Here is a 54,807-nt window from a genome sequence, read left to right on the forward strand (position 1 = left end):
ATGAGCTCGGAGAGTTCGCGCACCGTCTGCGCCTCGCGCTCCTCGGTGGCCGACCGGTACTCGGCCGGGGTCATCTGACGCAGGGTCACTGTCCGCTCGTCCATCCCGCCATCCTCGACCAGAGGGCGGCCGCAGCGAAAGCGCTTTTGCCGCGGGTAGGGCGAGGGCGTGGTACCGCGGTACTACGGACGGCCCGATGATCAGCCCGCGGTGCCACGGATCGGTCGCCGCCCGCCCTTAGCGTGGAGCCGTGGGCGGCCGGGACGGACCGGCCCCTGGACGTAAGGGCGAGCGATGATCGAGGCGCACCAGCTGACGAAGCGGTACGGCGAGAAGACCGCCGTGGACGGGCTGGACTTCACGGTCCGGCCGGGAGCGGTGACCGGGTTCCTCGGGCCCAATGGGGCCGGCAAGTCGACCACCATGCGGATGATCGTCGGACTGGACGCGCCCACCAGCGGCTCGGTGCGGGTCAACGGCCGCCGGTACGCCGAGCACGCCGCCCCGCTGCAGGAGGTCGGCGCCCTGCTGGAGGCCAAGTCGATCCACCCCGGCCGCTCGGCGTTCAACCACCTGATGGCCCAGGCCCACACCCATGGCATCCCGCGCCGCCGGGTCGAGGAGGTCATCGAGCTGACCGGCCTCCAGTCGGTGGCCCGCAAGCGCGCCGGGGCGTTCTCGCTCGGCATGGGGCAGCGGCTCGGCATCGCGGCCGCCCTGCTGGGCGACCCGGCCACGGTCATGCTGGACGAGCCGGTCAACGGGCTCGACCCCGAGGGCGTGCTGTGGATCCGCAACCTGCTCACCTCGCTCGCCGCCGAGGGCCGGACGGTCTTCGTCTCCTCGCACCTGATGAGCGAGGTGTCGCTGGTCGCCGACCACCTGATCATCGTCGGACGCGGCAAGCTGCTGGCCGACACCACCGTGCAGGAGCTGGTCCAGCAGGCCGGCGGAGACGTCGTCAAGGTGGCCAGCGCCGACCCGGCCCGGCTGCGCTCCCTGCTCGCCGGACCGGGCGTGGAGATCACCGGCCGCACCGGCTCGGAGGAGCTGCTGGTCGCCGGGCGGACGGCCCGCGAGATCGGCCTCACCGCCGCCGAGCACGGCATCGCCGTGTTCGAGCTGACCCCCCGCACGGTCTCCCTGGAGGAGGCGTTCATGGACCTCACCCGGGACGCCGTCGAGTACCACGGCACCACGACCACCACCGAGACCACGAGGAACGCGGCATGAGTGAGCGAAGGATCATCGAGAGGTGCGCACTGTGCGAAGCGCCTGCCGAGCGCAGCGAGGTGGGCGCATGAGCACTGTCGCCCCGAGCCAGACGTCGTCCACGCCCACCGAGCTGCGCACCGCCCGTCCCGCCTACAAGGTGACGGCCGCCCGCGTGCTGCGCTCGGAGTGGGCCAAGCTGTGGTCGCTGCGCTCCACCTGGATCACCCTCGGCCTGGCGCTGGTGTTCCTGGTCGCCTTCGGTCTGATCGCCGCCTTCCACTTCAAGTCGCGGATCACCTCGGGCGGTCCGATGGACCGCGACCTCGCCGACGCGAGCACGCTCAGCCTCTCCCTGTTCGGCACCAACTTCGCCCAGCTGGCGCTCGGCGTCCTCGGGGTGCTGGTCGCGGCCGGCGAGTACTCGACCGGCATGATCCGCTCCACGCTGGCCGCCGTCCCGCGTCGCCTGCCGGTGCTGTGGTCCAAGGCCGCCGTGTACGGCCTGATCGCCCTGGTCCTGGCCACCGTCGGGGTGTTCGTCGCCTTCTCGGCCGACAGCGGGATCCTGTCCGGCACCAAGGCGGCGCTGACCCTCTCCGACACCGGCGTGGTGCGCGGACTGCTCGGTGCCGGGCTGTACCTCGGCCTGGTCGGCGTGATCGGCGTCGCACTCGGCGCGCTGCTGCGCTCGGTGGCCGGTGGCATCGCCGTCCTGGTCGCCTCGCTGATGCTGATCCCCGGACTGACGTCGCTGCTGCCCACCTCCTGGCAGAGCCACATCACCCCCTACCTGCCCAGCCACGCCGGCGAGGCGATGTTCACCCTGCACCACGACGCGACGACGCTCTCGCCGACGGCCGGTCTGCTGGTCTTCCTCGGTTGGACGGTCCTCGCCCTGGCCGGTGCCGCCGTACGGCTGCTGCGCACCGACGCCTGAGCCCCGGCGAAGGGCCTGGCACACTCGCGGTGCGGCGCCGGAACCGACCGGGGCCGCACCGCAGTGCTCTGCGGAGCCCGTGTTCGCCGAGCCCCGCACCGCTTCACGACCAGCAGGGAGACCCACCGGTGACCCAGGACCACGCCACCCCCGCCGGCCCGTTCGCGGCGGCCGACGCGCTGTCCGGCCACCCGCTGTTCGCCCGGCTGGCCCGGCTCGGCCAGCGGCTGCGCGAGGCGGACCGCGCCCACCCCTGGGTGCTGGACGCCGCCGTGGTGGCCGTGGTGTTCCTGATGTTCTGCCTGCCCGACCTCTTCCCGCCCCACGGCGAGGACGGCCCGCACGAGCACCGGCTCGCCCTGGTGCGCCCGCCGCTGCCGGCCACCCTGGCCCTGCAGGCGGGTCTGGTGCTGCCGCTGCTGTGGCGCCGCAGGCGGCCCACCGAGGCCTTCGCGGCGATCATGGCGGTGTTCGTCCTGCAGTGGTCGCTGGGCATCGGGCTGCGCGCCGACGCCGCCCTGCTGGTGGCGCTCTACAGCCTGGCCCTGCACGGCCGGCTGCGGCACCTGGCCTGGTCCTGCGCGGTGATGGTCGGCGCGATGGGCCTGGTCGCGGTGGAGGTCTCCGGCGGCGGGCTGCCGGTCGGGGACGCCCTGTTCTTCCTGGTCAGCGCCGCCACCGCGGGCGTCGCCCTGGGCATCGCAGTGCGCATCCGACGGGCCCAGCTCGCCGGGCTGCGCGAGCGTGCCGCCCGGCTGGAGATCGAACGCGACCAGCGCAGCCGGCTGGCCACCGCCACCGAACGCACCCGGGTGGCCCGGGAGATGCACGACATCATCGGCCACAACCTGTCCGTCATCGTCACCCTGGCCGACGGCGGTGCCTACGCCGCCCTGGCCTCCCCCGAACGCGGCCGGGAGGCGCTGCAGCTGATCGGCGAGACCAGCCGCCAGGCGCTCGGCGAGCTGCGCCGGATGCTCGGCGTGCTGCGCGACCAGGCCGACCGGGGCGCCGAGTTCAACCCGCAGCCCGGCATCGCCGACCTCGACGGGCTGTGCGCCCGGATCCGTGCGGCCGGCCCCCAGGTGGTGTACACGGTCGGCGGCGACCTTGACCAGCTGGACCGCGGGGTCCAGCTGATGGCCTACCGGATCGTCCAGGAGGCCCTCACCAACACCCTCAAGCACGCCGGCCCCGAGACCCGGGCGCACGTGACCCTGACGGCCGACGCCACCCGGGTGCGGGTGCGGGTCCGGGACAGCGGGCCGCCCGGCGGCGCCCGCCCGCCGGTGCGCCCGGACGGCGAGGGGCACGGCCTGGCCGGGATGCGCGAACGCGCGGCCGTGTACGGCGGCACCGTCACGGCGGGCCCCGGCCCTGGGGCAGGATGGACCGTGGAGGCCGTACTGGACCTCACCCCCGACCCGACAGGCGGCCGCCCGTGACCACCGTCCTCATCGTGGACGACCAGCCACTGCAGCGCTACGGCTTCCGGATGCTGCTGGAGAGCCAGCCCGACACCGAGGTGATCGGCGAGGCCGCCCACGGCGCCGAGGCCGTCCGGCTGGCCGCCGACCTGCGGCCCGACGTCGTCCTGATGGACATCCGGATGCCCGGTATGGACGGCATCGAGGCCACCCGCCGGATCGTCGCCGGCGGCGGCCGCTCGCGGATCCTGGTGCTCACCACCTTCGACCTGGACGAGTACGCCCACGCCGCGCTGCGCGCCGGGGCAAGCGGCTTCCTGCTCAAGGACGCGCGGCCGGAGGAACTGCTCGCCGGCATCCGGGCGGTGGCCGAGGGCGACGCCGTGGTGGCCCCGGCGATCACCCGGCGGCTGCTCGACGCCTACGCCCACCACCTGCCGGTCCGTCCGCCCGGCGCGGCGCCCGTGGAGGACCCCCGGCTGGAGGCGCTGACCGAGCGCGAGCGGGAGATCCTGCTGGCCATCGCGCAGGGCTGGACCAACAGCGAGATCGCCCAGCGGCTGGTGCTGGCCGAGTCGACCGTCAAGACGCACGTGAGCCGGGTGCTGGGGAAGATCGGCGCCCGGGACCGGGTGCAGGCGGTGATCTTCGCCTACGACCGCGGCCTGACCCGGCCGAACCCGCCGGTCGCGGGCTGATCCGGCGGGCCCGGGCCCCGTTCTGCCGCGTCTCGCCGCTTGCCGGTCGGTGCCGACCGGGGCCTCCTGCGGCGGCCGGTGGGGGCGCGGCACGGAGGCGGACGGGGGGTGGCCGGTGCGGTCGTCGGTGTGCCAGGACCGCGACGGGAAGGCGGGGAGGACCGCCGTCCAGCGGTTTCTCGTCCGGCACGTGGATCAGCACGGCGCGGTCCGGCGGGCGGTCAGCCGCTCAGAGGTTCTTCTCCAGCGCTGCCAGGTAGCTGTGCATGAAGTGGTCGCGCACGCCCTCGCCGGTGGGCTCGAAGGCGGCGGAGGTCAGGCTCCTGGCGCGGGTGGCAAGACCGGAGATCAGGCTGCTGGCGCCGTCGTGGACGGTCCCCGCGGAGTCGATGAACCGCAGCGCCTCGATGTGGGTGAAGGCCGGCTCGGGCGGCAGCTGGGGGACGACGTCGTGGTTGTTGACGAAGCGGTAACTCCGGCCCTTCAGCGCCTTGTTGTAGGCGGCGGTGAGGAGCCGGTCACAGGTGCGGGGCTGGCCGAAGGTGTACACGCCGTCGGCCGTCAGTCGCGGGTCCTCCAGGCTGAGGCGGGCGGCGGCGAGCATCGCGAGGGCGCCGCCGAGGCTGTGACCGGTGATCCACACGGTCTGGTCGTTGTCGCGCAGCTCGGCGAGGGTCTTCAGGACGTCGGGGAACACCGACTCGAGGGCCTCGGCGAAGCCGTAGTGGACGTAGCCGGTGCCCGCCGGACCGGGCCAGGGCGGGGTGGTGGAGTCGGTGAGCCAGTCGCGGATCTCCCTGGGTTCGGTGCCGCGGAAGGCGACCACGATCATCCGGTCGCTCGCCATGGTGTAGGCCTGGGTGTCCTCCAGGGGGAACGGCGGGGTGAACCGGGTGTCGTGGTGGCGTACCGTGTCGAAGCCCCAGTCGTGGGCCTGCCGGTCGATCGTTGCGTCGTCCTCGTAGGCGAGGTCGGCGGCCCTGGCCAGGTTGTAGGCGTGGGCGAGGCTGTAGCCGGTCGCGTTCCGGTCGAAGGTGGTGGGTACGGCCACGGCGGGGACCGCCTTTCGTCGGGGAAGGTGTCCCTCGTTGGTAGCGGACCCGTCGGCCGTCGCCCGGTCGGCGCCGCCCGGTAGTCACCCGAACGGGTCCGGGGCACCGCACGGATCGATCGCGCAACGGGATCGGCGGCGGCCCGGGCCTTGGGAGAGAACGGATTCGTTCACTAACATTGGCGGTGGGCCTGGGGAACGCGGTGGGCCCGGTGAACAGCGAACCCCGGAAGGTGTGCAGCCATGTCCGCTGAAGCCCGAACTGCAGGGCACGGAACCGAGCGGGCGGCGGCGACGGCCGCCCCGGTCCGTCGGCGCGGCGAGGCGCTGGAGAGCGCCATCTACGGGGCGGTCCTCCAACAGCTCACCACCGACGGCTACGCGCGGCTCACCATGGAGGGCGTGGCCGCCGCCGCGCAGACCGGCAAGGCCGCGCTCTACCGGCGCTGGTCCTCCAAGGAGGAGCTGGTGATGGACGCGCTGCGGGCCAGCCTGCCCCCGGCCGGAGCGGCCCCCGACACCGGCAGCCTGCGCGGGGACCTCCTCGCGGTGGTGACCGGGCTGCGCACCGCGATGTTCAGCGAACTGGGCGCCGCCGTCCGCGCGATCATGAGCGAGATGGACCACCAGCGCGCCCGCGCCTTCCTGGAGCTGGTCCTGGAGCGGGTGGTCGAGCCGACCACCGCGCTGATCGCCGAGGTGCTCGACCGGGGCACCGCCCGGGGCGAGGTCCGTCCCGGGGCGGTCACCCCCCTGGTCACCGACGTGGTGCCGGCGCTGATGCTGTACCGGATCAAGATGTGCGGCGGGGGCGCCGTCGAACTCGATCCGGCGGCGATCGTCGACGAGGTGCTGCTGCCGATCGTCCGCCCCTGAGGATCAGGCGCCGCTGTTGCGCAGCATGTCCTCGCGCTCGACGACCTTGACCCGCTCGCGCTCCTGGGCCCGGCCGAGGGCGCGCTCGTGGGCGTCGAGCTGCTTCCAGCCGTCCCAGGTGGTGTAGCGGACGCCGCGGGCGCGCAGATACTCCTCGACCGCCGCCGGGTCGGGTTCGGCGGCGCCGGGCAGGCGGCCGCCGGCGTGGTCGTCCAGCAGGCAGGCGACGGTCTCGTTGGCGTCGCCCTTGGTGTGGCCGATCAGGCCGACCGGGCCGCGCTTGATCCAGCCGGTGACGTAGACGGCGGGGAGGTGGGAGCCGTCGCCGTCCAGCACGCGGCCGGTCCGGTGCGGGACGGTGCCGGAGGCCGGGTCGAACGGCAGCTTGGGCAGCTCGTCGGAGTAGTAGCCGACGGCCCGGTAGACCGCCTGGACGTCCCAGTCGGTGTGGCGGCCGGTGCCACGCACGTTGCCGGTGCCGTCCAGCTCGGTGCGCTCGGTGCGCAGGCCGACCACTCGGCCGTCCTCGCCGAGGACCTCGACCGGGGACTCGAAGAAGTGCAGGTAGACCCGGTGGGGGCGGTCGCCGACGTCGCGGATCGCCCAGTTCTCGACGGTGGCGGCGACCAGGTCGACGTGCTTGACGGCGCGGCGCTCGGCGATCGAGCCCTCGTCGTACTCGATGTCCTCCGGGTTGACGATCACCTCGATGGTGGGCGAGTGGTCGAGCTCGCGCAGTTCCATCGGGCTGAACTTGGCCTGGGCCGGGCCGCGGCGGCCGAAGACGTGCACCTCGACGGCGCGGTTGCGGCGCAGGCCCTCGTACACGTTCGGCGGGATCTCGGTGGGCAGCAGCTCGTCGGCGGTCTTGGCGAGGATCCGGGCGACGTCCAGGGCGACGTTGCCGACGCCGAGGACGGCGACCTTCTCGGCCTCCAGCGGCCAGGTGCGGGGCACGTCCGGATGGCCGTCGTACCAGGAGACGAAGTCGGCGGCGCCGTAGGAGCCGTCCAGCTCGATGCCGGGCAGGTCGAGCGCGCGGTCGGCCATCGCGCCGGTGGCGAAGACCACGGCGTCGTAGTAGCGGTGCAGGTCGTCCAGGGCGAGGTCGGACGGGTAGTCGACGTTGCCGAAGAGGCGGACCTGGGGCTTGTCGAGTACCTGGTGGAGGGCGGTGACGATGCCCTTGATCCGAGGGTGGTCGGGGGCCACGCCGTAGCGGATCAGGCCGAACGGGGCGGGCATCCGCTCGAACAGGTCGATCGAGACACCGGGCGCCTGCGCGGCGTCGGACTTCAGCAGGGCGTCGGCGGCGTAGATGCCGGCGGGGCCGGCTCCGACGATGGCGACTCGGATCGGGCGGGTCATGCGGGCGGATCCTCCGGTCGGGCGCAGGGGAGGTGAATTGGTCCGGACCCTCGCAGCCAACCCGCTGTTCGAGCGGAGGTGTAGTCGGTGCTGATCTATGAGGTCATAGAGCTGACCTATGACCGGCCCGGGAACTTTTCCCGGGCCGGTCCAGCGGCCGTCAGCTGTGCTCGGCGTCGGCGCTGGCGTCGGCGTCGGTGGCCTGCGGCGGGACGCTCGGGGCCGCGGCAGCCGGGGCCCCGGTGAGCCGGGCCGTGGAGGCCTCGAAGAAGCGCAGCAGCTCCACCGGGAACGGCAGCACCAGCGTCGAGTTCTTCTCCGCCGCGACCTCGACCACCGTCTGCAGCATGCGCAGCTGCATCGCCGCCGGGGTCTCGGCCATCTTGCCCGCCGCCTCGGCGAGCTTGGCGGCCGCCTGGAACTCGCCGTCCGCGGTGATGATACGGGCCCGGCGCTCGCGGTCGGCCTCGGCCTGGCGGGCCATCGAGCGCTTCATCGAGTCGGGCAGGCTGACGTCCTTGATCTCCACCCGGTCGATGTGCACGCCCCAGCCGGCCGCCGGGCTCTCCAGCATGACCTCCAGACCCTGGTGCAGGTTCTCCCGCCCGGACAGCAGGTCGTCCAGCTCGCTCTTGCCGATGATCGAGCGCAGCGAGGTCTGGGCGACCTGCAGCATGGCGAAGCCGTAGTTCTGCACGTCCACGGTGGCCTTGATCGGCTCGACCACGCGGAAGTACAGCACCGCGTCGACGCTCACCGAGACGTTGTCCTTGGTGATGCCCTCCTGGGCGGGCACCGGCATGGTGACCACCTGGACGTTCACCTTGCGCATCCGGTCGAGCACCGGCACCAGCATCGTCAGGCCCGGCTCGCGGACCTGCCCGCGCACCCTGCCGAGCCGGAACACCACACCGCGCTCGTACTGCTGCACCACCCGCACGCCGGTCACCAGCCACAGCAGGACGACCACCACGACGACCACGAGTACCGCCACGCCTGTTCTACCTTCTCCCCGTCGCGGCGCAGCCGGGCCGGGTCCGGGGTGGCCCTGTCGCCGGATGCTCGCCGCGCGCAGCACAGTATGCGCCCGGCCGGGCGGGACGGTAAGGCGTGTGCGGCGGGATCTTGACGCATCGTTGACGGGCGGCGGCGGGGGCGGGGCTCGGGGCGCGCCGGTGGGATCCGACCGGCGCGCCCCGGGAACGGCTCAGGCGCGGAAGGCCTCGGCGTGCTCCGCCGCGAACTCGGCGAAGGTGCGCGGCGGACGGCCGGTCAGCTTCTCCACGTCCGAGCTGACCGCCGAGGCCCGCCCGGCCGCGTACAGCCCGTACAGCTCGACCATGCCCTCGGCCCGCCACCGCTCCCAGCCCATGCCGAGCAGGCCCTCCAGAGCCACCTCGGGGGTGAGCGCGGTGTAGGCGACCGGGTGGCCGGCGACGGTGGCCAGCTGCGCGGCCAGCTCGCCGTGGGTCAGCGCCGCCGGGCCGGTCAGGGTGTAGACCGCGCCCTCGTGCCCCTCGGTGGCCAGCACCTCGACGGCGGCCGCCGCGACGTCCCGGGCGTCCACGTACGACACCGCGCCATCGCCGCCCGGCACGGCCAGGTGGCCGGCCCTGACGGTCGGCGCCGTGCCGAGGAAGTTCTGGTAGAAGCCGTTCGGGCCGAGCACCGTCCACGGCAGGCCGGAGGCCTTCAGGTGGTCCAGGCCCGCGATGTGCGCGCCGATGAAGCGCACGCCCTCCGGGCGGTACTCGATGCCGGCAGCCGCGTGCAGCACGATCCGCGGGCGGCGGCCGGTGCGGACGGCCGCGTCGACCACGTTCTTCTCGTGCTGGGCCATCTCCGGGTGGACGGCCACCAGCAGGTAGACCGTGTCGGCTCCGGCGAGGGCGGCGTCCAGCGACGCCGGGTCGGCGAAGTCGGCGGCGACCCGCTCGACGGCCTCGTCCCACTCGGCCGGGCCCTCGGACCCCGCGCGCACCAGCGCCCGGACCGACCGGCCGCGCTCACGCAGCCCCACGACCACCTTGGAACCGACCGTACCGGTGGCACCCGTCACGACGATCACGGATGTGTCTCCTCGTCCCCGTTGGCGACCCGGACCTGATTCCGCGTCAGGTGAATGATCGCAGGCGCCGGGTGGGGGGATCAAGGTCGGGTCCCGCGCACACCGTGCGGGCGTGCCGACACGCACGGGGCCCTGCCGTTCCTCGACTTGGCGATGGCCGGACGCTTGGATGGATCGGGCCTGGTCACCGCCCGGACGCCGGTCCGGTGGCCCCCTGGGCGAGCCGAGGAGCCACCACCGTGAACCAACCGTCCGATCCCGACCCCACCGCCGTGGCCCGCCGGGTCGCCGAACGGCGCGAGCGGCTCGGCCTCAGCGAGGAGGACCTGGCCCACCGGGCGGCGATGGCGCCCCGCTACCTGGCCCACCTGCTCGAGGCCGGGCCCGTGTTCGACCCCGGCGGCTTCGTGCGGATCGCCGCCGCGCTCGGCGCGACCCGGGACGAACTCCTGGCGGACGGCCCCGACACCCCGCCCGGTCTCGGCGGGCCCGGTCCGCGGCCGAGGCTGCTCCACCTGACAGACGCCGAGTGCTGGGAACTGGTCGGCTCGCACGGGATCGGCCGGATCGCCCTGCCGGTGCGGCCCGGCCCGGCGGTCCACCCGGTCAACTACGTGGTCGACCGGGCCTCGTTCGCCTACCGAACGGGCAACCGGACCGGGACCGCGCCTGAGGAGGGGGCGGAGGTGTCGCTGGAGGTCGACCGCATCGACGAGTTCCAGGGTCGCGGCTGGACCGTCCTCGTCATCGGGCCGGCGCGGTACGTGGACGACCCGGAGGAGCGGCGCCACCTGGACGGCCTGCCCGGCGCGGCCCCGTGGGCGGGCGGCGACCGGCCGCGCTGGGTGCGGATCCGGCCCGCGGAGATCAGCGGCCGGCGGCTGGTGACCGGCTGAGCGCGGTGGCCGGTGCGGTCGTGCGGATGACCGGCGGGCGGCGGGCGTCGGGCGTCGGCCCAGGACGAGGGCGGGGCGGTCAGGGCGGCGCGAAGCGCGCACGCCACATCAACTTGTTTTTCTAAAAGGCGAGTTGGTGGACCAGCTGGTGGCGGGCGGCAGCTGACCGCTCGGGCATACTCGTCGGATGGACGGACGCACCAGGGCTGCCTGGACCAACACCACCCATGACTGGGCCGCCGCCGTGGACACCGGGCACCTCGCCGGGATCCGCGCGGAGGCCGCCGAGTTCGCGCCGGGCGGGGTCGAGCACCTCGTCCTGGAGGTGCTCGCCTACCCCGGCGACGAGGCGGCCGCGCGCGGCGCGGGCCGGTGCGTCGTCATCCTGCATGCCGACGGCTCGGTGTCCGTCCGCGACGACGGGCGGGGCACCGACACCCGGGTCGACGAGCACGGCGAGGTGGTGAAGAAGCCGGTCATGGCCACCAAGGACCTGCGCTTCTTCGACCGGCCCGAGGCGGAGCGTCTCCCGGACGGGCACCCGCGCCGGGGCATGTCCGTGGTCGCGGCACTCAGCTCCTGGCTGGTGCACACCAACCGCCGGCACAACGGGGCCTGGACCCAGCGCTACGAGCATGGCCTCCCGGTCACCGGCCTCGACCCGGTCGAACCCGACGGCACCACCGGCACCTCCGTGACCTTCCGGCCCGATCCGTCGTTGCTCCCGCAGAGCCCGTTGGACGCGGACCGGCTGACCCGCTGGGCGGCGCACTGGCCGGCCCTGGAGGTCCGCGTCGAGTCCGCGGTGCGGGAGGACCAGACCGGCGTCGGTGGTGGGCCCTCGCGTGGCCGGGCCGCCTTGTAGCGGCCGCTACCGACCGCTACGCTCACCGCCATGAAGCAGTTGAACGTCCGCCTGGACGACGCCGTGCACGAGGCGCTGGAGCAGCGCGCCGAGGCCGCCGGGATGAGCCTGCCGGACTACGCGCGCAAGGTGCTGGCCGAGGAGGCGGACGAGCGCCGAGAGCGCTTCCTGACCGCCGCCGCCCACTTCGCCCAGGCCTGGGGCCCGGCGTTCGAGGCGGAGTTCGGCCCGTACCCGGCTCCGGCCCCCGCCCGCGGCGCCGCGGCGGACGCCGCGTGATCCTGCGGACCGACCGGACCTGGCTGCTCGACCTCGCCCACCAGTTCCTGCCCGGCGACCCGGACGTCACCGACTACGGCACCCTCGCCGCCGCCGTCGCCCGGCACGCCGACGAGGTCATGGACGTCCCCGTCTACGGCGCGGTGCACCAGCGCGCGGCCGCGCTGATGCACCAGCTGATCCGCGTCCCCGCCCTGGAATCGGCCAACGAGCACTTCGCCGCCGTGGTCGCCGCCGCCTACCTCAGCGCCTCCGGCGTCATCGTCACCGCCGAACCCAAGCACGCCGTCGACCTCGCGGCCCGCATCCGCGCGGGCCACGCCGACGTCCGGGAGACCTCGACCACGATCCGCACCTGGTACCGCTGAGCCGACGTCCAGGATGGCCGTCGCGCGCGAGAAGTCGGACCGGCCGACTTCTCGCGCAACGGCCGGGCCCGCTCAGCCGGTTCGGCGCCGGGTCTCCACGAGGTGGCGGTTGACGAAATTGCCGAGGAACACCGGCCCCGACGGATCGGCGGCACGGTAGCTCACCCGGCGCAGCAGGCCGACGTTGTCCAGGGCGGCGCCCTCGCGGGCCAGGACGAAGACCAGGGTGAGGAAGGCGCAGCGGGCGTTGCCGCCGTCGAACGGATGGAAGAAGCACACGTCCAGGTAGGCGCGCGCGGCACGGGCCGTCAGCGGTAGGGGGCGTTCGCCGTCCGGCGCGCTCTCGGCCAGGCAGGCATCGAGACGGGCGCGGGTGTCCGGGCCAATGCCGTAGCGCTCCCGGCCTTCCTTGGCGAAAGCGGGCAGGGCGCGGAACTCCGGCGGTCGCGGGGTGCCGAGGACGAACTGCTGCCAGTGTCGGAGCAGCTCGAAGTCGAGGTCGGCGCCACGTGCGGCATCGGCCCGTACCCGGTCGAGGGCGGTCAGCAGGCCTTCCGCGCGTGCCGGATCGATGGCGGCGTCGAAGGCACGGATGTCCGCCGCGGCGCCGTCGCGGTGGATGCGGCGGATCCAGTCGAGCAGCGGTTGGTCGCTGACGCCCCGCCGGGCGCCCGGCGGCCGGGGACCAGCACGAGGTCGGCGGCGGTGACGTCCCGGAGGGCGGCCGTGGCGAGGAGGCTGAGCGAGCCCGCGCGGTCCGTGTGGGCGCCGGGGGTGGCGGCAGCGAAGACGATGTCCGCCACCGATTTCCGCCACGCCCGCGATGATCGCAACGGTACCGGGGCGGCACGTCGGGGGACGGCGGTTCAGCGGACCAGTTCCAGGGCCCGTTTCAGGTTGTACTCGGCGATGCCCGCCATCGCCGCCCGGTCGGGGAAGTCCCCGTCCAGCAGCCGCAGCGGTCCCGCCGTCAGGGAGAGCCGCTGCGCCAGCAGGTAGAGGGCGAGCCGGTCCTCGTCCAACCCTGGTGCCTCCAACGGCGGGTAGGCCTCGTGCAGGCGGATCCGCAGGAACACGTGCTCCCACTCGACGTCGAAGTACATCGAGCCTTCCAGGTCGATCACCACGGGCTGCCCGCCCGCGTCCACCAGTACGTGGTCCGGGCCCAGTTCGCCGTGCACGACGGCGTACTCCGCCCGCGGCCGCACCGCCCCCGCCAGGGCCCGCAGCCGCTCCTCCAGCCGCTCCCGGGCGCCCGCCATCCGGGAATCGCGCGCCGCCGCCTCGGCCAGGTCCCGCAGGGCACGCTCCAGCACGACCCCCTCGCACGAGCTCCCGCGCGAGGCTCCGCCCGCGTCGACCACGGCCACCTTGCCGTACGCCGGTGCCCGGTGGCCGCGCATCGCCTCCAGGGCCTCGCCGAGCCGGGCCAGCACCGGGGTGGCGGCCAGCGGATCGCGCGCGAGCAGGGACGCCAGGCTCTCGCCCGGCACGTCCTCGACGACCGCGAGATCCGCCGGGCCGTACGCACCCTCGCGGTCGACCAGCCGGATCGCCGGAACACGGACTCCGAGGCCGGCGAGGCGTGCGTGCGCCGCCTCGAACAGGTCGAGCCCGAGACCGGGGGAGAACGGGTCGGCGAGGTCGTCGTCGCCCTCGGCGGCCGGCCAGTAGTTCTCGGAGTCGTCCCAGCGGTAGGCGACCGCCGTCGCCCCGTCGTCCGTCACCAGGCGGTACACGCCCTTCTTGCTGCCGCCCGCCAGCCGCTGCACGGCCGCCAGCCGTCCACCGAGGGCGGCCCGCGCCGCGCCCGACAACTGCGCCCGCACCGCTGCCGTCTCCACGAGCCACCCCTTCGTCTCCACGATGCGCGCACCCTACCCGGTGCCGGGTGCACGGCCGCATGAGAGCCTTGCGGCGATGAGTCCCGAGGACAACGAGGCGGCGGTCGGTGAGCGGCTGCACCGGCGCGGCTGGCGCAAGGCGACGCCCGCCCGGCCGTTCGAGCAGTGGGTCGCGGAGAACGCCGCCGCCTTCCGCTGAGGCGACGGGCCTCCGGTCGGGCCGCTCCGCCGGCTACCGCCGGGTCCGGCGCTCGGTGCGCCGGACCCAGTACCGCCATCCGGCAGCGATCTGGCCGGAGGCCCAGACGAGCGCGTCCTTCTCCAGGCTCTCCTGGTGTCCGGTCCAGTGCCGAGGTCCGCCCGCCGCCCGGGCGGCCAACTGGAGGCCGCAGGCCCGTTCCAGCAGGACGGCGTACATCACGGCGTGGGCGATGTCCGGGCCGACCGTGAGCAGGCCGTGCTGCGGCATCAGGCAGGCCCGGGCCGGCCCGAGGTCGGCGGCCAGGGCCCGGCCGAGCTCCTGGGTGCGGATCAGGTTGGCGGTGGCGCCGAAGTTCGGCAGGCCGTGCTCGGCGAAGGCCACCGCGTCGTGGCTCAGCGGCCGCAACGGCTCGCCGAGGGAGGCGAACGCGTTGACGGTGCCGGAGTGGGTGTGAACCGAGACCTGGACGTCCGGGCGGGCGCGCATCACTTCGGTGTGGATGTGGAACTCCAGGTGCAGCGGCCCGTCACCGGAGAGTCGCTCGCCGTCCCACGAGACCAGCACCACCCGCTCCGGCTCGATCTCCTCCAGCCCCCAGCCCGCCGCCTTCATCCAGACCCCGCGGCCGCCCGGGTCGCGGACGGCCAGGTGTCCCCAGATCATGTCCCCGTGCCCGGCCTCGGCGAGCACCCGGCTGCCCAGCGCGGTGAGTTCCGCCGCCTCGTCGTCCGTCTCGGGTGCGTCGATGTTCTTCATGGCCGCTCCTCGGTTGTGTTCGTCGGCTGCCATGAAGCTACGTGGAGCAAGGCAGTTGACCGGCGGGGGTTGCTGCGGCTCACTCGGTCCTCGCGCGCGCCGGGCTTCGCTGACGTAGAGGACATGGTCCGGAGCGCCGCGGCGGCCCCGTCGGGTCGCACTCGTGCAGCAGGCGCAGCAGCTCGCCGCTGAAGGCGGTGTCCGGCGCGCCGGGCGGGGCCAGCGAGAGTTCCTCCGGAGCGGCGGAGGCCAGGACGCAGTCCGCCGTCTCGGCGGTGGCGGTCAGCTCCTCGCCGAGCACGACGGGGTTCTCCGGGTCGAGCACCGTGCGCACGTGCTTCGGGCGAGGCAGCAGCGGTGGACGAGGGCCCGCCCGATCGCACGGACGGTCCCGGCGGTGGCCGGCACCGCGGGCAGAACCGAGCCGGGGGCGTGGCTGCCGGTCCCGATGACCGGGGCCCGGGCACCGGGGAGCCCCAACGGCAGACCGGTGTCACTCATCGCCGTCCGGGAGGGCGGCCGGGCCGGGGCGGTCGGCGAGCGACCGGCCCACCTCGCGGACGAGTTCGGCGACGCCGTCCGGCTCGAGGCCGTGCACCGCCGTCGCCCGCAGTTCGATCGAGCTGCCGTCCGCGCGGGTCACCCGGACCACCGTCTCGCCGCCCCGCCGCCGGACCCAGGCGATCAGGGCGCTGGTCAGGCCGGACGCGGCGCCGCCCGTACCGACCGCGACGGTGAGCACGTCGGCGCGGGTGCCCGGCGAGCCGGGCTGCGGCGGCGCGGCCTCCAGCTCGACGCGCCCCCGCAGCTCGTCCTCGGCCCGCAGCCAGGCCAGCAGGGAGGCGGCGGCGCCGCGGTCGGCGTCGGTCACACGGATTCGGAGCAGGTCGTCCACGGTCCCCCCCAGGAGTCGATGGTGCACGCTGTGTTGACCAAGCGTCACAAGAATGAGTGGTCGCGGTCAAACGCCGTGGTGGGCGGGCCGGGGGAGGGCCGGGCGGAGGGCCCGGGGCTCGCGCTGCGCCGAACGGGTGAGAGGACCCGGCCGTCCGGAGCCTCCTGGCCCGGCCGTCCGGCGCCCCTGCCGGTGGCGGCGTGTCGGGTGGCGGATCCCAGGACGGGACGGGAGGGTGACTGCCGGGGGACCACCCGAGGAAAGAGCGAGCATGCCCGAAGCCACCACCCCGTACGTGACCGGCACCCCGTGCTGGGTCGACCTGATGGCGCAGGACCAGCAGGCCGCGCTGGACTTCTACCGCGACCTGTTCGGCTGGCAGGGGCAGACCGGCCCGGACGAGTTCGGCGGGTACGCCGTCTGCCGGCTTAACGGCAAGCCGGCGGCCGGTATCGGACCGGCGATGGCCCCCGAGGGCGTGCCGGAGCCGCCCACCGTGTGGACCAGCTACCTGGCTACCACCGACGCCCAGGCCACCCAGGACGCCATCGTCGCGGCAGGCGGCACCCTGCTGGTGCCCGTGATGGACGTCGGCAACCTCGGCCGGATGCTGGTCGCCGCCGACCCGCAGGGCGCGGTGTTCGGCGTCTGGCAGGCGCTGGACTTCCCCGGAGCCGGGGTGGTCAACGAGCCCGGCGCGCTGATCTGGAACGAACTCCACACCGACGACATCGGCGGCGCGGGCGCCTTCTACGGCGAGGCCTTCGGCATCGAGGTCGTACCGGTGGAGGGCAACGACCAGTACTGGGAGCTGAAGGTCGGCGGCCGCCCCGTCGGCGGCGCCTCACTGCTCGACAACGACCCGCCCGGCACCCCCGCGCACTGGCTGTGCTACTTCGCGGTCGACGACGTGGACTCCGCCGCCGACACCGTGGTCAAGCGCAACGGCACCCTGCTCGCCCCGCCCTTCGACATGGTCGCCGGCCGGATGGCCGTGGTCGCCGACCCGCAGGACGCTCCCTTCGCGATCATCAAGCCCACCGCGCAGTAGCAGCACCGCCCCGCCGACCGAACCCCGGGCCCGCCCGGACCGGCCGGGCGGGCTCGTTCCAGCTCGGAAAGGACGGATCGGACCTGTGGCCGGACGTCACCGACGCCCTCCGGAGCCGGAGTTCCCGTCCGACGCCGACCACCGGCTCCGGGCCATCGCCGAGCAGCGGCCGGTGGTCGAGGAGGGCGTCGTGCTGTTCTCCGGCTCGGACCGCCCGTACCTGTACCGGACCGTGTACGAGCCAGACGGTACGGCGAAGCGCTCGCTGCTCAGGATCGACCCGGGCCCGCCGGAACCGGCGGCCGACTGATCCCCCGGCTCGGTCCGGTCAGGCGGTCGCGGCGCCGAACCAGCGGGCCAACGCGCCGTTCAGCGACTGCTGCTCGGCACCGACCCAGGCCACGTGCCCGTCGGGGCGCAGCAGGACGGCGGGGGCGTCCAACTCCTCCAGCGGGTCCACGACCCGGTCGACGCGGTCCGCCCAGCCCGCCACCGAGAGGCTGCCGCCCGTCGCGTCGAGCAGCAGCGCCCGGCCGCCGTGCATCCGCTCGTACAGGCGCCCCTGCTTCAGCCGGACGTCCCGCAGACGGCGTCCGAGCAGTTCGTGGCCCTCGCCGAGGTCGTAGCGGACCCCGACGCCGAAGACCATCTCGGTGATGTAGCGGTTCACCTCCTCGAAGTCCATCAGGGTGGAGAGCAGCTCCCGCAGCGCGACCGCGCCCGGTTCGGCGCCCAGCAGGGTCATCTGCGCCCGGGTGTTGGCCAGGACGCGGGCGCCCACCGGGTGGCGTTCGGCGTGGTAGCTGTCCAGCAGGTCGGCGGGGGCGTGGCCCCGCACGGCGGCCGCGAGCTTCCAGCCGAGGTTGTAGGCGTCCTGGATGCCGAGGTTGAGGCCCTGGCCGCCGGTGGGAGGGTGGATGTGCGCGGCGTCACCGGCGAGGAAGGCCCGGCCGAGCCGGTACTGCTCGGCCTGCCGGGTGGCGTCGCCGAAGCGGGAGAGCCAGCGGGGCGAGTGCGCCCCGAAGTCGGTGCCGGCGATGGCGCGCAGCTGCTGCCGGAACTCCTCCAGGGTGGGCGCCTCGGCCCGGTCCTCGGCCACGTCCGTGGCGGGCACGATCACCCGGTACGCCCCCTCGCCCCGGGGGATGGCGCCGAAGCGCAGCTCGGTGCGGCGGACCTCGGTGACGACGGCCTCGATCGTCGCCGGGTCCTCGGCCAGCGACAGCTCGCCGAGCAGGGTGTCGACCCGGGACGGTTCCCCGGGGAAGGCGATGCCGAGCTGCCGGCGCACCGTGCTGCGGCCGCCGTCGCAGCCGACCAGGTAGCGCGAGCGCAGCCGGGTTCCGTCCGCCAGCTCGACCGTCACCGCGTCCTCGTCCTGGCTGAGACCGGTCGCCTCCTGGCCGCGCCGGATCTCGGCGCCGAGGTCGAGCGCGTACTCGTGGAGCAGCCGCTCGGTGACCGGCTGCTCCACGGTCAGGCCGTACGGGTGGGCGGTGTCCATGGTCTCCGGCCACGGCTTGTGGATGTGGCCGAAGAAGCCGCCGACCTTGAACTTCCCGCCCACCGCGAGGAACCGGTCGAGCAGGCCGCGCTGGTCCATCATCTCCACGCTGCGCACGTGCAGCCCCTGGCCGCGGGACTCCCCGGTCGGCTCGGTCAGCCGCTCCAGCACGACCACCTGCACGCCCTGCAGCCGCAGCTCGATCGCCAGCATGAGGCCGGTCGGCCCGCCGCCGACCACGATCACATCGATCATCGGTACATCCCCCAGTGAGTTGGAACAGAAAGAGGCCGGTGGAGGCCGGCGAAGCCCGGCAAGTCGGGACACCGGCGCAGGTAGGGAGCGAACCACGCAATTCGCCGGGTTCCGGCCCAGGGCGACGATTGTGCGGCCTCCGGGGGGCCTTGCGGCAAGGCCCCCCGGAGGGGATACTTTGGTAGTGGTGAGGAGTCCCTGATCTCCTCGCCTTCGTCGTTCGTGGCCTTGTCGCCGACGCGGCCGGGCTGTGCGCCGGAGGCTCCCGCACTGGCCTCGGTCGCCTGGTCGCCCGTCTCAACGCCGAGTTCGACCGGCGGAGCACGCCGATGCCGTGGCTGAGGATGTCCGATTCGCCCCAGGGAATCGACGGTTGGTGGCGCAGACGGCGCCGATCAGGATCGAGAGGCTCATGCCCCGTGAGGCCGAGCCCCGGGACCGGGTGGCATCCATCGAGCTGCTTGCCTCGCCGCAGGTGCACAGCTACCTCGGCCGCCCCCGCTCGCGCGACGAGCTGGAGGGCGAACTGCCCGAGGTGCCCGAGCGGTGGCCCGGGCGCCTTCCCGGTGACGATCGACTGAGGGGGCGTCAGGCGGCCGTCACCAGGTAGCGGAGCTTGTGACCGTCCGTGGCGCTCGCCGACCGGGCGGGTGTGGGCCATGGTCTTCAGGTTGATCGTGCTCGGCGAGTAGATCGGCAACTCCGTTGTCAGCCGACCGAAGTACGGCGGTTCCGTCTCGCGGCCCTCGGTCTCCCGCAGTTCGGTGGCGCGGGCGAAGTCGGCCTGGCTCAGCGCGAGGCGCCGGGGCGGAGAAGTCGAGCGGGAGTTCGTCGTGGTGCCGGTTGCAGCAGGTGCAGGTGTAGCCGAGATGATCAGACATGCAGAGGAGCTTGCGGGCCGCCACCGGCCGTGTTCTTCCGGGTGGGTTGATGACGAACGAAGCGGAAGCGGCCGACTGCGGGCGCCCCGGTCCTGCTAGCGTGGCGCGGGAATCCGCGGTGATGGGAGTACGGGCGTGGCGGGCGGGCATCGGTGGCTGCTGGACGAGACGCCCTGGCCGGAGCAGGCGCGGTTGGGGTACGGCGCGTTGGTGGAGCTGGTCACGCCCGAGCCACGGGTGCCGGACCTCGGATGGCTCGGGGACGGGCTGGTCGGCACCCGGGGGGTGGTGGTCGGCTGCGAGGTCGAGGGGGACGGCCCGGTCTACGGGGTGGTGACCGAGGACGGGAGCCCGTGGCGGCTGGGGCCGGAGTTCCTGGCCGCGTTGGGTGGCTGCCGGACGGACCTGCCACCGCGCTACCGCAGCGATCTGCCGGAGGGCACCCGGGTGCGGATCCTGGCCGGCCCGGCCCCGGAGGGCGGGCCGGCCGGAGCCGTCGGGCGGGTCACCGGGCTGTGGTGGGAGAGCGCGCTGGAGCCGCCGATGGGGTACACCGTCGAGGTGGGCGACTACACCCACTGCGTGACCCCGGAACAGGTCGAACTGCTCCGGTAGTGCTCTGTCAGGTGGCGTCAGCCCTTGCCGCCGCCCGCCTTCAGGACCTGGGCGGCGGCCACGCCCGCGGCGCTGTTGCCGTGGCCGCCGCCCTCGACCTCGGCGGCGACGGCGAGGTCGTTGCGGTAGGCGATGAACCAGCTGTTGGTGGCCTGCGAACCGGCCTCCACGGTGCCGGTCTTGGCGCCGATCTGACCGCTCAGCCCGGACATCGGGGCCTGGGCAGTGCCCTGGGTCACGGTCCGGGCCATCATCGAGCGCAGGCTCTGGGCGACGTCGGCGGGCAGCCGGCCGGGGGCCGTCACGCGCTTGGCGTCCTCCCGCAGCACGGGCTGGCGGAACGTTCCGCTCTGCACGGTGGCGGCGACCGAGGCCATCAGCAGCGAGTTCACCTGGATCTGGCCCTGGCCGATGTACTCGGCCGCCGCCTCGTCCTTGTTCCCCGGCGCCGGGATGGTGGCGTCCCGGCTGGGGATGCCGATCCGCCACTGCAGGCCGAGGCCGAACTGGTCGCGGGCGACCGACGCCAGGGTGCCGGGCTGGAGCTTCTCCAGGCCCTTGTCGATGAACCCGGTGTTGCAGGAGTGGATGAAGTCGTCGCTGAGGGTGTAGTCGAGGTGGCTGCCGGGCTCGTCGTTGTGCCAGGTCCGGGGGGAGTTGGTGGTCTCCTTGCAGGGCGCCGCCGTGTCCGGGGTCATCCCGGCCTGGAGGAGCGCGGCGGAGGTGATCACCTTCATCGTCGAACCGGGCGCCTGCCCGCCGCCGACCGCCCGGTTGAACTCGCCCTGCGGGGCGAAGGCCATCGCGAGGATGTTCCCGGTGCTCGGCTGGACCGCGACCAGGGAGGCGGGCTTGCCACCCGCCGACTGCTGCTTCACCGCGTCCTCGGCGACCTGCTGGAGATCGGCGTCCAGGGTGAGCTTGACCTGTGGCGCGCTCGGCGGGGCCAGCACGAACAGCTGCTCCGCCTCCTGCGAACCGCCGCCGCTGAGCACCACGGCCTGCCCGGTGACGACCTTCGCACCGTCGGGCGGCGCGATCTGCGGCAGCACGGACCGCAGTGACGGGAACGAGTCCAGCGGCCGGCCCTTGCGGTCGGTGGGCTTGGACACCGGGTTGGGCAGGGTCTTCACGGCGAGCGTCTTCCCCGCACCGAGCTTCGGGTGGATCACCGCCGGCGCCCAGCGGACCAGGATGCGCCCGTCCGCGGCGCGCACGACGCCCAGCGTGCTGTCGTACTCCCAGGCCTCCGAGGTGCCGTCGAACTCGGCCCGAACCCGGTAGCCGACGGCCGGCTCGCTCGGCGTGCCGGTGGCGGCGGCGCCCGTCCCGGTCAGCGTGAGCTTACGGGCGGAGACCCCGTCGTGGAACGAGGTCAACGCCATCCGGGCGGCTTCCGGGCGGTCGGTCAGGCCGGCCGCGACCGTGAGGTCCCCGCGGCCCCAGGCCGCCAGGAAGTCCTTGGCGACGGCGTCGGCCTCCGCGGCGGTGGGCGGCGTCTGAGGCCCCTGCGAGACCGTCGCGTCCGCACCGGCCCCCTTGTCGGAGGAGCCGCCGGACACGGCGCTCACCACGTTGTAGGCGCCGTACCCGCCGACCACCACCAGTGCGGTGAACACCCCGCCGATCGCCACCAGCCAGACCCGGCGGGACCGCGGGCGGCGCGGGGCCTCCTCGTGGTCGTCGAGGACGAGGTGCTCGTCGTGGTCCTGTTCCGGGTACCGCTCGTCGTGTTCTCGGTACATGCTGCTTCGTCCCCCCTGCGTACTTCGGTGTGTGCCGCCCGCCCCTCCCGGATGCGCCGCACGCTCGGACACCGCCGGGCCGTTCGGGCCCGGACAGCCTATGCGGCGGCGGCCCGCCGGTCGACAGCGGGGGCTTTGCGAGCGCTTGACCTGCGGAACCGCCGGTACGGCGGGTGGGCGCGGGTAGCCCGGTACGGGCGACGCGGGCGGCTGCGGGCGGGCCGGTACGGCCTCAGCGGCCGGTGGTGACGACCATGCGGAACCGCGCCCGCCCGTTGGTCATCTTCGCGACGGCGGCTCCGGTCTGCTCCAGCGGAAGCTCCTCGATCCAGGCCCGCACCCCGGTCCGGGCGGCGAAGCGCAGGGTGTCCTGGATGTCGACGGCGGCGCCGGAGGAGTGGGCGTAGATCCGGCGGTCACCGTTCAGCAACTGCAGCGGGCTGACGGCGAGGCGGTCGGGGGACACCCCGACGATGACGAGTTCGCCGCGGCGGCCCAGGCCGTCGATGGTGGCGGACATGGCGTCGGCGTCGGTGACGGTGGCCAGAACCACCTTGGCGCCACCGAGCGCCTGGAGGACGTCCGCGACGCTCCCGGCGGTGCTGTCGACGTAGTGGTCCGCGCCGAGTTCGTGGGCCAGCGGCTCCTTCTCCGAACCGCGGGCGATCGCGACCGTGCGGAAGCCCATCGCGTGGGCGAACTGGACGCCCAGATGGCCGAGGCCGCCCAGGCCGAGGATCGCGACCGTGTCGCCGGGGCGGGCGGCGGCGCGGCGCAGGGCGTTGAAGACGGTCACACCGGCGCAGGCCAGCGGTGCCGCCTCGGCGGCGGTCAGCTCGTCGGGCACGGCCGCGAGGGCGTCGGCGGGCACGATGACGGAGTCGGCGTAGCCGCCCGGGTACGCGGCGCCGGGGACCTGCAGCAGGGCGCAGTGGATGGCGTCGCCGGAGCGGCAGGCGTCGCAGCGCCCGCAACTGCCGCCGAACCAGCCGACGGCGACCCGGTCGCCGACCTTCCAGCCCTGCACGCCGTCACCCAGGGCGTCGATCCGGCCCGCGATCTCGTGACCGGGAGTGACCGGGAAGGTGGTGCCGGGCAGCATGCCAGCAGCGATCAGCAGGTCGGAATGGCACACACCGCAGGCCTCGACGGCGATGCGGACCGCACCGGGACCGGGATCGCGGAGCGGGACCTCGACCAGCTCGGGCGCCGCCCCCGGCGCGGCGACCTGAACGGACCGGACGGCGGGGGTGGGGGTGGTGGCAGCCATGAGGGGTCCTTCGTCATGGGAGGGCGACGCGGGGCGGGGCCCGCACGCGCTGACCACACCAGCTTGATACGTCCGCCAGGGGTTGGCCACGCACTGCCGGTCCGACGACGGGTCCACCGTGGGCGGGCGTCCGCTCACGCCGCAGGCCGGACGCGGCCACCGCGACCGGCCTGCGGGGCCGGCCGTCCGTCCCGGGGCTCAGGCCTTCTTCACCACACCGGACTTGAGCTGCATCGCCCCGAAGCCCTCGATTCGGCAGTCGATGTCGTGGCCGTCCACTCCGTCGACCAGGCGGATGTTGCGGACCTTGGTTCCGGCCTTGATGCCCGAGGCGCTGCCCTTGACCTTGAGGGCCTTGACGACGGTCACGGTGTCGCCGTCGCTCAGCACGTTGCCGACCGAGTCCTTGATCACGCGCTCGCCGGCACCCGCCTGGGCGTCGGGGTCGGCCGGAGCCCACTCGTGGCCGCACTCCGGGCAGACCATCAGGGCGTTCATCTCGTAGGTGTACTCGCTGGAGCACTGCGGGCACGGCGGGAGGGTGTCGCTCATGGGCTCTGGCTGTCCTGTTCTGTCCGTTCGGCACGGCGTCGGCGGCTGGTCAGCCTCTATGAAATTGAAGAATTTTTCAAATCGCTATCCCGGTTCCCCGGCCGCCCCCGGCCGCCCCCCGGCGCCTGCCCGGCGCGCGTCCGCCCCGTCCGCGCCGTGGACGCGGACGCTCCGGGCTGATATCCAGTCCACTGCCAACCGGGTGGAGCGGGCGCCCCCGGGCCGGACGGACCACCAAGGAAGCAGGGGCGATGCGCAGGATCCTGATCGTCGGCGCCGGGCAGGCCGGCCTCCAACTGGCCCTCGGGCTGCAGTCCCACGGCTACGACGTCACGTTGCTGACGGACCGTGATGCACAGGAGGTGCGGGGCGGGCGGGTGCTGTCCACCCAGTGCATGTTCGACTCCGCGCTGCGCACCGAGCGCGCCCTCGGCCTCGACCTGTGGGCCGGGCAGGCCCCCCGGATCGAGGGGGTCGGGGTGTCGGTCGGCGGGCCGGAGTCGGCCCCGGTGATCGACTGGGTCGGGCGGCTGGACGCCTGCGCCCAGTCGGTCGACCAGCGGCTGAAGACGTCCACCTGGCTGGACGCCTTCGCCGCCCGTGGCGGCCGGGTGGAGCTGCGGCAGGTGAGCGCCGCCGACCTCGAGCACCTCGCCGGCTCGTACGACCTGGTGCTGGTCGCCTCCGGCAAGGGCAAGCTGGCTTCGCTGTTCGAACGCGACGAGGAGCGGTCCCCGTACCAGCGGCCGCAGCGCGCCCTGGCCGTGAGCTACGTGTGCGGGCTCGCGCCGCGCCCCGAGCAAGACTTTCCGGTGGTGCGCTGCAACCTGGTGCCCGGCATCGGCGAGTTCTTCACCATGCCGGCCCTGACGGCCGCCGGGCCCTGCGACATCCTGTTCTGGGAGGCGCAGCCGGGCGGCCCGGCGGATGCCTTCGACGGCATCCACGACCCGGCCGAACACCTGAGGGTGATGCTGGAGTTGATGAAGACCTTCACACCTTGGGAGTACGACCGCGCCCGCTCCGGCGTCGAACTCACCGACGCCGGAGCGACCCTGGCGGGCCGCTTCACCCCGGTGGTCCGCCGTCCGGTCGGGGAACTCCCCGGTGGCGAGGCGGTGTTGGGAGTCGCCGACGTGGTCGTCACCAACGACCCGATCACCGGCCAGGGCGCCAACAACGCCGCCAAGTGTGCCGCCCTGTACCTGGAGGCGATCCTCGCGCACGGCGACAAGCCCTTCGACCGGGACTTCCAGCAGTCCGCCTTCGACCGCTTCTGGGCGGACACCGCCCGGGCCGTGACCACCTGGACGAACGCGATGCTCGCCCCAGCGCCCCCGCACGCGGTGGAGCTGTTCGCCGCGGCCGGTGAACTCCCCACCGTGGCCGACCGGTTCGCGAACTGCTTCAACGACCCGGCGGATGTGGAGGGGTGGCTGCTCGACCCGGAGAAGGCGGCCGCCTACCTGGCCTCGGTGGCACCGCGGGGCTGAGCGTCGGACGTGTCACGGTGAGGTCAAGGTCTCGCCAAGTTCCGCCCGGGAGCGTCGTGATCATGGTGGGTTCGTGTCAACCCCGGCCCGCCGGGGGACATCTACGCACAGAACGCGAGCATCAGGAGACATGTGGTGGCGGTCGACGGCAGCAACATGGCGCACGCTGTGATCGAGACGGCGGTGAAGGAACGCACGCGGCTGCAGACCGGTCGCAGCCGGGCGACAGCGCTCGTGGTGCTGGTCCTCCTGGCGGGCCTCGGTCTCTTCCTGGCGCTGGTGGTCGGCAAGTCCGACCCGACCAGCGCCCCGACCTGCAACGGGACGACCATGACCCGGAACGACGAGTGCCGGATCTGGTCCAGCCACGGCGGTGGGGGCACCTACGGCTACCAGGAGATGATCGACCGCCGCGAGTCCGGCAAGGGCGTGTGGCAGGTGGTCGGCTTCGTCGGCACCGGCCTGTCCGTCGTCCTGATGGGCGTGGCGGTCACCAAGCTCAACCCCGAGCGCCCCTGGGGCAAGCCGGTCACCGCCGTCTGCCCGCGCTGCTACCAGCCCAACCTACGGGAGAAGTTGACCGTGCACACCATCTCCCGGGGGCGGACCAACTACCGCTACAGCGGCATCGTCACACTCTGCACCCCGGTCTGCGGCTTCAGCGCGGTGCGCCAGCGCTGACAGCTGCTGCTCGCCCGTGGAGCGTGGAGCTCGCGGGCGAGCCGCTCGCCCGCGTTCCTGAGCACGCCCTCAGCGGGAGTGGGAGGCGAGGCTGAGGAGCAGGTGGGCGGACTCCGGGTGCTGGAAGTCGGAGTGGGCGCCGGAGGGGTGGAGGCGGGTGGCCAGGCCGCCCCGGTAGACGTGCCCGGCGTCGATGTTGACGATCGGGTGGTCGAGGTCGGCGTGCGGGTACGGGGAGTTGGTGGGGCGCAGCCGGGTGCTGAACTGGGCGACCGGCGCGGAGCCCGTACCGGAGTGGCCGATGCCGGGGCGGCCCTCGGCGCGCAGGTGCCAGAAGCCGGTGGCGCGGTCCCAGCGGGAGTGGGTGAGGACGAGCGGGCCGCGCAGAGGGGCGCCGGCCCGGCCGGGGCCGAGGAAGAGCCGGGGGAACAGCCGGTCGAAGGCGTCCCGGGGAGCGGCCACCTGGAACACGAGCGCGCTGTCGACGGCCGCCGCCGACTGCCCGGTGTGGCAGGCGTTCAGCAGCACGAAGGGCCGGAAGACGGCGTCCGGCCGGTCGAGGTGTCGGCGGCGGTGGCGGCGCACCAGCTCGGCGTCGATGTGCCGGTCGTCGGAGAGCCGGACGGCGAGCTGCTCGTACGGGGAGTCGTTGGCGACGAACTGGCCGTGGCACCAGAAGTACATGACGTCCTCGTCCAGCACGGCCGCGGACAGCGCCTTGAGCAGCAGGTCCGAGTCGGTGCGCACGGTCAGCTGGGAGCGGTCCTCCAGGAGCTTGCGGACCTCGGGGGCCCGGCCGATGCCGGTGAGCTGGTCGTCGGTGTTCAGGCTGGTGACGGGTCTGGTGCGGGCGGAGTTGGGCGGCTGGATCGGCGGGTAGGCGGCGCCGGTCTGCTCGATCTGGTGGCGGTGGCCGAGGAAGTCCGCCCAGGGGTCGGACGGGTCACCGTCCACGGCGAGCATCGGCCAGGGGAGGTGGAGGTCGGAGTCGAAGCTGATCCGCAGGGAGTCGAGCTCGGTGAGGGTGCGATTGAGGTACTCCCGGAACAGGACCAGGCTGCGATCGCTGCCCTCGAACATCGTCTCCAGGAAGTACCGGCCCTCTTCGGCGAGTTCGGCGACCTTGCGCTCGGCGACGGCGGCCAGCGGGGAGAAATCGACGGTGCTCGCGAAGGGGTACGGGTTCAGCGGGTCGGGATCGTAGCCGATCAGGCGGTCGCGCCAGACGGTGCGCAGCCGGGCGGCGAGGTGCAGGAGCTTGGGCGCGGAGATGGTCAAGCCGGCCCGGTGCATGCGGTTCCCGGGGGTGCGCTCGCCCGTCCGGAAGGCCGAGACCTGCAGGTCGTCGCCGTTGCGGCGGAGGGAGACGACGAGGTCCAGCGGGTCCGGGCCCTCGGCCGGGCGATCGATCACGCGCGGGCGTGCGAACGGGCCCGAGCCGGTGCGCGAGGCCGCGGTCACCACCTGGTAGGCGGGCTGGGGCAGCCGGGTGTAGTCGGCGGAGGGGTTCTGCCGGATCTCGACCTGGAGTTCCCGGGGCACGTCGACTACTCCTGATCCTGGGTGGCGCGGGGACCGGCGGCCGGTTCGGCCGCCGGGACGTCGATCACGACGGACAGGTCCTGGAGGACATGGCCGTGGCCCCGGTGGAGGACGGTGATCCGCAGGGTGTACGGGCCGGGCGCGGACGGCGTCAGCGTGAACCGGGCGGGCTCGCGGCCCGGGTCGTAGTCCATGACGGGCGGATCGAGCACGGCATCGCCGGCCACGGCGAGGACGAGCCGGAGGCGGGGGAGGTAGCCGTAGTTGATGCGGGTGGCGCCGCCGGCGGGAAGGAGGCGCAGCTCCAGATCGGTGGTGGCGCCCACGGCGGGCTCCTCCAACAGGGTGAGGCGGGGGCGCCAGGCGGGCCGGAGCTGGATGGGCCGGGCGGCGCGGCGCGGCGGGCGGGGGCGCTGCCGGGCAGCGGGGCGGCCGGGGTCCGGCCGAGCTGGGCGCCGGCGGCTGCGGGAGGCTTCGGCGGGCGCTCCTGCTCCGGTTCGGTCTCCGGTGCGGTGCGGTCGAGTCGGGCCAGCGCGGTTCGCGCCTCGGCCGCCAGCGGGTGTCCCGGGTCCATCAGGGCCTCCCGCCCGGTGCACACCGCCGCCAGCAGCTCCCGGGCGGCGTCGCGGCGCCCGGCCGCCACCAGGGCGTGGGCCAGTCCGACGGCCAGCGAGGGGAACACCGGGAGCGGCCCGGGGCGTTGGGCGCCGATGCTGACGGCGACGTCGTGGGCGTCCGCGTGGCCGGCCAGCAGCACGGCGGTCGGCGAGGCGTACCCGACGGTGGTCCGGTCGGCGATGATGCGCTCGTACACCTGGACGGCGCCGTCGGCGTCCCCGGCCCGGAGCCGGGCGTGCGCGAGGCTCCGGCGGACGTCCAGGGTCGGTCGGCTGCGCGGACCGGCGCTCTCGGCGCAGGTTTCGGCGAGCTCCTCCAACCGGACGACGGCCCGCAGCGGGCGGGTGCCCTCGGCCAGGAGGAGCGCGTGGGACGTCCGGGCGGTGACGGTCGCCTCGTCCGGGCCGCCCAGGGCGGCGGTGGCGGTGGTGGCGAGGCCGCCGACCAGCCGCAGGGCCGCCTGCTGCTCCCCGGTGAGGTGAAGTGCGTAGGCGAGGACGCGTCCGGCGTGGACCAGGTCGGGCAGGCCGGGACCGCTGGGCCCGTCCCAGTCGTCGGCCATCGGGGACAGTTCGGCGACGGCCGCGTCGAGCGCACCGCTGAGGATCAGGGCCTTGCCGAGGTCGCGCCGGAGTTCCCGGACGGTGGAGTGCTCGGGCCCGAGCGCCTCGCCGGCGAGGGCGAGCGCGTCGCGGTAGTACGCGGCCGCCTCGGCGTGCCGGCCGGCGTCGAAGAGGTTCCGCGCGATGCTGTCCCGGACGTCGAGGGTGTCCGGGTGGTCGGCTCCCAGGACCCGGCCGCGGTCGGCCAGGACGGACTGGTACATGACCTGGGCGCGGTGGTGCCTCCACCCGTGGCGGAGGGCGTGGGCCAGGTTGGAGCGGGCGGTCAGTGCGGCGGGGTGGTCGGGGCCGTGGACCCGCTCGTGGTCGGCCACGAGCGCCTGCGATTCAGCGACCTCCTGGTGATGACGTCCGGCGAGGCGGCGGATGTAGGCGAGTTCGGCACGCTCGTCGAGGGTGCTGGGATGGTCCGGGCCCTGACTGCGCGTCCGATCGGTGACCAGTCTTGCGAGGAGGTCGCCGGCACGGTCGAGCTCGCCGGTCTCGCGGACCTCCTGGGCCAGCAGGGAGCGCTCGAGGAAGCGGTCCGGGTGCTCCGGCCCGTGGACGCGGGCGGAATCCGTGGCCAACTGCTCCCGGTCGGCGACCGCCCGACGGTGCAGTCCGGCGAACCCACGATCGGTGGCGAGGATGCTCCGGGCGGTGAACACGGCCGGATGGTCGGGGCCCTGGATGCGGATCCGATCGCGGACCAGGGCTTCGTTGAGCCGGATGCTGCGCAGATGGTTGCCGGAGGTCCGGTGGGTCCAGGCGAGCAGAAGACGGGTGTTGAGGGTCTCCGGGTGGTCCGGGCCGGCGATCCGCACGCGGTCGGCCAGCAGCGTCTCGAACAGTCGCAGAGCCTGCCGGAGATTGCCGGCGGCGCGGCAGGAGGTGGCGTGACACTGCCGGGCGTGCAGGGTCTCCAGGTGATCGGATCCGAGGATCCGTGCGCGGTCGGCTGCCAGCGCGTCGAACAGTTCACCGGCGAGGCGGTGATCTCCCGCGCTGTCCCGGGCGAACGCGTGCCACCAGCGGGTGTCGAGCGTTCCCCAGTGGTCCGGGCCCTGGATCCGACAGCGGTCGGCGATCAGGGCGACGAAGGCCTCGGTGGCGCGACGGTGATCGCCCGCCTGCGCGTACGAGCGGGCCAGGTCCTGGCGGATCTCCAGCGTCTGCGGGTGGTCCGGCCCGTTGATCCGGGTGTGATCCGCCGCCAGCGATGCGAATTCGGCGAGGGCCAGGGCGTGTTCGTCGGACTCCCGCCATGCGGAGGCCCGTTCGCGGCGGCAGTGCAGCGTACTGGGATGGTCCGGCCCGAACACCCGGATGTGGTCGGTGACCAGGCCTTCGAACAGTGCGGCGGCCCGGTGGCGGTCACCGGCGGACCAGCAGGTGGACGCCTGCCAGACCAGTACGCCGAGAGTGCTGGGGTGGTCCGGTCCGAGCGTCCTGGCGTAGTCGCGCGCGAGGGCCAGAGCCGGGCCGCGGCCTCCGCCAGGTGCCGTTCCGCCCGCTGCCGGAAGCCCTGCGCGGGGCCGGAGTCGCGCAGCACGGTCTGGAGCAGGCGGTGCACGGTGACGGTGTCGCCGAGGGTGATCAGGTGGTAGTCGGCGAGCAGCCGCAGTGCCCGGTCCACCTCGTCCGGGCGGCGCTCCCCGAAGGGGGTGAGGGTTTCGCGCGGCAGCGCCTCGGGGGCGTACCAGGCCAGGGTGCGCAGCAGGTCGACGGCGAAGGGCACGGTGTGCTGGACGGTCCGCAGCGTGGTCCGCCAGAGGCGGGCGACGGTGTGCTCGGCCCCCGGTCCCACCGGCCCGGTGTCCCGCAGCAGTTCGCGGTACGCCGCGAAGGTGGTGCCGGTCTGCTGTACGTAGGCGCCGGCCTGGGCGAGGGCGATCGGCAGGTGGCCCAACTCGTCGGCGAGGGCGCGGGCCTCGTCCTGCTCGGCCGGGTCGAGGGCCGTGCCCGGGTACGCCGCCCCGCAGAGCAGCCGGGCGGCCTCGGGGGCGTCGAGGACGTCGATCCGTACGGTCCGGATGCCCGGGTGCCAGCCGCCCGCGCGGCGGCTGGTGACCAGCTGGTGGCCGCGGCCGAGCAGCCGGCCGACATAGGGGGTGAGGTGAGCCGGGTCCTCGGCGTTGTCGTAGACGAGCAGCCAGCGGTCGTGGGCGCGCAGCCAGGCGATGGCCCACTCGACCTGCTGGCCGGGCGGGGCGGTGAGGGCCCAGGAGGGGTGGAGGTGGACGGCGAGTCCGGCGAAGGCCTCGGCGAGCTGTCCCTCGGACTCGGCGGTGATCCACCAGATCAGCCGGTAGTGGTCGGCCCGCGCGTAGGCGTGGTGCAGGGCGAGGCTGGTCTTGCCGACGCCGCCGAGGCCGTGGAGGGTGGTGGCCTGGGTGACCAGCCCGCCGCCGCCGTCGTGCGCCAGGGCGTCGGCGACGGCCCGCAGCTCGCTCTCCCGGCCGACGAGTCGGCCGGAGGCGCGGGGCGGCAGATTGGGCGTCGGGGTGGTCGCCTCGACGGTCAGCGCGGACCGCGCGGCCTCGGGCGGGAGGACGGCGGCGTGGGGGTCCGCGTCGGCGGCCGAGGGAGAGCCGGGGCGGCGGCGCTGCTCGAAGGGCTCCGGGTCGGGCATGCCGCTCTCGGGACGGATGTGCGCCGTCATGGACATCAACACTTCGCGCCCCCAACCCCCTGTTTACGGCTTCGCCCGCCCACCGTAGTGCTGGTCAGACGCGTTGTCAGCGGATTGCCCCAAGGCCGGGATCCGTCGGGACCGGTGGGGATCAGTCGGCCAGCCCCAGCGGGTCCGGGGCGGTGGCGAGCAGCTCGGGGCCGTTGTTGCGCACGCTGTTGACGGTGGGTGGGACGGCGCGGACCCGCAGGGCGCCGTCGGCGGGGCGGCGCAGCAGGTGGTGGAGCTCGGCCGGTTCGGTGTGGCCGGGGGAGAGCCAGGTGGGCAGGTCGCCGGGGGCGATGGTGAGCGGCATCCGGTCGTGGACGCGCCCGGCGGAGTCGGTGGCGTCGGTGGTGATGACGGTGGCGGTGGCGAGCCAGGCGAGCGGGTCGTCCTCGGGGCGGCTGGGGTCGCGCCAGAACTCGTACAGGCCGGCCATCAGCATCAGGCCGCCGGTGCTGAGGAAGTACGGCTGCTTGTACTTCCTGCGGTCGTCGGTGGCGGGCACCTCACGCCACTCGTAGTAGCCGTCGGCGGGGATGACGCAGCGGCGGGCGGCGAAGGCCTTGCGGAAGGCGGGCTTGGTGTCGACGGTCTCCGAGCGGGCGTTGATCATCCGGGCGGCGCCGGACGGGTCCTTGGACCAGGAGGGGACGAGTCCCCAGCGCAGCGGACGCAGCTGGCGCAGCACCTCGCCGGTGTCGCGGTCGAGGCGCTCCAGGACGGCCGGGACCGGGTCGGTGGGCGCGACGTTCCAGCTCGGCGCGAGGGTCTCGGCCGGGTCCCACCGGAGCTCTCCGAGCAGCGAGACGAGGTCCTGGGGCGTGGTGGTGGAGACGAAGCGGCCGCACATGTCCCCAGCCTGCCACCCGGCACGGACAACCGGGGCCTTCAGCGCGCCGGTCGGCCGTCCGGCGCGCGGTCGGCGCTGCCCGGCGTGCGGTCGGGGCGGTGGCGGCGCGGCGGAAGACGTCGATGAAGGCGCTGGCGGAGGACCAGCCGCGGCGGTGGGCCGCGGCGGTGACCGGCTGCCCCTCGGCGAGCAGCACCAGGGCGCGGTGCAGCCGCAGCTGGGTGAGCCACAGCAGTGGGCCGACGGCGAGGACGGTGGGCCGGTCGAGGCCGAGCGGTCGTGAAGCTGTCGCTGGCCGTGGTGCCGCTCGAGCGTCTTCACCGGGCTGAGCACCTTCCTGCCCCTGTTCGCCTCCCAGCGCCTGGGCGGCGGCACGGCGGCAGGGGTCCATCGCCCACACCGGCCGGGCGCCGGCCACCCGGTCCAGGGCGTACCCGGCGCCCGTCCAGGCGTTGGTGCCGCCGCTGACAGAGGGGGCAGCCGGAGGTGCCTCCGTCGGCCCCCGCGTCGAACTGTCGGCAGCCGGACTCGTGGCGGGCGATGCGCCGCAGCACGTCGTGGGGCAGCGCCGCGTGCAGGGTGGCGGCGGGCGGGTTGGTGCCCACGATGGACAGGTGCTGCGAGCGCGCGGTCAGCAGGCGGCCGCCGACCGTCGCCTGCACCTGGATGGCAAGGCTGCCGCCACGTACCAGCGGGAAGGCGATCGTCAGCGGGGTGCCGTGCGTGGTCTGCGTGACGGGCGGCGGGTTGATGGTCCGGTGCGGTCCGTGCCGGCAGGTACTGGCGTCGAAGGAGATCTGGACCGTCCAGTGGAAGTCGGTGGCGGGGGTCGGATCGGGGGTCACCCCGGTGACCCGGGCCTCGGCCACGACGGTCGGCATCTGTGCGTCTCCGGTGATCGCGAACGTCTGGCCCGCTGTCGGGCGCACCAGGACCAGGACGGGCGGCTGGGGCGGGACGCTGGTCGGATGGGGGCCGCCACTGGGATGGGGACCGCCACTGGGACGGGGACCGCCACTGGGCGTGATCGACAGGTCCAAGGGCAACGCAGGGGCGGGGAACTCCGACACGTAGGGCCAGTCGAGGGAGAAGCGGCGGGCGTACCAGAACTCGTCCCGGGTACGGCTCCCGTGCAGGTAGGCCCGCTCCTGTTCGACACTGGCCCTCGCCCGGTCGAACGTGAGCCAGGCACGCGCCCACAGGCTCTCCGGCACGTCCTCGGACACCTGCAGCTGGCGCTGCGCGGTGGCTTCCAGCCACTGCCGCCACGTGCCTTCGGTGTAGTTCTTCCGCGCCATTCTGAGCTGGTTGGCGAGAAAGTGCTCCGGCGGTACGTCGTAGTTGTCGAAGGACTCACGGAACCGGTGTCCGATGGTCGCCTCCGGATCGTGCAGGATCCGATGACCCATGAGCCAGCACTTGAGCCCGAAATCGAGGTCCTCGACCCCCCAGAACAGCATGTCCCGATCCATCCCCCACAACTTCTCGTACAGCTGACGGCTGATCGCGAACGCGCATCCGATCAGGCTCGGGGACTCGTACAGCCGACGCCGCCCCACGGAGACGGCCGTCATGTCCGGCAGGTCCAGCCACCCGCAGTCGAGTGTGCCCAGATCCAACCGGTAACCGTGACCGGCCTGCAGCGGGTCGTTGATCCATCGTTCGACGTCCAGATTCAACAGGCGCGGCGTGGCCACCGCCTGTCCGTCGGTACGCTCCACGTCCTCGACGAGCCGACGCAGCGAGCCCGGTTCCGGTTTGGTGTGGCCGTCGAGGAACACCAGCACGTCTCCGCGCGCGGCGTCGGCGCCCATCGCCTTCGTCGGTGAGGCCCCGCGGCGCCGTGCGCTGTGCACGGTCCGGACCACAGGCAGGCTCCGCTCGACCTCGGCCACCGAGCCGTCGTCCGACGCGTCGTCCGCCACGACGATTTCGGCGTACAGGTCCTCGAGTACCTGGATGCATGCTCGGACGGTACGCAGAAGCACCGGGCCCTCGTTGTAGGCGGAAATCACCAGGCTGGTGTGCATGATTCCCCCATGCGCCGAACTGCCGACTTCAGGCTGCGACTACCGTTCGTGCCCGCGTCATCGCACGGGTGACCGTCGGCCCGGTGGAACCGGGCGAGGAACCGTCCAGGTGGACGTAATTCAACGTACCGACGGGGCTTCCGTTTGTCGCGCCGTACCAGGCGGCAGGGCCGGCATGCGGGACGGTGGTGGGATCGGGTAGCGGGGCGCGCCGGACAAAGATAGATGTCATGTTTGCATCAAATATTTCCGAGGTGAACCCCTTGCCGGTGCGGGCCGTCGGCGGTCGGCGGCCCGAGCGCGGTGGAGTGGGGAGTCGGAGTGGGGGCACATTGAATTGAACGTGTTCAATTATGGCGCTAGGCTCGCGGCCAGAGATGAGGGGGAAATCATGAAGATCGTCATCCCCGGCGGCTCCGGTGCGCTCGGGACCCTTCTGGACCGCAGTCTGACGGCCGCCGGGCACCAGGTCGTGGTGCTCAGCCGACGGCCCGCCGGGCCCCGGCAGGTCGGCTGGGACGGGCGCAGTCCCGGAGCCTGGACGGCCGAGATCGACGGCAGCGACGCCGTCGTCAACCTGGCCGGGCGCAGCGTCAACTGCCGCTACACCCCGGAGAACCGGCGGGCCATGATGGACTCCCGGGTGCACTCCACCCGGGCCGTCGGCCGGGCGATCGCCGAAGCCCGCCGACCGCCCGCCGTCTGGCTGCAGATGAGCACCGCCACCGTCTACGCCCACCGGCACCACGCGCCCAACGACGAGCTGACCGGCCGGATCGGCGGCGGCGAACCCGATGCCCCGGCCTCCTGGCGGTACAGCATCGACATCGCCCGGGCCTGGGAGGACGCCCAGGCGCAGGCCGACACCCCGCACACCCGCCGCCTCGCGCTGCGCACCGCCGTCGTCCTCGGCCCCGAGCGCGGGGGCGCCTTCGACTCGCTGTCCTGGCTGGCCCGGCTCGGCGTCGGCGGGCCGATCGCGGGCGGCGCGCAGTACGTGTCCTGGATCCACGACCGGGACTTCGCCCGCGCCGTCGAGTTCCTGATCGAGCACGAGGAGCTCAGCGGGCCGGTCAACCTCGCCGCCCCGGACCCGCTGCCCCAGCGGGAGTTCATGCGCGAGCTGCGCGCGGGCTGGGGAATGCCGCTGGCGCTGCCCGCCGCGCGCTGGATGACGGAACTCGGCGCGTTCGCGCTGCGCTCGGAGAGCGAACTGCTGCTGAAGAGCCGCCGCGTCGTGCCCACCCGGCTGCTGGAGGCGGGCTTCGCCTTCGCGTACCCGCACTGGCCGCAGGCCGCCCGCAACCTGGTCCGGCGGCTTCGCGGGCGACAACGGTGACGCGGGTTCGTCACGGCGGTGTCACAGCTTCGCGGCGGTGGTTGCCGAGGGCCGGTCGCGGTCGGGAGCGTGGGGTCGGCGAAAGGGGGCCGGGACGTGGTGCGGCTGTGGTTCATGCAGCAGCGGGGGGAGTTGGCCGGCGTCGGCTCCATGGTGGGGCTGGTCGCGGCCGCCGTCCTCACCGAGACGGGGACGGTCGGCGGGGGAGCGGCCTTCCTGGTCATGGCGGCGATCGTCGCGGTGGCGGCCCTCGCCGCGCCCCACGCGTACTGGCTGCGCGCGGACGAGGACGGGCTCACCCTGGTGCGGTTGCTGGTGCCGCGCCACTACGCCTGGGCGGACGTCCGGGGGCTGGCGATGGAACTCGGCCGGGACGAGGAGAACGACGGACACCACCTCACCCTGCGGCTGCGCCTCGCCGAGCCGCCCGGCCGGTTCTGGGGCCCGCGCCTCGGCCGGATCGACGTCACCGATGAGGACACCCCGGAGGGCGTCCCGCCCCGGGCGCTGGCCGAACTGTTCGCCGTCTTCGTCGAGCATGAATTGCCCGTCGACCTACCGGAGTTCGCGAACGAGGTGCTCAGGGTGCGCGGACTGCCACAGCTGCCGCCGCTGCCGCTGTGGGCCCCGCCCGTCGAGGGTGCGCCCGATCCCGAGCAGGCCTACGCGGACGCGCCGGGCATCGAGGAGGAGCGGCAGGACCTCGTGGCACTGGGGAAGGCCGTCAAGCGGCGGGTCCGGCTCGGTCGGGAGCACCTGCTGCGTCGGGCGGCGCTGGCCGACCGGGTGTTCCTGCGCGACGGGGACGGTCTGGCGCTGGCGATCGCGCTGGGGGAGGCGCAGCGGCTGGTGGAGCACGACCGGGTCAGGGTCGAGGGCGACCAGCGCCACTACGTGCGCCAGCAGTACCTGAGCCGGCGCACCCTCAACCCGTAGCGGAAGCGGGGGGCGTGGCCAGCAGGTGGTCCAGCACGCGGCCGAAGACGAGCCGCCCGGCGAGCGCCACCGCCGGGTCGAACAGCCGGGGCAGGCCGGTGATCCGCAGCTCCTCGGCCCAGACCACCTCGCTTCCCGCGCCCACCGTGCCCGCGCCCACCTCGCTTCCCGCGCCCACCGTGCCCGCGCCCACCGCGCGGATCCGCAGCTCGGCGCCGCCGCGCACCACCCGCCCCCGCTTCGCCAACAGGCAGTGCATGGGCGCCACGAGCTCGACCAGTTCCATCGGGTCGTCGAAGCGCAGCGGCCCGAGGGCCGTCCGCGCCAGGATCACGTCCCCCGGCTGCCGTCCGGTGCCCCGCACCACGCTCACCCGGGTGAACGGCACCCGGTCGCCGTGCCGGGGCCAGGCGGTGAGCCGCGCCCAGCAGTCGGCGGGCGGCAGCGGGCTGAGACGGGTCAGGACGAAACGGGCCATGCCGCAGCCTAACCGGGCGACCTGACGCGATGAAGCCGTGATCGGGCCGACAGGAACGGTCAAGGCTTGGCAAAGTCCGGTTTCGCCCCTTGGATGTGCCATTGCACATGTCACATCATGCTCCCCATGAGAAAAGCCATCGCCCTCCTCTCGGCCGCCGCCGCCGTGGCCACCCTCGGCGGGATCGTCGGCCCCGCCGCCTCCGCCGTCGAGCCCGACGGTCCCGACCTGGTCGACACCGGTCAGGGGAAGCTCGTCTGGAGCTCCTGCAACGACACCACCACCCCGGCGCTCCAGTGCGCCATGCTCGAGGTGCCGGTGGACTACGCCGACCCGCGTGGCCGCAAGATCAAGATCAAGCTCAACCGGCTGCCCGCCACCGCCCCCAAGGACAAGCAGCAGGGCCCGATCCTGCTCAACCCGGGCGGCCCCGGCGACTCCGGGCTCTGGATGCCCGGCTACATCTCCGGGCAGATCCCGGCGGACGTCGCGTCGACCTACGACTGGATCGGGTTCGACCCGCGCGGCACCAACGGCAGCGACCCGCATGTGGTCTGCGACGCCCACTACTTCGACGCCGAGCGCCCCGACTACCAGGTGGACCAGGGGACTTCGAAGGCGTGGCTGAAGAAGGCGGCCGGCTACGCCGCCGACTGCGCGGCCGACTGGTCCTGGCTGCTCCCGCACATGACCACCGTCGACAACGCCCGCGACCTGGACAGCATCCGCCGGGCGCTCGGCGTGACGAAGATCAACTTCTACGGCGGCTCCTGGGGCACCTCGCTCGGTTCCACCTACGGCCAGCTCTTCCCCTCGCACGTGCGCCGGATGGTGCTGGACAGCATCGTCGGCCCGACCATCAGCTGGTACGACCACAACGTCCTCCAGGACCGGGAGCACCAGCGCCGCTTCGACGCCTTCGCCGACTGGACCGCCAAGGCCGACTCCGTCTACCACCTCGGCACCGACGCCAAGGCCGTGGAACAGGCCTACCACCAGGTCGAGGACGCCCTGCGCAAGGAGCCGGCGGACGCCGCGCCCTCGACCGGGAAGATCGGCCCCGCCGAGTTCGAGGACACCTTCTACAGCGGCGGCTACAACTTCCTGCGCTGGCCCCGGATGGCCACCGTGCTCTCCGCCTACCTCAACCAGCACGACACCCGGCCACTGACCATCGCCTACAACAAGTACGCCGCCCCCGGCGTCGATGACGGCGCCTTCCCGGCCTACAACGCCGCCCAGTGCACCGAGAACGCCTGGCCGCGCGACTGGGAGTTCTGGAAGAAGGACCAGGCCAAGGTCGACGCCACCGCGCCCTTCTACACCTATAACAACATGTGGTACAACGCCGCCTGCATGTTCTGGCCCTACCAGGGCAACCCGGCGGGCCGTCTGAAGATCACCGGCAAGAACCTGCCCCCGGTCCTGCTCTTCCAGGCCACCGAGGACGCGGCCACGCCGTACCAGGGCGGGCTCGCCATGCACGACGCGCTGCCCGGCTCCAAGCTGGTCGTCCAGGACGGCGGCAGTTTCCACGAGATCCTGTTCCACGGCAACGCCTGTCTGGACGACACCTTCACCGCCTACCTGCGCGACGGCAGCCTGCCCCAGGGCAAGGGGCGGATCGCCAAGACCTGCGCCCCCGAGGCCGATCCGACCCCGGTCTACGTGACCCCGCCGCCCGCCACCGCCAAGGCGCTGACGGCCGCCCGGACCGGTCCGCTCCCGCCCACCGACCCGGAGGCCGTGCGAGGCGTCCTCCGCTAGCCAGGGAGCTCCGAGAGACACGCCCTACGGGCTCTCCGACGCCGTGACGGCGCTCAGCGGCGCAGCCGGCGACTCCAGGCTGCGCCGCTCGGGCATGGTCAGCGGGAGTGGCAGAGCACTCCGGCGACGATCACGAGCGGGAGGGCGGCGAGGGTGACGGCGAGACCGGTGCGGACCGGCCCGCTGCGTTTCCAGCCCGCGAGCAGGAGCAGCGCGCCGGCGGGCAGGAAGGCGACGAGGAGCGGCAGGACCAGCAGGAGGAACGGCACGGAGACCACGAACTGCAGGCCGAGCAGGACCCCGCCGACGATCCGGCAGGTGCGGCGGAACAGGTAGGGGTTGCGGTAGGAGAGCGGCAGTACGGTCAGCGCGAGCAGCGGGAACCAGAGCGCGATGGTTTCCCCGGTGACGTCACCGCGCACCAGCGCCCAGGGCGTCAACCAGCTGGCCCCGGCCAGGGCGACGATCTGCCACGGGCGGTCGGTGCGCAACGGGACGGGGCGTTCGGTCATGCTGTCCCTCCGGATGTGTCGGTGAAGGTGGGCGGCCGCACTTCCCGGGCGTGGTCAGTGCGGCGGCCAGAGGGTGGTGAAGCCGGCCAGCACCGGGACGACCAGCAGGAGGGCGGCGAGGGTGCCGCGGGCCAGGGCGCAGCGCTTCCAGCCCGCGAGCAGCAGGAGGAGGCCGGCCGGGAACAGGATGAGGGCGAACGGCAGCGGGATCAGCAGGTACGGGACGGAGAGCGCGACCTGGGTGCCGAGCACCGTCGTGCCGACGGTCAGACAGGCGCGGCGGAAGACCAGCGGGTCCGCGATCGTGAGGGGGACCGTGGTGAGCGCCAGGAACAGGGCCCAGAGGGTGGCGAGCCACCGGGGCGCGGTCGCGTCCACCAGTACCCAGGGCTGCACCCAGGTGGCTGCGGCGAACAGGGCGATCGGCCAGGGCCTTCCGGCTCGGAAGGCGAAGAGGTGTACTGACATCCGGTCCCCCCGGGGAGGTTTGAACGGGTTCAAATTGAACGCGTTCAAGCTATCCGCCGTGGCTGGCCACCGGCAAGTCCGTCGGGTTGCGGCGTCGGTCCGCCCGTCGGCGAACCGTGCGCCCCCGGTGCCGTGAGCCGTCCGGTGCGCCCCGGTGTGCGCCGGTGCGCCGGTCGAGTGCATGCGCTCAAGTCGCCTTGTGAGGCGCGAAGTTGGTGCTTTTCGGCGACGTGGTGGAGCATGGGCGGAGTCCGGTCTGTTGCGGCGCGCCTGCGCCCGGCCGAGGTGGCACGCGTACGGCGAGAGGAGGCGGATCCCGTGGGTCCGGTGGCACGTCCGTTTCTGGTCCGGGGCAGGGCGGTTCCGCTGGCCAGGTACCTGGCGGAGGAGGGCATCGAGGGCCTGGTGGCCTGCTCCTGCATCGGCAACGAGGTGACCATCGACCTCGCCGACACCCGGATCCTGGTGAGCCTGGCCGACGTCGGAGGAGTGGTGGGCCTCACCTTCCACATGGTTCAGGACGGCCCAGCGAAGGCCCGTTCCTGGACGCGCCGACTGCCGAGTGACACCGCCCCGAGGGAACTCGCGGCGAGCATAGCCCGCGACGTCCGGACCCTGGAGCGCGAACTGGCCCCGCTGCGCCGCCGCCCCCCGGAGGGCACGGAGCGCCGTTGGCCCGCCGTCTGACCAGGGCGTGTGTCGGCCTAGGCCTGTCTTCGAACTCCTGCAGACGCGAGTTCGAAGACAGGCCTAGGCTGGGGGCGTGGACCGTGATCACGCCTACCGCGACTACCCGTTCGCCGACGGGCACAACGTGCTCTGGGAGCTGGAGGGTTACGGCTCCGACGACCGTCAGCACTCCTCCCGGCTGCTCGGACGGGAGGAGTACCTGCGCATCCGGCACCTCTTCGCGGCCGAACTCGGCGACGACGACTGGATGATGGCGGGCGGGTACCCCGTCCCCGCACAGCTGTGGCGGCCCGTGCAGGACCTGCTCGGACCGCCCGGCTTCGAGGACGGCCTCGACTACTTCCTCGGCGCCCGCCAGAACCTCCCCGACGGGCGGATCTGGCGGCCCGCCCCCGACTTCGGCACCCCGCCGGGCCGGACGCCGTCGCCCTGACCGGGCTTCGGCACCGCCCGGTCGGGCGCGAGCGCGAGGTGGGTCAGTACCGCACCGAGCGCGGAGAGCGCCGCGAGGACGAGGCCGAGGGTGTGGAAGGCGCTGGTCAACCCCTCCGTCAGGGCCGGGCGGTGGGCTTCGGCCACCTGTCCCTGGACGGCCTGCCCGGCGATCCGGGCCGCCGCTCCGGTGGGAAGGCCGCTGTCGTTCAACCGGGCGGCGGTGAGCGCGGCGAGCAGGGCGGACGCCCCGGCGACGGCGACGGACTCGCCGGTGATCCGCATGGTGTTGAAGATGCCCGCCGCCGCTCCGGCGTTCTCGACCGGCACGGTGCTGACGGCGGCGTTGTCCATGACCCCGAAGGCCAGTCCCACCCCGGCCCCGAAGGGCAGCAGGGGAAGCGCCAGTTGGAGCCACGATCCGTTGCCGTGCAGGGTGGTCAGGAGCAGGGAGCCGACCGCGATCAGCGCGGAGGCGCAGGTCAGCACCGCCCGTACCGAGGTGCGCGCGGCCAGTCGGCCGGCGGCGAGCGGCAGCAGCAGGACCGGGGCGGTCATCGGGAGCAGGAGCAGTCCGCCGGCCAGGGCGGTGCGGCCGGCGACGCCCTGGAGGTAGGCGGGCAGGTAGACCAGGAGGATGACGAAGCCGAGGGTGACCGTGAAGGGCTGGCAGACCACCGCGAGGAACTCCGGCCGGCGGAGCAGGCGGACGTCGAACATCGCCCGGTCGCCCCGGTGCTGCTCCACCACGGCGAACAGCGCCACCAGCGCCACCGCCGCGAACATCGGCAGCAGGGTGCTCACCGCGCCCCAGCCCGCGGACCCGGCCCGGACGAAGGCGAAGGACAGACAGGCCAGTCCGGCGGTGAAGGCGACGGCCCCGGCCAGGTCGAGGGCGGGCCGGTCGGGGGTGCGGGATTCCGGCGCGCGGGTCGCGCACAGCCACGCGGGCACGGACATCACGGCGACCAGGGCGAACACCGAGCGCCAGCCGGCCGCTTCGACCAGCGCTCCGGCGACCAGCGGTCCGATCGCCAGGCCCGTGCCGAAGGAGGAGCCGAGGACCCCGAAGGCCAGCTGCCGGCGCCGCCCGGAGGTGGAGTGGGCCAGCACTGCCGCCCCCGAGGCCAGTACGGCCGCGGCTCCGCATCCCTGGACCGCCCTGGCCGCATCGGCGAAGGCCATCGACGGCGCCAGCGCGACCAGCAGGGACAGTGCCCCGACCAAGGCGATGCCGGTCAGCAGGACGCGTCGTCGGCCGAGCCGGTCCGCGAGGCTGCCGGCCGCCAGCGGCAGGGCGGCGAAGGTGATGTTGAAGGCGTTCAGCATCCACTGGGCGGCGCCGACCGAGGAACCCAGGTGTGCCGCCATGTTCGGCAGGGCGACGGCGGCGCCGGTCACGGAGAACGGCAGCATCATGCTGGCGGACGCGACCGCGACCACCGTGGGCCAGTAGCCGCGCCCGCTGTCGTCCGCGGTTCGGGAGCGGTGCGGCCCGGGGCGGCGGGCGGTGGCGAGGGAGGAAGGTGTGGACATGCCCCGATCGTCGGCGGGATCCGCCGGGGCATGAAGTGACCGCCGTTCCCTGGGAACGACAGGGCCACCCTCGGGCCGCCGCGCCCCCACCGAAGGCCCCCATACTGGGGCGCATGGCCAACACGAGCATGATCACCAGCAGTCTCGGCGACTACCTCCGCGCCCGGCGTGCCCTGGTGTCACCGGCCGACGCGGGCCTGCCGGAGACCGGCCGCCGCCGGGTGCCCGGCCTGCGCCGCGAGGAGGTCGCGGAACTCGTCGGGCTCAGCACCGACTACTACGTCCGGCTGGAGCAGGGGCGCGCCGACCGCCCCTCCGACGAGGTGCTCGAAGCCCTCGGCAGGGCGCTGCGGCTCGGGCCCGCCGAGCGCGCCCATCTGTACGACCTGGCCCGGCCACCCCGCAGGGCGGCGGCGAAGGCGGCGACCGCCGGACGGGGAGAGGCGCTGCGGCCGGCACTGCGGCAGATCGTCGAGGCCATCCCGGTCACCCCGGCCCTGATCATGAACGACCGCAACGACGTCCTGGCCTGGAACCGGCCGGCCGCCGCCCTGATCGCCGACTTCCCCCGCCTCGCCCCGCCCGAGCGGAACATGGCCCGCCGGATCTTCCTGGACCCGGACGCACGGGAGGTCCACCTCGACTGGGACGAGGCCGCGCGCACCACCGTCGGCATCCTGCGGATGGCCGCCGGGCGGCACCCGCACGACCCGGAACTCGTGCGCCTGGTCGGCGAACTGTCCCTGGGCAGCGAGACCTTCCGCCGGCTGTGGGCCGGCCACCACGTGCACGAGAAGAACCACGGCCCCAAGCGCTTCCGGCACCCGTCGGTCGGAGAGGTCACGCTCGACTACGAGACCTTCCACGTCCCCGGCGCCGCCCACCACCTGCTGGTGGTCTACACGGCCTCGCCCGGCAGCCCCGCCGAGGAGGCGCTGCACCTCCTCGGCAGCCTCACCGCCTCCGAGTAGGACCTGTGCGTCCGGTCAGGTGACGATCGGTCGGACAGCTCCTGGCAGTGGGGCCGATCAGCGCGTCACCAGCCAGGAAAGGCTGCCGGTCAGCTCGGTCCGCAGCGCCGGGTCCGCGACCGCCGGGGTCGGATCGGTGGCGACGGCGGAGAGCAGGTGCGGCCGGGAACGGGGGCCGGTCAGGTGCAGGGCGTCGAGGTCGAGCGCGGTGCGCCCGCGCAGCCGGGGCTGCTCGCGCCCGTCCAGGTACCAGCGCAGCACGGTGCCGGGCACCGGGAGGTCGACGGTCAGCCGGTCGGCGGCGGTGAGCCAGCTGCCGACCGGCGTGGGGCTGGTCAGCGGGGTGGCGTGGCGGTAGAAGCCGGCGATCATCGCCTCCCGCCCGGGCAGGTTGAACTCCCGCCCGAGCGAGCGCATGATCGAGTTCTCGGTCGGCCGGTAGAGCCCCGTGGGGTAGTAGCCGCCGCCCTGGTAAGTGCCGACCGTCCCGCCGTCGGGGGAGGACTGGCCCAGCCAGCGGGCCCACTTGGTGCCCTGGTCGCTCATCCGGTCGGCGGTCAGCGTGCTGAGGTTGGCCTCCGGTGGCTCGTCGCCCTGGTAGGTGCCCTGGCCGTCGTAGGCGTACTCGTCGGCCAGCTTGCCCAGTGAGTGCCCGGTCTCGTGCACCGCGATCTGGCCGGACTTCGCGTTGCCGCCCGCGACGGTGGCTATGCCCTCGTAGCCGACCGGGGACTTGACGTCGTTGTAGCCCGCCCCGCCGTACTTGGCGCTGTTGGCCACCACGATCACCAGGTCCGCCTGCGGGGCCTTGGCGGCGTAGCGCTCGACCGCCTTCTCGTCCACGCACAGCAGCCGCTCCACGCCGTCGCACCAGAAGTACGAGCCGAGCGCGGTGTGCCGGACGGTCGCCTGGTCCGGATCGCCGGTGACGCCGGACTCGGGGGAGACCGCGTTCACCGTCCAGACGTTGAACAGGCGCTGGTAGGTGGCGTACGGCTCGACGGCGGTGATCTCGCGCCACTTCTCGGCGGCGTCGGTGCGGAACTTCTCCTGTTCCTGGGCGGAGTAGCCGTCGCCGACCACCACCACGTCCAGCTTGGTGGCCGGGTCGCCGTTGCGGACCAGGGCGGTGACCTCGCCGTCGCCGTCGCCGGTCGGTGCGGCGAGGCCGGCGGGCGGGGCCGCGAGGTAGGGGGAGGCGGCGGGGGCCGTGGCGCGGGAGATGCCGCCGTCCTCGGCGAAGGCCTCCACCTGGCGCCGGGGCCCGTCCGCCGCCGGTGCGCCGCGCCCGTCCGCTGCAGGGGCGCCGCGCCCGTCCGCCGGTGCGCTCCAGGCGGGGGCGGCGCCGAGCAGGGTCGCGGCGAGGGCGGTGGTCAGCAGGGCGGACGCGGCCCTGCTGACCGTGCTGGTGGTCCTGGTGTGCACGAGGGGCCTCCCGGTGGACGGCGGGTCTGTGGGGAGGCTCCTTCCCTTGTCGAGGTCCTGACAACCGCTCAGTGGCGATCACGAGTGCGAGGAATTCCCTTCGCCGCGGCCGGACTTGTGGAGCGGGGCAGACTGTCCGGCATGACGTCGAGGCCTGACGCGATGAGCCCGGCCTCGCGCACCGCCCTGTCCGTCGCGCGGGTCCGGTCCTTGGAGAGCGGTCGACTCGACCCTCTGTTCGTCGACCCGTCGGCTCGCTGTCCGCCCCGGGCAGCCGTTGCTGGACGGCCTCGGCCGGGCCGGCGGGTTCGTCGAGGCGGTGCGGACGGTCGCTCGCTGCGGGCGGTCGCTCGGTGAGGCCGGGTGCAACGGCCGCTCGCTGAGAGGCTTCACCAACGTGCGTGGCGGATCCTCAGCCGTCCCAGCCCCAGACCCCCGGAGATCCGGATCGTCGGCCCGCCCGCCCGGGCGGGCTGCCGGGGCCGGTAGCGCGGCGCCCGTAGGCCGGCGTGCAGGCCGCTGAGGTCGACGACCGCGTCCCGGGGCACGATGACGTTGGCACCGCCGGTGCCGAGGTGCAGCTCGATGTCGACCACCGGGTGGGCGATGACCGCCCGGGACAGGTCCAGGCGCACCCGGCCGAGCGCGGACGCGACCTTGAGGACCCGGGGGACGCTCCAGGCCCCGCGCCGCCGGATCCACCCGCCCGTTCCGGTGCCGGTGATGGTGGCCGTGGCGTCCGGGGGCGGCTCCGGGAGCGCGGCCAGGGCCGAGTCGAGCCCGCCGGGGGTGGTGGCGGTGAGTGTCGTCCGGAGGCGCTCGTCCAACTCCTCGTCCGACAAGTGTCCTTCGGCGTACGCCTCCTGCAGCCGCCGTACGGCGGTGTCGCGGTGCTGGGCGCTGATCGGCGGCGGCCCTTCGGTCCCGGCCGCCGTCATCCGATGCCACTACTGAGTACGTTGTACGCGGTCATGGCGGCCAAGGTAGATTACTGGGTACCGTGTACGCAAGAAGGAGGGCCGACCGTGACCGACGCCGAGTACGTGAACATCTGGATGCGGCCCGAACGCCCCGCCCGCGGACCGAAGCCCGCCTACAGCCGGGCACAGATCGCCGAGGCCGCAGTGCGGATCGCCGACGCCGAAGGACTGGAAGCCGCCACCATGCGGCGGATCGCCGCCGAGATCGGCGCCGGCGCGATGTCGCTCTACCGGTACGTCCCCAGCCGCGACGACCTGGTCCTGCTGATGGCCGACCGGCTGATGGGCGAGATCGACGTCGACGGCATGCCCTCCGGCGACTGGCGGGCCGATCTGACCCGCTACGCCCACGGGCTGCGCGCCATGTGGCTGCGGCACCCGTGGATCGCCACCGCGCAGCGGGCGCTGCCGGTCCTCGGCCCCCAGCAACTGCGCCTGATCGAAGCGGTGATGGGGGCGCTCGACGCCCACGTCCCGATCGACGAGAACCTCGCGCTGATGGCCCTCCTCAACGGCTACGTCGAGGGCGCCGCCCGCGACGAGGTCAGCTGGGCCGAGGAGGTCCGCCGCAGCGGGGTGAGCGAGTCCGAGTGGCTGGCGCGCAGCTACCCGTACGTCCAGCAGCTGCTGGAGAGCGGGCAGTACCCGATCTTCGGCAGGATCGCGACGGAGGCGCGTCAGCCGCGGATGGGCCGCGACGAGCAGTTCGGCTCCGGCCTGCAGCGCGTCCTCGACTGCATCGCGGCCGCCCTCCCGGCCGCTCTTCCGTCCGACGGCCAGGCCGGCGCTACTGCGCCGGTTCCACCGCGATGTCCGTGAACTCCACCCGGGCGTCCTCGGTGTACGCCCCGACGCTGCCGGCCGGGTACGGGCGTTCGTCGTCCTGGTAGGACACCAGGGCCCTGCCGTCGACGCTCACCTCCAGGTGTGCGCCGCGCTGGGCCACCGTCACCCCGGACCAGGGGCCGACGGGGAACTGGTCCGGGCCCGTCGCCAGGAAGCGCTGGCCGCCCGGGTAGACGGGGTCGCGCTTGCCCAACTCCCAGCCGTTGGGCTTGAGGATGAGGTAGTAGAAGTGCTCCGGATCGGAGTACGCCCACACCAGCCACGGGACCTCCCACGGGTTGGGCGTGGGCGTGCGCAGCTGGGCGACCGTGCGCATCCGCGCCTTCAGGTCCATGTCCCGGTACTGCCGGGTGGAGACGATCAGCCCGGCGTGGGTCTCCGACGCGGTGCGCGAGGGCATGGGGGAGAGCGACAGGCCGTCGTCGAGGCCGGTGTTCTCGCCGTGGCCGTCGAAGACCGACCGCCACGGGCCGTGGACCGAACCGTCGGTCCACGGCCGGGCCGGCCCTCCGCCGCCGCCTCCCCAGCCGGTGCTCACCGCGACGGCGAGTCCCGTGGCCGCGGTGGCGGCGAGCAGGGCGAGGGCGAGGACCAGGCGAACTCTCGTCATGCCGTCGAGTATGACCCCGCACCGCCGGGCCGAGGGGTGACCGACGGGACCGCCGTGGACGCCGCAGTCGCCTCGACGCCGAAGTCCCGGGCCAGCTGTGCCACGATCCGCGCCGTGGCGTGCCCGTCACCGAAGGGGTTCCCGGCCTTCGCCATCCGTCGGTACGCCGCCTCGTCGTCCAGCAGCCGGACCGTGGCGTCCATGATGACGTCCGGGTCCGTGCCCACCAGCCGGGCCGCACCGGCCTCCACGGCCTCGGGCCGCTCGGTGGTGGTGCGCAGCACCAGGGCGGGTTTGCCGAGGGTGGGGGCCTCCTCCTGGATCCCGCCGGAGTCGGTCAGGACGAGGTCGCAGCCGGCCAGGGTGGCGGAGAAGTCCGCGTAGCCCAGCGGTTCGACGATCCGGATGCCGGGGTGTCCGGACAGTTCGGGCAGCAGGACCTCGCGGACGGCCGGGCTCCTGTGGAGCGGCAGCACGATCTCCGCGTCGCCGCGGTCGGCCAGTCGGCGCAGGGCCTTGCCCATGGCACGCATCGTGTCGCCCTGGTTCTCGCGGCGGTGCAGGGTGACCAGGAGGCGCCGCAGGGCGCCGCTGCTCTCGAACTGGTCGCGGCCGACGCCCTGTTCGAGCACCCACAGCAGGTTGTCGACGACGGTGTTGCCGGTCACGAACACCTCGCCCGCCGGAACTCCCTCGGCGATCAGGTGTCCGGCGGCGCGGGGCGTGGGCGCGAAGTGCCGACGGGCGATGCGGCCGATGAGCCGGCGGTTGAGTTCCTCGGGGAAAGGGTTGTCCGCCACCCCGGTGCGCAGCCCGGCCTCGACATGGGCGACGGGCACGTGCTCGTAGAAGGCGGCGAGAGCCCCGGTCAGCGCGGAGGTGGTGTCGCCCTGGACGATGACGAGGTCGGGGCGTTCGGCGCGGACGACCTCGCCCAGCCTGTCGACCAGTCGGGCCGTCAGCTTGGACAGCTCCTGCCGCTCTCTCATCACGTCGAGCTCGAACTTCGCCTGGACGTTCAGCAGTTCGAGCATCTGCTGGAGCATCTCGCGGTGCTGGCCGGTGGTGACGACGAGGGGTTCGAAGTGCGGGGAGGCGGCCATGGCGCGGGCCACGGGCGCGAGCTTGATCGCTTCCGGGCGGGTGCCCAGGACGAGCATCGCGCGGACGGGAGCCGGGCCGGGGTCCGGGGCCGTCGAGCTGTTCGGGGACATCGAGCCGTTCGGGGACATGGGGTCTCCAAGGAGGGTGCTTGAAGCTGCTTGAGACGCAGAGAGGAAGGGAGGCGGCGAGTGGGGCGGGCGCGCCTCAGGTGCGCGCGGTCTTCAGCCAGGTCTGCTTGCCGGTGAGCATTCGCCACAGGCCCCACCAGCCGGCGGCGAACCAGATGTAGCCGTAGACGACGAAGACGTGGGAGAGCAGCACCGCGCGGACCAGGCCGAGTCCGCGCTCGCGGCGGGAGTAGACCCAGCCGTAGGCGTACGCCGCGGTGAAGGACAGGACGTACGGGCCGATGAACCACATCGGTGACATCAGCGGGCGGCCGGCCTCGACCGAGCCCGCCACGACGCCGCCCGCCGCCACGGCGAAGGAGAGCGGCAGCAGCGAGGTGAGCAGGATCAGCACGGGGCTGGAGAGGTGGTACAGCAGGTCGATCGCGGCCCTGGTGGGCACGTCGCGCAGGATCAGCGGGACGAGCCGGGCCGACTGGAGGTGGCCCTGGAACCAGCGGGACCGCTGGCGCACCAGCCGGCGCACGTCGAGCACGGCCTGCTGGGAGACGGCGGCGGTGGTGCAGTGGTGGTTGGTCCAGCCGCGGGCGATCAGGCGCACTCCGAGGTCCAGGTCCTCGGTCAGGGAGTCGCTCCACGGCCCCTTCCCGCTTCCGTCGCTGAGGGTGTCCAGCGCGGAGAGCCGCATGAACTGGCCGTTGCCGCCCATGCCGACGCTGCCGAAGTAGCGGCGCGCGGACTGGAAGATGTCCCCGTAGATGACGAATTCCATGTCCTGGAGCCGGGCCAACAGGCCCTGGTGACGGTTGTACATCCGCACGCCGACCTGGGTGGCGCCGGTGCGTGGGTCGTCGAAGAAGGGGTCGACGGCCTGGACGATGTGCGGGTCGAGGCGGCCGTCGGCGTCCACCACGCAGACGATGACGTCGCTCGGGTCGCGGCCGTCGAGGATGCCGGATTCCCGCAGGTGGCGGATGCCGGCGTTGAGGGCGGCTCCCTTGCCCCTGCGGGCGTCGGGCAGGTGTCGCTGGAGCAGTTTGACCCGGTCGGGGTCGGCGGCGCGGGCGATCTCGGCGGTGCGGTCCTCGGACGCGTCGTCGATGACCAGGGCCAGGAAGCTGCCGACCGGCAGTGAGGTGATCCGGGCCAGGCTTTCGGCGAGGACCTTCTCCTCGTTCAGGCAGGCGAGAAGGAAGACGTAGAGCCGCTCGGCGTGCGGGGCACGGTCGTTGCGGACCCGGCGTCTGGAGAGGAGGAAGAGGGCGGAGTTGTAGCAGCCCGCCATCACGATGATGGCGATGCTCGCCCCGAGGAGAACGTCCGTGATCACCGGCGATCACCGGGGTTCCGGAAAGCGAACCAGAATTTTACCCCGATGAGGGCGACAGCCAGGAAGCAGTAGAGAAGGAATCCGGCGCCGGCCGCTTCCTGAAGGTCTTTGGCAAAAGGAAGGCCCGGCAGAACTTCTGGGGCTGCCGTCAGTCCGGCCAGGGGCAGGACTATCCCCAGAGCGGGTTTTCCGTACATGAGATCCCCCCGGATTCCGCCTCGTTCGTCGTTCCGAGGCGTTGCGAACCGGAAGCTATCAGACGGCAGGCTCGCGCCCGTCCGAGATGGTGGGAAATTTAGGATCGGAATGATTAATTCCACCGAGCAGCGGGCCGTTGTGCCTGATCAGGGGGCTGTGTGACACGTGGGATCAATGGCCTGAACGGGCCATCCCTGGCCAATTTCGGTGCGCCGAGGGTTGATCTGTCATGAATGCGGCACCCCGGGCCGAGATTTCCTGTTGACACTCCTCCAGGCCCGGCGCAAGAATCGGCAATCTGTCGGGGCTTCATCGCCGCGCCTTCACCGGTTTCGTCGAGGGGTGCCTCGGATCGAGATCTCGGACGGCAGATCTCAACCGCGGATCAGGCAGAGATCCTGGGTGAAGATCCCGGGCGGAGACCCCGGATGCAGACCCCGGTCGGAGATCCCGGATGGAGATCCCGGACGGAGGTGCCGACAAAACTCTTGATTCAGGGGGGCACCATGAAAAGCGTGCGAGGGAGAGCTCCGCTCTCCCGGGTCCCGCTCGTCCTGGCCGTGGTCGGGGCGTTGTTGGGCGGCATCGCGTTCTCCGCGGGCGCCGAGGCGGCGACGGGCCGGGGCAGGAGGCCGCCCGCCGCGTCCCGTGGCCTCGGGGCCGCCGATCCCGGGTCGCCCTCCGCCGTCGGCCCCGAGGACCTGACGGCCTGGAACGCCGCCGGGCTGGCCAACGACCGCGAGCGCCACGCCCACCGGCTCGCCGTGACCCCGGCACCGGCCCGGCCCACCGTCGCGGCTCCGAACGCCGCCGCCCGGAACACGAACGCCGCAGACGCCGCGGACGCCGCGGACGCCGTGGCCGGCCCGGCCGGCACCTCGGCCCTCGTCCTCTACGACACCACCGGCCCCTACGGCTATCTCGGCGAGCTCTACGCGATGGCCGTCGCCAACCTCGCCGGTCACTTCGGCACCGTCACCGCCCAACCGGTCTCCGCGTACACCGCGAGCACGGTGGAGCAGTACACCGCCACCTTCTACATCGGCTCGACGTACTACGGCGGAGCCGTCCCGGACGCCGTCCCGGCGGCCTTCTACCAGGACGCGATGACGACCGCCAAGCCGGTCACCTGGATCGGCGACAACGTCTGGAACATGGCCAACGCCGTCGGCATCGAGAACTTCAAGAAGAAGTACGGCTGGGACCCGACCAACTCCTACTTCGAGACCAACGGCAGCGTCGGCAACATCAACCAGGTCACGTACAAGAACCAGTCGCTGACCAGGAAGATCCCCGCGGGCCAGGACGGCGGAGTGCTGCACCCGGCCCTCTCCGGCGCCGGCTACCCCCAGGTCACCCAGCTCGCCCGGGCCGTCGACGGCACCACCGGGGCCACCAGCCCGTGGGCGATCCGCTCGGCCAACCTCACCTACGTCGGGGAGATCCCCTTCTCCTACGTCTCCGAGTCGGACCGGGTGATCGCCTTCGAGGACCTCCTCTTCGACTCCCTCGCCCCCGCCACCACCGCCCGCCACCGGGCCTTCGTGCGGCTGGAGGACATCAGCCCCGCCTCGGACCCGACGCAACTGCGGACCATGGCCGACTACCTGGCCTCGCAGCACATCCCGTACGGAATCAACGTCATCCCCGTCTACACCGACCCCAAGGGCGCCTACGACAACGGGATCCCGCAGACCATCACCCTGGCCCAGGCCCCGGACGTCGCCGCCGCGCTCCAGTACATGCTCCAGCACGGCGCCGTGCTGATGAACCACGGCTACACCCACCAGTACAGCAACGTCGACAACCCGTACACCGGCGTCACCGGCGACGACTTCGAGTTCTTCCGCGCCCACATCGACGCCGCCGACAACGTCGTCTACGACGGACCGCCGGGCGAGGACTCCACGGCCTGGGCCCAGAGCCGGGTCACCTCCGCGCTCGCGGCCTTCGCCGCGGCCGGCCTGCCCCGGCCCACGCTCTGGACGACCCCGCACTACGCCGCCTCGGCCGCCGACTACCAGGTCTTCGGCCGGAACTACACGGCGCGGCTGGAGCGTTCGCTCTACTTCGCCGGAACGCTCAGCGGCGGACCGGTGAACGCCAGCCGCTACATCGGCCAGTTCTTCCCCTACTGGGTGAAGGACGTCTACGGTACGACCGTGCTGCCCGAGGACATCGGCAACTACGAGCCGCTGCCGTACAACAACCACCCGGCGAGGCTGCCCGCCGATCTGATCGCCTCCGCCAAGGCCAACCTGGCCGTCCGGGACGGTGTGGCGAGCTTCTTCTACCACCCGTACTACGACGTGGCGCCGCTCCAGCAGACGATCGACGGCATCAGGGCCCTCGGCTACACCTTCGTCGGCCCGACCGACCTCGCCAACTGAACTCCCCGACTTCCCGACAGGTGAGGAGTCCCCAGCAGTGAACCCGATGAAGAGGGCGGCCGCCGCGGCCCTGTCGGCGGTGGCCGTCCTCTTCGCCGCCGTCGGATGCTCCTCGTCCGGCGGCGGCGAGGACGAAACGCCCGCCCCCTCGGCCGGCGGACCGAGCAGCCGCAGCGGCTCGGCCGGGCCCGCTTCTCCCGCTTCTCCCGCTTCTCCCTCATCTCCCGCTTCCCCGACCGGAACCGGTGCTGCGGGCGGTGGGCCCGAGGATGCCAGGGCGAGCCGGATGCGGGGCATGACGCTCCCCGCGTGGAACACCGACGACTACAACAGCCCCCAGGCCACCACGTACCTCCGTCAGATCGCCGCCACCGGCGCCCGGTGGGTCGCCTTCACCCCCACCTGGTACCAGGACCGCGTCGGCGACCCGGAGATGCACACCACCGACGAGACCGCCGCCGACGACAGCCTGCGCAACGTCATCCGCCTCGCCCACGACGCCGGCCTCAAGACCATGGTCAAGCCCCACGTCGACCTGACCAAGGGCGGCGACCGGGCCAGGATCAAGCCCAAGGACCCGGACGCCTGGTTCGCGGCCTACGAGCGCTTCATCACCCACTACGCCCAACTCGCGGCCGACACCGGCGCCGAACAGCTCGCGGTCGGCACCGAACTCGCGGGCACCTCGCAGGACGGCCCGCACTGGAGCAAGGTCATCGCCGCCGTCCGGGCCCGCTACAAGGGCCCGCTGACGTACGCCGCCAACTACGACGAGTACCAGCGGATCCCGTTCTGGAACGACCTCGACGTCATCGGCATCGACGCCTACTGGCCGCTCGCCGACCAGGCCACCACCGACCCGGCGCAGCTGCGCCGGGCCTGGCAGCCCATCGCCGACCAACTCGCCGCCTTCTCCGGGCGCCTGCAGCGGAAGATCCTCTTCACCGAGGCCGGCTACGTCAGCCAGCGCGGCACCACCACCGCCCCGTACTCCTGGACCGTCAGCAAGACCGAGGACGACGCCGAACAGGCCGCCGCCTACGAGGCGTTGCTCGACACCTTCGACAGCAAGCCGTGGTGGGCCGGTGTCTGCTGGTGGATGTGGGACGACTGGCCCGACAGCGGCGAGACGGCGAAGAACCTCGCGTACACCCCCCACGGGAAGCCTGCGGAACAGGTGCTGCGGAAGTGGTGGGCGCCCGGCACGTGAGTGCGGCGGTGGCTCACGCTCACAATCGCCCGACGCGCAGCACGGCGGTCAGCATCGGCAGGGCGAACTCGCCCTCGGCGGTCTCCGGCCTGCCCGCGAGGAACGCCCGGATCCCGTCCAGCGCGGCCTTCCGCTCCTTCTCCGGCATCACCAGCATTCCCGCGCGCGTCCCGAGGGTCGCGACCAGGGAATCCGCGGTGCGGCGGTGCCCGTGCGGGAACAGCCGCTGCTCCGGCGAACCGAAGCGGGCGGTCCCACCGGTCCTCGGAAGGTGTGCCGCAGCCGTCGCGGCCCGCCAACCGGCCGGCGTGTCCCGCGGCCCGACGGCCGCCGGCCCGCTGACGCGTGCGAGATCCGCCACCCACGCGACCCGGTCGTCCATCACGTTCCACAACCCGGCCAGGATCCCGCCCGGCGCGAGCACCCGGTCGATCTCCGGCCCCGCGACCGCCATGTCGAACCAGTGCATCGCATTCCCGGCCAGTACGGCATCGACGGACGCGTCCGGCAACGGAATCGCCTCGGCACTGCCCGACAGCGCCCGGACCGTCGGCTGCGAACAGCGCAGCTCGGCCAGCATCGCCGGATCCGGCTCGACCGCAACCACCTCCGCCCCCAACCCGACCAGCACCCCGGTCAACTTGCCGGTTCCGGCCCCGAGATCGAGCACCCGCAACCCGGGCGCGGCCTCCAGCACCCAGCGCACCGCCGCGTGCGCGTAGTCCGGGCGGTGCTCGGCGTAGGCGGCCGCCGCCGCGCCGAAGGACGATGCGTGGAGGTGCCGCTCGTTCTGATCCATCTGTTCACGCTATCGGCGCGGGTGATGGTGGGCGGCCGTTCTCATCAGTTCCTCACCGGACGGCTGACTGCTATGGTGCCGAACCGGTCCTCACCGCGCACCTGAGTCGGCAATCGCTCCCCGTTCCGTCCTCCGGACCGAATCGACCGTCAGACCGGATCGTCTATCCCACAGTTGTCACCGGCGAGCGCGGCGAGGTACACACCGGTAACACGGTCACCGATTCCGACTCCCAGGAACGCGACCGCGGCATCACCATCTTCGCCGCTGTTCCTCGGTGGCGGCCCACACGTGGGTGTAGGCCGCTGTGTAGTCGGCTCGGCTGATGGGCTGCTTGACGGCTGAGGGGCTGGTGGGCGGTTTGGGGGTGTGGGGCGGGGTTGTTGGGTGGCTGGAACTATTTGAGGCCGGCGGTGGTGCAGGCGGCGGCGTAGTCCGTGGTGCAGATGTCGGTGGCCTTGTAGAGGCCGTCGGCGATGACGGTGTCCTTGATGTTGGCCTTGGTGACGATTTTGGCGTCGAGGAGTTTGGCGGGGATGTTCTT

The 54,807-nt window shown here is 73.2% G+C and carries 55 protein-coding genes and 3 pseudogenes (2 of these 58 cut by a window edge); 25 read left to right on the forward strand and 33 right to left on the reverse strand.

Translation table 11 applies throughout. The features are described from left to right. A protein-coding gene (locus tag BOQ63_RS42415) for a GNAT family N-acetyltransferase (protein ID WP_050367088.1) crosses the window boundary here: on the reverse strand, positions 1-104 show its 5' portion. Its footprint begins 385 nt before the window's first position; only the first 104 of its 489 coding nucleotides appear in the window; it begins with the start codon at positions 102-104; its stop codon lies off the left edge, out of view. 190 nt (positions 105-294) lie between these two features. Between BOQ63_RS42415 and BOQ63_RS42420 the strand changes: the two genes are divergently transcribed. The 4 genes from BOQ63_RS42420 to BOQ63_RS42435 all read left to right on the forward strand — a co-directional run bounded on the left by BOQ63_RS42420 (position 295) and on the right by BOQ63_RS42435 (position 4,277). Beyond that, a complete protein-coding gene (locus BOQ63_RS42420) occupies positions 295-1,233 on the forward strand; it encodes an ABC transporter ATP-binding protein (protein WP_030289600.1) in 939 nt (312 codons plus the stop codon). Between the two features lie 67 nt (positions 1,234-1,300). Next, a complete protein-coding gene (locus tag BOQ63_RS42425) occupies positions 1,301-2,152 on the forward strand; it encodes an ABC transporter permease (RefSeq protein WP_030289599.1) in 852 nt (283 codons plus the stop codon). Between the two features lie 128 nt (positions 2,153-2,280). Beyond that, positions 2,281-3,597, forward strand: coding sequence for a sensor histidine kinase (locus BOQ63_RS42430; protein ID WP_046386692.1), 1,317 nt, complete (start codon positions 2,281-2,283; stop codon positions 3,595-3,597). Next, positions 3,594-4,277, forward strand: a complete 684-nt coding sequence (locus BOQ63_RS42435) for a response regulator (RefSeq protein WP_030289596.1) — start codon at positions 3,594-3,596, stop codon at positions 4,275-4,277. The genes BOQ63_RS42430 and BOQ63_RS42435 overlap by 4 nt, the downstream gene beginning before the upstream one ends. A 229-nt stretch (positions 4,278-4,506) precedes the next feature. Here the strand turns inward: BOQ63_RS42435 and BOQ63_RS42440 are convergent, their stop codons facing one another. Beyond that, positions 4,507-5,328 (reverse strand): lipase family protein, encoded by an 822-nt coding sequence (locus tag BOQ63_RS42440; protein ID WP_030289594.1) that lies wholly within the window; start codon positions 5,326-5,328, stop codon positions 4,507-4,509. Positions 5,329-5,571: 243 nt separating this feature from the next. On the opposite strand from BOQ63_RS42440, the gene BOQ63_RS42445 reads away from it, so the two are divergent. After that, complete coding sequence (locus tag BOQ63_RS42445; RefSeq protein WP_030289592.1) at positions 5,572-6,204, forward strand: TetR-like C-terminal domain-containing protein; 633 nt, start codon at positions 5,572-5,574, stop codon at positions 6,202-6,204. Positions 6,205-6,207: 3 nt separating this feature from the next. On the opposite strand, the gene BOQ63_RS42450 is transcribed toward BOQ63_RS42445, so the two are convergent. The 3 genes from BOQ63_RS42450 to BOQ63_RS42460 form a co-directional block, all read right to left on the reverse strand. Further along, complete coding sequence (locus BOQ63_RS42450; protein WP_072656114.1) at positions 6,208-7,572, reverse strand: FAD-dependent oxidoreductase; 1,365 nt, start codon at positions 7,570-7,572, stop codon at positions 6,208-6,210. 160 nt (positions 7,573-7,732) lie between these two features. Further along, positions 7,733-8,566 carry a slipin family protein gene (locus BOQ63_RS42455; protein ID WP_037831110.1) on the reverse strand — a complete coding sequence of 278 codons (834 nt, stop codon included), beginning with the start codon at positions 8,564-8,566 and terminating at the stop codon, positions 7,733-7,735. A gap of 213 nt (positions 8,567-8,779) precedes the next feature. Then, on the reverse strand, positions 8,780-9,640 hold the full coding sequence (locus tag BOQ63_RS42460; RefSeq protein WP_030289589.1) for an NmrA family NAD(P)-binding protein: 861 nt from the start codon (positions 9,638-9,640) through the stop codon (positions 8,780-8,782). Positions 9,641-9,879: 239 nt separating this feature from the next. Here BOQ63_RS42460 and BOQ63_RS42465 point away from each other — a divergent pair, with 239 nt between their 5' ends. From BOQ63_RS42465 to BOQ63_RS42480, 4 genes are all read left to right on the forward strand, one after another. Further along, positions 9,880-10,536 (forward strand): pyridoxamine 5'-phosphate oxidase family protein, encoded by a 657-nt coding sequence (locus BOQ63_RS42465; protein WP_454131908.1) that lies wholly within the window; start codon positions 9,880-9,882, stop codon positions 10,534-10,536. A 187-nt stretch (positions 10,537-10,723) separates the two neighbouring features. Further along, the gene (locus tag BOQ63_RS42470) at positions 10,724-11,401 is read left to right on the forward strand and encodes a DNA topoisomerase subunit B (protein WP_046387216.1); all 678 of its coding nucleotides are present in this window, start codon (positions 10,724-10,726) and stop codon (positions 11,399-11,401) included. Positions 11,402-11,431: 30 nt separating this feature from the next. Next, positions 11,432-11,680 (forward strand): plasmid mobilization protein, encoded by a 249-nt coding sequence (locus BOQ63_RS42475; RefSeq protein ID WP_030289585.1) that lies wholly within the window; start codon positions 11,432-11,434, stop codon positions 11,678-11,680. Further along, positions 11,677-12,048: a fic family toxin-antitoxin system, toxin component gene (locus BOQ63_RS42480; protein ID WP_072656116.1), complete on the forward strand. Its 372-nt coding sequence runs from the start codon at positions 11,677-11,679 to the stop codon at positions 12,046-12,048. Before BOQ63_RS42475 ends, BOQ63_RS42480 begins: the two co-directional genes overlap by 4 nt. A 72-nt stretch (positions 12,049-12,120) precedes the next feature. Here BOQ63_RS42480 and BOQ63_RS42485 read toward each other — a convergent pair whose 3' ends face one another. Continuing rightward, a complete protein-coding gene (locus BOQ63_RS42485; protein ID WP_454131906.1) occupies positions 12,121-12,864 on the reverse strand; it encodes a Fic family protein in 744 nt (247 codons plus the stop codon). 50 nt (positions 12,865-12,914) lie between these two features. Further along, on the reverse strand, positions 12,915-13,913 hold the full coding sequence (locus tag BOQ63_RS42490; protein WP_454131904.1) for a phosphotransferase family protein: 999 nt from the start codon (positions 13,911-13,913) through the stop codon (positions 12,915-12,917). 55 nt (positions 13,914-13,968) lie between these two features. Between BOQ63_RS42490 and BOQ63_RS42495 the strand changes: the two genes are divergently transcribed. Beyond that, positions 13,969-14,091, forward strand: a complete 123-nt coding sequence (locus BOQ63_RS42495) for a hypothetical protein (RefSeq protein ID WP_267885557.1) — start codon at positions 13,969-13,971, stop codon at positions 14,089-14,091. 33 nt (positions 14,092-14,124) lie between these two features. Here the strand turns inward: BOQ63_RS42495 and BOQ63_RS42500 are convergent, their stop codons facing one another. The 3 genes from BOQ63_RS42500 to BOQ63_RS42510 form a co-directional block, all read right to left on the reverse strand. After that, positions 14,125-14,850 carry a class II aldolase/adducin family protein gene (locus BOQ63_RS42500; RefSeq protein ID WP_072656117.1) on the reverse strand — a complete coding sequence of 242 codons (726 nt, stop codon included), beginning with the start codon at positions 14,848-14,850 and terminating at the stop codon, positions 14,125-14,127. A gap of 79 nt (positions 14,851-14,929) precedes the next feature. Next, on the reverse strand, positions 14,930-15,184 hold the full coding sequence (locus BOQ63_RS42505) for a hypothetical protein (protein WP_030289577.1): 255 nt from the start codon (positions 15,182-15,184) through the stop codon (positions 14,930-14,932). 159 nt (positions 15,185-15,343) lie between these two features. Beyond that, positions 15,344-15,745 (reverse strand): effector-associated constant component EACC1, encoded by a 402-nt coding sequence (locus BOQ63_RS42510; protein ID WP_454131901.1) that lies wholly within the window; start codon positions 15,743-15,745, stop codon positions 15,344-15,346. Positions 15,746-16,016: 271 nt separating this feature from the next. On the opposite strand from BOQ63_RS42510, the gene BOQ63_RS42515 reads away from it, so the two are divergent. Next, positions 16,017-16,796: a VOC family protein gene (locus BOQ63_RS42515; RefSeq protein WP_030289575.1), complete on the forward strand. Its 780-nt coding sequence runs from the start codon at positions 16,017-16,019 to the stop codon at positions 16,794-16,796. Positions 16,797-16,881: 85 nt separating this feature from the next. After that, positions 16,882-17,106, forward strand: coding sequence for a hypothetical protein (locus BOQ63_RS42520; RefSeq protein WP_030289574.1), 225 nt, complete (start codon positions 16,882-16,884; stop codon positions 17,104-17,106). A gap of 18 nt (positions 17,107-17,124) precedes the next feature. On the opposite strand, the gene rox is transcribed toward BOQ63_RS42520, so the two are convergent. Further along, complete coding sequence (gene rox, locus BOQ63_RS42525; protein WP_030553868.1) at positions 17,125-18,555, reverse strand: rifampin monooxygenase; 1,431 nt, start codon at positions 18,553-18,555, stop codon at positions 17,125-17,127. Between the two features lie 412 nt (positions 18,556-18,967). Here rox and BOQ63_RS42530 point away from each other — a divergent pair, with 412 nt between their 5' ends. Continuing rightward, positions 18,968-19,165 (forward strand): hypothetical protein, encoded by a 198-nt coding sequence (locus BOQ63_RS42530; protein WP_435820436.1) that lies wholly within the window; start codon positions 18,968-18,970, stop codon positions 19,163-19,165. Between the two features lie 81 nt (positions 19,166-19,246). Here the strand turns inward: BOQ63_RS42530 and BOQ63_RS42535 are convergent. After that, positions 19,247-19,432: pseudogene (locus BOQ63_RS42535) on the reverse strand (hypothetical protein); the annotation flags it as partial. Between the two features lie 139 nt (positions 19,433-19,571). Between BOQ63_RS42535 and BOQ63_RS42540 the strand changes: the two are divergent. Next, complete coding sequence (locus BOQ63_RS42540; RefSeq protein WP_037831105.1) at positions 19,572-20,051, forward strand: hypothetical protein; 480 nt, start codon at positions 19,572-19,574, stop codon at positions 20,049-20,051. 17 nt (positions 20,052-20,068) lie between these two features. Here the strand turns inward: BOQ63_RS42540 and BOQ63_RS42545 are convergent, their stop codons facing one another. From BOQ63_RS42545 to BOQ63_RS42555, 3 genes are all read right to left on the reverse strand, one after another. After that, on the reverse strand, positions 20,069-21,796 hold the full coding sequence (locus BOQ63_RS42545) for a penicillin-binding transpeptidase domain-containing protein (protein ID WP_051747231.1): 1,728 nt from the start codon (positions 21,794-21,796) through the stop codon (positions 20,069-20,071). Between the two features lie 232 nt (positions 21,797-22,028). Further along, on the reverse strand, positions 22,029-23,066 hold the full coding sequence (locus BOQ63_RS42550) for an alcohol dehydrogenase catalytic domain-containing protein (protein WP_030289570.1): 1,038 nt from the start codon (positions 23,064-23,066) through the stop codon (positions 22,029-22,031). 198 nt (positions 23,067-23,264) lie between these two features. Beyond that, the gene (locus BOQ63_RS42555) at positions 23,265-23,618 is read right to left on the reverse strand and encodes a zinc ribbon domain-containing protein YjdM (RefSeq protein WP_030289569.1); all 354 of its coding nucleotides are present in this window, start codon (positions 23,616-23,618) and stop codon (positions 23,265-23,267) included. Positions 23,619-23,869: 251 nt separating this feature from the next. Between BOQ63_RS42555 and BOQ63_RS42560 the strand changes: the two genes are divergently transcribed. Beyond that, the gene (locus BOQ63_RS42560; protein ID WP_072656119.1) at positions 23,870-25,111 is read left to right on the forward strand and encodes a styrene monooxygenase/indole monooxygenase family protein; all 1,242 of its coding nucleotides are present in this window, start codon (positions 23,870-23,872) and stop codon (positions 25,109-25,111) included. A gap of 135 nt (positions 25,112-25,246) precedes the next feature. Further along, positions 25,247-25,792, forward strand: coding sequence for a hypothetical protein (locus BOQ63_RS42565; protein ID WP_072656120.1), 546 nt, complete (start codon positions 25,247-25,249; stop codon positions 25,790-25,792). 69 nt (positions 25,793-25,861) lie between these two features. Here the strand turns inward: BOQ63_RS42565 and BOQ63_RS42570 are convergent, their stop codons facing one another. From BOQ63_RS42570 to BOQ63_RS42600, 7 genes and pseudogenes are all read right to left on the reverse strand, one after another. Continuing rightward, complete coding sequence (locus BOQ63_RS42570) at positions 25,862-27,334, reverse strand: CHAT domain-containing protein (protein ID WP_499504876.1); 1,473 nt, start codon at positions 27,332-27,334, stop codon at positions 25,862-25,864. 5 nt (positions 27,335-27,339) lie between these two features. Next, complete coding sequence (locus BOQ63_RS42575; protein ID WP_030553881.1) at positions 27,340-27,528, reverse strand: hypothetical protein; 189 nt, start codon at positions 27,526-27,528, stop codon at positions 27,340-27,342. Further along, positions 27,486-29,879 carry a tetratricopeptide repeat protein gene (locus BOQ63_RS42580; RefSeq protein WP_499504956.1) on the reverse strand — a complete coding sequence of 798 codons (2,394 nt, stop codon included), beginning with the start codon at positions 29,877-29,879 and terminating at the stop codon, positions 27,486-27,488. The genes BOQ63_RS42575 and BOQ63_RS42580 overlap by 43 nt, the downstream gene beginning before the upstream one ends. 18 nt (positions 29,880-29,897) lie before the next feature. Further along, positions 29,898-30,854 (reverse strand): annotated as a pseudogene (locus tag BOQ63_RS42585) (hypothetical protein); the annotation flags it as partial. A gap of 486 nt (positions 30,855-31,340) precedes the next feature. After that, positions 31,341-32,084: an SOS response-associated peptidase gene (locus tag BOQ63_RS42590; RefSeq protein WP_030553883.1), complete on the reverse strand. Its 744-nt coding sequence runs from the start codon at positions 32,082-32,084 to the stop codon at positions 31,341-31,343. 163 nt (positions 32,085-32,247) lie between these two features. Beyond that, positions 32,248-32,475, reverse strand: a pseudogene (locus BOQ63_RS42595) (hypothetical protein); the annotation flags it as partial. Further along, complete coding sequence (locus BOQ63_RS42600; RefSeq protein ID WP_030289559.1) at positions 32,402-34,114, reverse strand: glycosyltransferase; 1,713 nt, start codon at positions 34,112-34,114, stop codon at positions 32,402-32,404. The gene BOQ63_RS42600 and the pseudogene BOQ63_RS42595, both read right to left, overlap by 74 nt. A 391-nt stretch (positions 34,115-34,505) precedes the next feature. On the opposite strand from BOQ63_RS42600, the gene BOQ63_RS42605 reads away from it, so the two are divergent. Both BOQ63_RS42605 and BOQ63_RS42610 read left to right on the forward strand, forming a co-directional pair. After that, positions 34,506-35,453, forward strand: a complete 948-nt coding sequence (locus BOQ63_RS42605; protein WP_072656123.1) for a TIGR01777 family oxidoreductase — start codon at positions 34,506-34,508, stop codon at positions 35,451-35,453. Positions 35,454-35,549: 96 nt separating this feature from the next. Beyond that, positions 35,550-36,389 (forward strand): PH domain-containing protein, encoded by an 840-nt coding sequence (locus BOQ63_RS42610; protein WP_030289556.1) that lies wholly within the window; start codon positions 35,550-35,552, stop codon positions 36,387-36,389. Here BOQ63_RS42610 and BOQ63_RS42615 read toward each other — a convergent pair. Further along, on the reverse strand, positions 36,379-36,867 hold the full coding sequence (locus BOQ63_RS42615) for an SRPBCC family protein (RefSeq protein WP_454131898.1): 489 nt from the start codon (positions 36,865-36,867) through the stop codon (positions 36,379-36,381). The two genes, BOQ63_RS42610 and BOQ63_RS42615, sit on opposite strands and share 11 nt — an antisense overlap. A gap of 126 nt (positions 36,868-36,993) precedes the next feature. Between BOQ63_RS42615 and BOQ63_RS42620 the strand changes: the two genes are divergently transcribed. Then, the gene (locus tag BOQ63_RS42620; RefSeq protein WP_072656125.1) at positions 36,994-38,634 is read left to right on the forward strand and encodes an alpha/beta hydrolase; all 1,641 of its coding nucleotides are present in this window, start codon (positions 36,994-36,996) and stop codon (positions 38,632-38,634) included. Positions 38,635-38,732: 98 nt separating this feature from the next. On the opposite strand, the gene BOQ63_RS42625 is transcribed toward BOQ63_RS42620, so the two are convergent. Together BOQ63_RS42625 and BOQ63_RS42630 are read right to left on the reverse strand one after the other, a co-directional pair. Continuing rightward, the gene (locus BOQ63_RS42625) at positions 38,733-39,146 is read right to left on the reverse strand and encodes a hypothetical protein (protein WP_072656126.1); all 414 of its coding nucleotides are present in this window, start codon (positions 39,144-39,146) and stop codon (positions 38,733-38,735) included. Between the two features lie 54 nt (positions 39,147-39,200). After that, positions 39,201-39,614 (reverse strand): hypothetical protein, encoded by a 414-nt coding sequence (locus BOQ63_RS42630; protein ID WP_030289551.1) that lies wholly within the window; start codon positions 39,612-39,614, stop codon positions 39,201-39,203. A gap of 327 nt (positions 39,615-39,941) precedes the next feature. Here BOQ63_RS42630 and BOQ63_RS42635 point away from each other — a divergent pair, with 327 nt between their 5' ends. After that, positions 39,942-40,301 carry a hypothetical protein gene (locus tag BOQ63_RS42635; protein ID WP_141763909.1) on the forward strand — a complete coding sequence of 120 codons (360 nt, stop codon included), beginning with the start codon at positions 39,942-39,944 and terminating at the stop codon, positions 40,299-40,301. Between the two features lie 76 nt (positions 40,302-40,377). Next, a complete protein-coding gene (locus BOQ63_RS42640; RefSeq protein ID WP_030291013.1) occupies positions 40,378-40,737 on the forward strand; it encodes a hypothetical protein in 360 nt (119 codons plus the stop codon). Here BOQ63_RS42640 and BOQ63_RS42645 read toward each other — a convergent pair. Beyond that, positions 40,641-42,272, reverse strand: a complete 1,632-nt coding sequence (locus tag BOQ63_RS42645; protein WP_454131325.1) for an MFS transporter — start codon at positions 42,270-42,272, stop codon at positions 40,641-40,643. The genes BOQ63_RS42640 and BOQ63_RS42645 overlap by 97 nt on opposite strands. A gap of 113 nt (positions 42,273-42,385) precedes the next feature. Between BOQ63_RS42645 and BOQ63_RS42650 the strand changes: the two genes are divergently transcribed. Next, complete coding sequence (locus BOQ63_RS42650; RefSeq protein WP_072656127.1) at positions 42,386-43,243, forward strand: helix-turn-helix transcriptional regulator; 858 nt, start codon at positions 42,386-42,388, stop codon at positions 43,241-43,243. Between the two features lie 57 nt (positions 43,244-43,300). Here BOQ63_RS42650 and BOQ63_RS42655 read toward each other — a convergent pair whose 3' ends face one another. Beyond that, positions 43,301-44,668 carry a M64 family metallopeptidase gene (locus BOQ63_RS42655; RefSeq protein WP_360334408.1) on the reverse strand — a complete coding sequence of 456 codons (1,368 nt, stop codon included), beginning with the start codon at positions 44,666-44,668 and terminating at the stop codon, positions 43,301-43,303. A gap of 389 nt (positions 44,669-45,057) precedes the next feature. Further along, positions 45,058-45,606: a DUF1707 domain-containing protein gene (locus BOQ63_RS42660; protein ID WP_072656129.1), complete on the reverse strand. Its 549-nt coding sequence runs from the start codon at positions 45,604-45,606 to the stop codon at positions 45,058-45,060. 87 nt (positions 45,607-45,693) lie between these two features. Between BOQ63_RS42660 and BOQ63_RS42665 the strand changes: the two genes are divergently transcribed. Continuing rightward, positions 45,694-46,467: a TetR/AcrR family transcriptional regulator gene (locus tag BOQ63_RS42665; RefSeq protein WP_030291023.1), complete on the forward strand. Its 774-nt coding sequence runs from the start codon at positions 45,694-45,696 to the stop codon at positions 46,465-46,467. Here the strand turns inward: BOQ63_RS42665 and BOQ63_RS42670 are convergent. The 3 genes from BOQ63_RS42670 to BOQ63_RS42680 all read right to left on the reverse strand — a co-directional run bounded on the left by BOQ63_RS42670 (position 46,436) and on the right by BOQ63_RS42680 (position 49,666). Beyond that, complete coding sequence (locus BOQ63_RS42670) at positions 46,436-47,104, reverse strand: hypothetical protein (RefSeq protein ID WP_037831679.1); 669 nt, start codon at positions 47,102-47,104, stop codon at positions 46,436-46,438. The two genes, BOQ63_RS42665 and BOQ63_RS42670, sit on opposite strands and share 32 nt — an antisense overlap. Beyond that, on the reverse strand, positions 47,101-48,336 hold the full coding sequence (gene wecB / locus BOQ63_RS42675; RefSeq protein WP_454131322.1) for a non-hydrolyzing UDP-N-acetylglucosamine 2-epimerase: 1,236 nt from the start codon (positions 48,334-48,336) through the stop codon (positions 47,101-47,103). The genes BOQ63_RS42670 and wecB overlap by 4 nt, the downstream gene beginning before the upstream one ends. Before the next feature lie 76 nt (positions 48,337-48,412). Continuing rightward, a complete protein-coding gene (locus BOQ63_RS42680; protein ID WP_107488615.1) occupies positions 48,413-49,666 on the reverse strand; it encodes a glycosyltransferase in 1,254 nt (417 codons plus the stop codon). Positions 49,667-50,370: 704 nt separating this feature from the next. On the opposite strand from BOQ63_RS42680, the gene BOQ63_RS42685 reads away from it, so the two are divergent. Both BOQ63_RS42685 and BOQ63_RS42690 read left to right on the forward strand, forming a co-directional pair. Then, positions 50,371-52,254 (forward strand): DUF2334 domain-containing protein, encoded by a 1,884-nt coding sequence (locus BOQ63_RS42685; protein ID WP_454131320.1) that lies wholly within the window; start codon positions 50,371-50,373, stop codon positions 52,252-52,254. 295 nt (positions 52,255-52,549) lie between these two features. Further along, the gene (locus tag BOQ63_RS42690) at positions 52,550-53,464 is read left to right on the forward strand and encodes a glycoside hydrolase family 113 (RefSeq protein WP_454131318.1); all 915 of its coding nucleotides are present in this window, start codon (positions 52,550-52,552) and stop codon (positions 53,462-53,464) included. A gap of 19 nt (positions 53,465-53,483) precedes the next feature. Here BOQ63_RS42690 and BOQ63_RS42695 read toward each other — a convergent pair whose 3' ends face one another. After that, a complete protein-coding gene (locus BOQ63_RS42695) occupies positions 53,484-54,263 on the reverse strand; it encodes a class I SAM-dependent methyltransferase (protein WP_030553910.1) in 780 nt (259 codons plus the stop codon). Positions 54,264-54,660: 397 nt separating this feature from the next. Beyond that, a protein-coding gene (locus BOQ63_RS42700; RefSeq protein WP_454131316.1) for a sugar ABC transporter substrate-binding protein crosses the window boundary here: on the reverse strand, positions 54,661-54,807 show its 3' portion. It continues 951 nt past the right edge of the window; the window shows 147 of its 1,098 coding nt (coding positions 952-1,098); its start codon lies off the right edge, out of view; the stop codon is at positions 54,661-54,663.

The organism is Streptomyces viridifaciens, from assembly GCF_001888885.2.
GTDB classification, from domain to species: Bacteria; Actinomycetota; Actinomycetes; order Streptomycetales; family Streptomycetaceae; genus Kitasatospora; species Kitasatospora aureofaciens.

What these genes read in the sequence shown, in the direction of transcription:
- BOQ63_RS42420 (WP_030289600.1), top strand. Translation starts at nt 295, where the DNA reads ATGATCGAGGCGCACCAGCTGACGAAGCGGTACGGCGAGAAGACCGCC.
- BOQ63_RS42425 (WP_030289599.1), top strand. Translation starts at nt 1,301, where the DNA reads ATGAGCACTGTCGCCCCGAGCCAGACGTCGTCCACGCCCACCGAGCTG.
- BOQ63_RS42445 (WP_030289592.1), top strand. Translation starts at nt 5,572, where the DNA reads ATGTCCGCTGAAGCCCGAACTGCAGGGCACGGAACCGAGCGGGCGGCG.
- BOQ63_RS42450 (WP_072656114.1), bottom strand. Translation starts at nt 7,572, where the DNA reads ATGACCCGCCCGATCCGAGTCGCCATCGTCGGAGCCGGCCCCGCCGGC.
- BOQ63_RS42470 (WP_046387216.1), top strand. Translation starts at nt 10,724, where the DNA reads ATGGACGGACGCACCAGGGCTGCCTGGACCAACACCACCCATGACTGG.
- BOQ63_RS42475 (WP_030289585.1), top strand. Translation starts at nt 11,432, where the DNA reads ATGAAGCAGTTGAACGTCCGCCTGGACGACGCCGTGCACGAGGCGCTG.
- BOQ63_RS42495 (WP_267885557.1), top strand. Translation starts at nt 13,969, where the DNA reads ATGAGTCCCGAGGACAACGAGGCGGCGGTCGGTGAGCGGCTGCACCGG.
- BOQ63_RS42500 (WP_072656117.1), bottom strand. Translation starts at nt 14,850, where the DNA reads ATGAAGAACATCGACGCACCCGAGACGGACGACGAGGCGGCGGAACTC.
- BOQ63_RS42515 (WP_030289575.1), top strand. Translation starts at nt 16,017, where the DNA reads ATGCCCGAAGCCACCACCCCGTACGTGACCGGCACCCCGTGCTGGGTC.
- rox (WP_030553868.1), bottom strand. Translation starts at nt 18,555, where the DNA reads ATGATCGATGTGATCGTGGTCGGCGGCGGGCCGACCGGCCTCATGCTG.
- BOQ63_RS42530 (WP_435820436.1), top strand. Translation starts at nt 18,968, where the DNA reads ATGCCCCGTGAGGCCGAGCCCCGGGACCGGGTGGCATCCATCGAGCTG.
- BOQ63_RS42545 (WP_051747231.1), bottom strand. Translation starts at nt 21,796, where the DNA reads ATGTACCGAGAACACGACGAGCGGTACCCGGAACAGGACCACGACGAG.
- BOQ63_RS42550 (WP_030289570.1), bottom strand. Translation starts at nt 23,066, where the DNA reads ATGGCTGCCACCACCCCCACCCCCGCCGTCCGGTCCGTTCAGGTCGCC.
- BOQ63_RS42555 (WP_030289569.1), bottom strand. Translation starts at nt 23,618, where the DNA reads ATGAGCGACACCCTCCCGCCGTGCCCGCAGTGCTCCAGCGAGTACACC.
- BOQ63_RS42560 (WP_072656119.1), top strand. Translation starts at nt 23,870, where the DNA reads ATGCGCAGGATCCTGATCGTCGGCGCCGGGCAGGCCGGCCTCCAACTG.
- BOQ63_RS42575 (WP_030553881.1), bottom strand. Translation starts at nt 27,528, where the DNA reads ATGGACTACGACCCGGGCCGCGAGCCCGCCCGGTTCACGCTGACGCCG.
- BOQ63_RS42590 (WP_030553883.1), bottom strand. Translation starts at nt 32,084, where the DNA reads ATGTGCGGCCGCTTCGTCTCCACCACCACGCCCCAGGACCTCGTCTCG.
- BOQ63_RS42600 (WP_030289559.1), bottom strand. Translation starts at nt 34,114, where the DNA reads ATGCACACCAGCCTGGTGATTTCCGCCTACAACGAGGGCCCGGTGCTT.
- BOQ63_RS42605 (WP_072656123.1), top strand. Translation starts at nt 34,506, where the DNA reads ATGAAGATCGTCATCCCCGGCGGCTCCGGTGCGCTCGGGACCCTTCTG.
- BOQ63_RS42615 (WP_454131898.1), bottom strand. Translation starts at nt 36,867, where the DNA reads ATGGCCCGTTTCGTCCTGACCCGTCTCAGCCCGCTGCCGCCCGCCGAC.
- BOQ63_RS42620 (WP_072656125.1), top strand. Translation starts at nt 36,994, where the DNA reads ATGAGAAAAGCCATCGCCCTCCTCTCGGCCGCCGCCGCCGTGGCCACC.
- BOQ63_RS42625 (WP_072656126.1), bottom strand. Translation starts at nt 39,146, where the DNA reads ATGACCGAACGCCCCGTCCCGTTGCGCACCGACCGCCCGTGGCAGATC.
- BOQ63_RS42630 (WP_030289551.1), bottom strand. Translation starts at nt 39,614, where the DNA reads ATGTCAGTACACCTCTTCGCCTTCCGAGCCGGAAGGCCCTGGCCGATC.
- BOQ63_RS42645 (WP_454131325.1), bottom strand. Translation starts at nt 42,272, where the DNA reads ATGTCCACACCTTCCTCCCTCGCCACCGCCCGCCGCCCCGGGCCGCAC.
- BOQ63_RS42650 (WP_072656127.1), top strand. Translation starts at nt 42,386, where the DNA reads ATGGCCAACACGAGCATGATCACCAGCAGTCTCGGCGACTACCTCCGC.
- BOQ63_RS42660 (WP_072656129.1), bottom strand. Translation starts at nt 45,606, where the DNA reads ATGACGGCGGCCGGGACCGAAGGGCCGCCGCCGATCAGCGCCCAGCAC.
- BOQ63_RS42670 (WP_037831679.1), bottom strand. Translation starts at nt 47,104, where the DNA reads ATGACGAGAGTTCGCCTGGTCCTCGCCCTCGCCCTGCTCGCCGCCACC.
- wecB (WP_454131322.1), bottom strand. Translation starts at nt 48,336, where the DNA reads ATGTCCCCGAACGGCTCGATGTCCCCGAACAGCTCGACGGCCCCGGAC.
- BOQ63_RS42685 (WP_454131320.1), top strand. Translation starts at nt 50,371, where the DNA reads ATGAAAAGCGTGCGAGGGAGAGCTCCGCTCTCCCGGGTCCCGCTCGTC.
- BOQ63_RS42690 (WP_454131318.1), top strand. Translation starts at nt 52,550, where the DNA reads ATGACGCTCCCCGCGTGGAACACCGACGACTACAACAGCCCCCAGGCC.
- BOQ63_RS42695 (WP_030553910.1), bottom strand. Translation starts at nt 54,263, where the DNA reads ATGGATCAGAACGAGCGGCACCTCCACGCATCGTCCTTCGGCGCGGCG.